Below are 57,671 nucleotides of genomic sequence, written 5' to 3'. Positions count from 1 at the left end.
GGGAGACGCCGGTTATGCGTCTTCCTCCTTTTCACATCGTGGGTACGTTCTGCAAAACGATGACGATACGGGAAAAAGGAGCGCTCCGGCATGAAGAGGAAAGAAACGGTCTATCGGGGAGTGGAGTATGAGGAAGCCATGCGAGTCGTCCAGGCGCAGAAGTACGAACGCGCCGAACGCCGTCATTTTACGAATGGAGCAAGCGCCAAAGCTGTGTTTGGATCAGGGGTGTACCTGGTAAGCAATCCGGTGGTTGCGGCGCAGTACGCCATTTGCCATGCCGAGACGATCGGAGACAAGGCTGTCGTGCTCAAGCAAGAGGTCGATGTGCCCGGGCTTCTCCAATTGGACGAGCGCTTTGGCGAAAACGAGCTGCGCAGGGAAGCGCTGCGGTACAGGCATTCCCCCGAAGAGCTGGAACAGCGTGTTGCGAACATGGAGCATCAGGAGTGGCTGGAATGGACAGGGGACGAGGTGCGGGCCTATTTGCTCGCCTGTGGATACCGGGGGATTCGCTATCGGATCACCCCGGACCTTACGTACTACGTCTGTTATGAGCCTGATGCGCAAATCAAAGCGATTTCGATCCTTTCTGTGCTCGAACTGTGAGAAATCACCCAAGACTATCGACGTACTCGCCGTAGTTTGGTAAGATTAGACAATATTCGAGCTTTTCCATCTATCTAGTTTGGACACAGGAGGATTGCCTACAGCTATGAATGTACTACGTAATCTCAGTACCAGGGCCAAAATGTTCAGCTTGATCATCTTGATGGCTGTCTTCTTATGTGTGGTTGGATTCACAGGCTATTTCCATGTGAAAATATCCGGTGAGCGGATGCAATCCATGTATGAAGAACAACTGCTTCCAGTGAAATGGATCAATGACTGGCGGCAAGACATCCGGGCCATCGACGGGCTGATCTACAAAATGATTCTCGATCCCACTCCTGCCGTTCTCGCCGGGTACATGGCCGAGCTGCAACAGCGAGTCGCTTCGGCAGATCAGACGTTCCAATATCTCCAGAACTCCCACCTGGACGAAAAGGAGCAGGAGAAAGTCAAGAAGCTGACAGAGCTTTTGGCGCAGTACGAGAAAGATCAGACAGAGGTTATCAATCTGATCAAGGAGCACAAGACGGATCAGGCTTACGCTTACTATCGGGCCACTGACAAAACGCTGAGCTGGATCAATCAGGAGCAGCTTGAATGGGCCAACTACAAATCGTCCCAGGCCGATATGATTCAGCAAGAGAACGCTGCCGATTCCGAGAAAGCCGTCTTGATGCTGTTTATTGTAGGAGGCGCCTCGATTGCTTTGGCATGCGTTTTAGGATATTTGATCTCTCGCATGATTTCCGAGCCGCTGCGTCTCGTAGCAACCCGGATGGAAGAGTTGGCGCAAGGCAACTTGGCGGTTGCGCCAGTCACCTATTTGGCAAAAGACGAGGTAGGCAAGCTCGGGGTTGCTTTCAATGAGCTGGTCGTCAATTTCCGTTCCTTGATCGAGCAGGTAAAAGTGGCAGGGGAGCAAGTCGCCGCTTCGTCTGAGGAGCTGTCAGCGAGCGCTGAACAGACCGTTCGCGCAACGGAGCAAGCGATGGGCAGCGTGGAGCATATTGCCGCTTCGTCAGAGGTGCAGACGCTTCGCACACAGGAAAGCGTACGCGTCATGGAGGAAATGTCGATCGCGATTCAGCGGATTGCAGACACGTCCAGTGCGGTTTCGGAATCGTCGGCGCTGGCTGCGGATGATGCCCAGCAAGGGAACACACAAATCCAGCACGCTGTCGCGCAGATCGACTCGCTGTCCCAAGGCGTCAATCACGCAGCAGACCTCGTGCAGCAGCTTGGCGTTCGCTCCCAAGCAATCGGACAAATTGTCGATGTGATTACAGGAATCGCTTCCCAAACGAATCTGTTGGCGCTGAATGCAGCGATCGAGGCAGCGCGCGCCGGAGAACAGGGCAGAGGATTTGCTGTCGTGGCAGATGAGGTGCGCAAGCTGGCGGAACAATCGGAGGAGTCTGCTCGGGAAATCGCCCGCCTGATCGGAGAAATCCAGCAGGAGACAACACAAGTGGTTTCCGTCATGCAGTCAGGTACGGAAGAGGCGAAAAGAGGGGCTGTCGCCGTTCAGGAAGCGGGGGACACGTTCCAGCGGATTGTGGCGTCAGCCAAAGACGTGGCTGGCCAAATCCAGGAAGTATCCGCAGCGACCGAACAAATGTCTGCGAGCATGCAGCAGGTTGCATCTGCCATGGACGAGATGAACAGGCTGTCAGAGGAAGCTGCCGTACATACGCAAGCCGTATCAGCGGGAGCGGAGGAGCAACTGGCTACCATGCAGGAAATTGCTCGCTCCAGCAACAATTTGAACGAGCTGTCGCATGAATTGCAAGAATCCATCAGCCAATTCAAATGGTAGGGTAGAGCGTACCCGAACGAACAGAAGACTGGCAACCCACGTGGTTGTCAGTCTTTTTTTGCTCATCTAATAGGAAAAGGCTCCGTCAAAAACGCGACGAAGCCGATCTTTATTTCGCAATATTTCGATAATAAATCAGGAAGCTTTTGACTCTCTTGCTTGCGATGTGATTTGCTCGTAATCTTTTTGGCTCAAAATCGTCGAGTCGCTCTTCATCATCCACGTATAAATCGCCAGCGAAATCAGCAGGCCGATGGTCCAGGCGTTGTCCCAAATGATGTGCAGGCCAGGGATGTACTTGCTGATAAACGGAATGGCGATCCCGATCAGCATCGCCCAGATCGCGCGGCTGTTGAAGCCGGTTTTGTAGGCGTACATGCCATCAGTTTTGTACAGCTCCGTCAGATGGATACGTCTTTTGCGCACGAGCCAGTAGTCAGCGATGGCAATGCCGTCAATCGGTCCAAGCAGTGCGCCATAAGTGCCGAGCCAGAGGAAAATGTAGTTGCCGAAATTCTCCAGGATGTACCATGGCTGCATGAGCAAGGAGACGACACCGGCAATGATAGCCCCGGCTTCATAGGAAAGACGGCGCGGCGCGAGGTTTTCCACAGCACGGGCGGGCGCGACGATGTTCGCGGCGACGTTGGTAGTCAGAGTAGCGAGAATGATGCCGAGAGTACCGAGGAAGATGGCAAACGGCGAGAATTTGGCAAGGACCGCAGCCGGGTCCCACAAAGCTTCTCCATAAATGACGACAGTAGCGGAGGCGACAGCTACCCCGATGAAGGAGAAAAAGCCCATCGTTGTCGGCAAGGAAGAGGATTGGCCGACGACTTGCGCCTTTTGGCTTTTGGCGTAGCGACAGAAGTCAGGAATGTTCAGCGCCATAGTCGCCCAAAATGCGATGGCTCCGGTCAAGGCCGGGAAGAAGACGACTAAAAACTCGCTTGTGGTGGTGAACTTGGACGGAGCGGAGAGCATCGGGCCCCAGCCGCCTGCTTTGGTCAGCGCCCACACGAGCAAGGCGAGACTCATCAGGATCAGGATAGGGGCTGCCCATGCTTCCATTTTTTTGATCGCTTCTGGACCGCGATAGGCGACCCAGACGTTCAACAGCCAAAAGCCGAAGAAGGCGATCCACAGATGGCCGGGAACGCTTGCCCAATCTGTCATCGACATAAGCAACGTATCGATGGCGGCACCGCCGAACCAACAGTTGATGCCAAACCAGCCAGCTCCGATCAAACCGCGAGCGACGGCCGGAATGTGCGCGCCCTTCGATCCAAACCAGAGCCTTGCAAACACGGGATAAGGGATGCCGAATTTTGTCCCGGCATGAGAGTTGAGGAGAATAGGGATAAGGACAATACAGTTTCCGAGAATGATCGTCAAAATTGCCTGCCACCAGTTCATGCCCAGCGAGATGAGTCCGGCGGCCATTGCGTACGTGGGAAGACAGATACACATCCCGATCCAGAGACTGGCGAAGTTGTAGGACGTCCACGTATGCTCTGCTTTGGTTGTCGGCCGCAGCCCTTCATTATAGAGCGGACTGTCCTTGACCAAATCCGTCCCTTCTTGGGTCAGGGTGACGATTCCATTTGATTCTGCCTGCGTCTTCATTGCTTTCCCTCCTTTTTTTGACAAAATCCGCTGGCATTCGGACAACCGCCCCCAGTTTGTCTCGAATACAAGTTGTAACATTATATTGGGGGAGAGAAGACCTAATTCCAGCTTTTTTGCCGGGGAAAAAAGAACGCCTGGAACGGAAATGTTCCAGGCGAGCAGCAAGTACGAGCGTTATGCTTTTGGGAAATATTCATTCCAACGTTTGTCGACCAGTGCCGAAATTTCGGGCAGCGTTTCGACTTCATCTGGATAGAATGGCTTCATCCGCGCGTCGACGACCAGTGGCCCTTCATAACGAATCTTGTTGCGAACAATCGTCGATTTCGCGTACAGATCGTGTGCCGGATCGAAGCGGGTAAAGACGGTCCAGAGGAAGCTGCTTTGCTTCTCGGCGATCGCCGCGTCATCCACGATGCAGATCATCGGCCAGTCCGCGAGATTTTCATTGAGATAGGCCGTCAGTTCTTCACCCAGCTCCGGCCGGTCGGTGAAGCTCGGTCCGGAGATCACGAGACATCCGGGACAGAAAGCGCGAATATCGGAAATGCCCGGGATGCCGTGTCCTTTGTACTCCCGGGGAAGCTCGCGGACAGGATCGCCGATGCCGAGCATGATTCCTTTGGAGCCATGATTCAGCTTGCGTCCGGTGTAGTCGAGCGTATCGTTCGACGTATCGTTGACGATGAGCAGGTCGCGTTCCGGCTGGAAGCGCGCCAGAATGATCTCCAGAAAATGCTTGAAGTTGCCCAGGTCACACGGCACATCTGTGACCATCAAAAACTTGGTCAGCGTCAGTTGCCCTTCTCCCATGATGCGGAAAGCGTGGGCCATCGCTTCTTTATAGTAGCTTTCGCGCACGATGGCTCCGGCCAGAGCGTGGAAACCCGTCTCGCCGTACGTCCAGAGCGCTTTTACACCTGGCATGACGACCGGGAAAAGCGGCGACAGCAGACGCTGCAAGTATTCCCCGATGTAGTAGTCTTCCTGGCGCGGCTTTCCTACGACAGTCGCCGGATAGATGGCGTCTTTGCGGTGCCACATTTGTTTCACGTTGAAGACAGGGAAATCGTGCTCCCACGAATAATACCCAAAGTGATCGCCAAAAGGGCCCTCAGGACGTCTAACGTGCGGCGGCACTTCCCCGGCAAACACAAATTCGGCCTCAGCGACGATCCGGTGCGGATGATTCGGCACTTCAGCCATTTTCAGCTTGTCCCCCATCAACAGCGAGGCGAAAACCAGCTCAGGCACCATTTCAGGCAACGGCGCGATCGCGGAAACAATCAGGGCAGGAGGGCCGCCGATTGTAAGGGTAACAGGCAAAGCCTGGTTTCTTTTTTCAGCTTCATGGTAATGGAAGCCGCCGCCTTTTTGAATTTGCCAGTGCATCCCTGTCGTGTTTTTGTCGTAAATCTGGATGCGGTACATCCCCAGATTGTGATCTTTCGTATCAGGGTGCTCCGTGTACACGAGCGGAAGCGTGACGAATGGTCCGCCATCCAGATGCCAGCTCGTCAGCGCAGGCAGTTTGGTCATATCGACATCTGTCGTCGCGATTTGGGTCACAGGCGCTTGGGAAGCCGATACGGTTTTGGTTCCGGTGCGCATCACTTCCAGCAGCGGAGCGCGCAGATCCCACAAACCGGAGAGCTTCGGCGGCAAAAGCTTGTCCATCCCGTGCACCAGTTCGCGGACGATAGCCTCGGGCTTTGGCCCAAAAGCCATATCGACCCGCTCTACAGTCCCGAACAAGTTCGTGACCACGGGAAACGATTTTCCTTTGACATTCGTGAAAAGCAGGACAGGCCCGCCTTCTTCAATAACTCTGCGATGAATCTCGGCCAGCTCCAGATTCGGATCGACTGGTGCGTCGATCTCGACGACTTGTCCGGCGCGGCGCAATTGTTCTATGAACGAACGAAGGTTCGCGTGCATCTCTAGATACCTCCACATCCCCGTAATTCCCTTTTAACTGTACACGAACGCAGGCGATGAAGCTACCTTTTTATCGGCTTGGAATGGTAAGATGAACCAAGAGGTGAGCGATTTGTGACGACTGCCCGAAAAGCGATGTCTTTGCAAACGAGAATGATTTTGCTCGTGACTGTCGGCATTATTTTGATTATTTCGTCAGTTGGCGCCGTGTTTTCTTCGATGGTCGCTTCCTCGATTGAGGACCAAATCGGGAAGAAGGCGCTGAGCGTAGCGAAGATCGTCGCCAACGATCCCGAGTTGCGCAGAGCTTTTGACACTGCCTCCCCGTCCGCGCTGATTCAGCCGATTGCGGAAAACGTCCGGATGCAGACAGGCGCGGAATTTGTCGTCGTAGGCAACCGGGAAGGCATTCGCTATGCGCATCCGCTCCCGGATCGCATTGGCAAATCGATGGTGGGCGGCGACAATGAGCCGGGACTTGCGCATGGGCAATCGTATATTTCCAAGGCGATTGGCAGCATGGGGCCGTCCTTGCGCGGAAAAGTGCCGATTCGCGACGACGATGGCGCCGTGGTCGGGATTGTGTCTGTCGGCTTTTTGCTGGAGGATATCGAGGAAGCGATTGGCGACTATCAGTTGCAAGTGCTTTTGCTCACGCTCATCGCACTCGTCTGCGGAATTGCTTTTGCGATCTGGCTCAGCCGCTATTTGAAAAGGCTGACGTTAGGGCTGGAGCCGGAGGAGATTGCGGCGCTGTACGTGGAACGCAATGCCGTGCTCGAATCTGTCAGGGAGGGGATCGTGGCGATTGACCGGAACAATCGGATCACGATGATGAACAAGGCGGCGATCCGCATTCTGGATTTGCCGGAGGAAGACATCCACCACAAGCAAATTTGGGACGTGCTGCCGGACAGCCGCATGCCCGATGTATTGAAGACGGGCGAGCAGCAGCTTGACCGCGAAACGATTACCAGCGGCAAGGAAATCATCGTCAACCGTCTCCCGATCAAGCTTGGCGGCAAAGTCGTCGGGGTCGTCAGCAGCTTTCGGCCCAAGTCGGAAATCGACAAGCTGACATCGGAGTTGTCCCAAGTCAGACGCTATGCCGATGTGCTGCGCGCACAGACCCACGAGTTTCACAATTTGCTGTATACGATTTCCGGACTGTTGCAGCTCGGCTCCGTACAGGAGGCCATCGAACTGATCACGAGCGAGACTTCTGCGCAGGAAGAGCTGATCCTCTTTGTCGCCCGGCGAATCCCTGATCCGATGATCGGCGCTCTGTTGCTCGGCATGCACAACCGCGCGAAGGAGCTGAAAATCCAGTTTGTCATCGATCAGGACAGCGAGGTAAAAGAGCTGCCGCCGCATATCAACCGCCAGCAAGTGATCGTGCTGCTCGGCAATCTGATGCAAAACGCGCTCGAAGCCGTCAATGAAGCGGGCGTCCAGCAAAAGCGCGTGGACATTTACTTGGCAGATACGGGGGAAGAGCTGTTGTTTGAAATCGCCGATTCCGGGCCAGGTGTGTCGGATGAGCTGCGCGATGCGATTTTTGCCTACGGCTTTTCCACGAAAGCAGGGGAGGAGCGCGGGCTTGGTCTGGCAAAAGTGCGCGGCATGATCGAAGAGATGGGCGGCTATATTCTCGTGGGAAAAAGTGATTGGGGCGGGGCGCTGTTTACGGTGTCGCTGCCAAAGAGAAAGGAGGAAGGACAGTGAAGCAAAAGCTGGAAGTGCTGATCGTCGAGGACGATTTGCGCATTATCGACATTAACAAAAGATTCGTCAGCAAACTGGATGGCTTTGAAGTCATCGCCACGGCGACCAATGGCAGTGACGCCAAAGAGCTGCTCGCCTGCACGCGGCCTGATCTGGTGCTTTTGGACGTCTATTTGCCTGACATGCTGGGAACCGAGCTGGTCTGGTACATCCGCCAGCACTATCGGGATGCAGATATCATCATGATTACGGCAGCCAAAGAGATGGAGATGGTTCAGGAGGCGCTGCGTGGCGGCGTTTTTGATTACATCGTCAAGCCGCTCGTCTTTGAGCGCTTCCGGGAGCGGCTGGAGAGCTATCGCGCCCATTTGCTGCGGACGCGAGAGGCAAAAGAGGTAGACCAGGACGTCATCGACCAAATCATGACCAGACGTTCCCTCAGCCCCAAAGGGCGGGAGTCAGCCATGCCAAAAGGAATCGACCTTTTGACGCTGGAAAAAGTCATGGAGGCGATCAGGCAAACCGGAGACAAAGGCGTCTCGGCAGAAGAAATCGGCCGCGAAATCGGCACGAGCCGCACGACTGCCAGACGGTATTTGGAGCATTTGGTGCAGGAGAAGCAGGCCAGGGCTGATTTGATCTACGGAAGTGTCGGCAGGCCAGAGCGGAAGTACCGTTTTTTGCCCGAGCAGGCGTGAACAATATGAACAAAAAGTTGCTAATTTTCAAAATATAACTTATGCACGAAAACTATTCCCCCCGAATCCCGCATGATACGTTAATGGCAAGCGTGACAGCGCTTACAAAAACAACGGGCTGAAGGGGGATTTTTGTTTGAAAAAGAAAAGAAGCGTGATCATCACTTTGTCGGCGTTCATCACACTGGCTCTGGCAGCATGTGGCGGTGCAGGAAGCGGCACGTCCACGCAAGGCTCCCAGCCGACACCTGCTGCATCTGCCTATCCGGAAAAAACGATCGTGTTTGTCGCTCCCTCTGGTGCAGGAGGCGGCTGGGACAAAACAGCCCGCTCACTCGGCAAAGTGTTGAACGAGAGCAAGCTGGTGACCGAAGCGATTACGGTCGAGAACAAGCCTGGCGGCGGCGGAACCGTATTTATGGCCGAGTACGTCAGCAAGGACAAAGGCAACGCCTACAAGCTGTTCGTCAGCTCGCCCCCGATCCTCATCAACCACAACAAAAAAGAGGGAAACAGTCCGTTTGGCTTCCAGGATGTGACCCCGCTGGCGCAAATGACGAAAGATTTCGGCGCTCTGGTCGTCCGGGCTGACTCGCCGTACCAGGATATGAAAAGCTTTTTGGAAGAGCTGAAAAAAGACCCTGCGAAAATGACGCTGGCTGGCGGTTCAGCGCCCGGATCGATGGATCATCTCGTAAGCGTCTTGCCCGCTGCCAAGTACGGAGTTGACCCGAAAATCGTCAAATACGTCTCCTACGACGGCGGCGGAGAAGCGATTGCAGCGCTCCTCGGCGGGAATGCGGACATGATTGCGACAGACGCGTCCGGCGTCGGAGAATACGTGAAGGCGGGCAAAGTACGGGTGCTCGGCGTTACTTCAACAGAGCGGATGGGCGGAGAGTTAAAAGACGTTCCCACATTGAAAGAGCAAGGAATCGACGCCGTCTTCACGATTTGGCGAGGGGTGTTCGGCCCGCCAAACATGCCAGCAGATGCCAAGGCGTACTGGGACAGCAAGCTGAAAGAACTGTCAGAGAGTGAAGCGTGGAAAAAGGAGCTGGCTGCAAACGGCTGGGAGAGCGAATACAAGGATGCCGCTGCTTTTGCCACCTTCCTGGAAGAGCAGGATGGGCAAGTAAAAGAGCTGCTGACGTCGCTCGGCATGGCGAAATAAGGCGTTGACTGCTGGGGGGAGAAGGAGGTTGTCATGAATCTGAGATTTGACCGCTACGGCAGTATCGCATTTGCCCTGATCGGCGCTTTTTTTATCACACAGAGCCAGTATATCTCCACGAGCGCATACGGCAGCCAGGTTGGCCCGAATCTGTTCCCGCTCGGCTTGGGCCTACTGCTTGTCGTGCTCAGCCTGCGCCTGTTTTGGGAAACTTTCCAGTCGAAGTACCGTTCTGACTCCAAAGCGGAAGCGGGACTAATGTACAAGCGCTTTTTCACGATACTGGCCGCGACGTTGTTGTACGTGCTGCTTCTGGAAATGATCGGATATGTGATCGCTACGGCTTTGTTCCTTTATGCAACATTTTTGGTCATGGGCAGCAAAAGTCAGCTGAAATCGCTTGTCGTCTCCCTGGCGTTTTCCGTCGGAGTATACGTGGTGTACGTGCAACTGCTGAAAGGGACGCTGCCGGGGCTGCCTGCCTGGTTGAGCGTCTAAGGAGGGACATATAGTGAGCGCTCTGCACTATTTGGCAGATGGATTTCTCATTGCATTCCAATGGCAAAATTTGATTTATGCGTTTATCGGGGTGCTGATCGGGACGGCTGTAGGCGTGCTGCCGGGGATTGGCCCGATGAGCGGCGTGGCTTTGCTGATGCCAGTGACGGCGTCGCTTACGGCGGGCTTGCCCCCCGAGATGGCGGCGGCGAGCGCTCTGATTTTGCTTTCAGGTGTGTACTACGGGGCGATGTACGGAGGATCGACGACATCGATTTTGCTGAACACGCCCGGTGAATCGTCTTCGGTTGTCACGACGCTGGACGGGTATCAGTTGGCAAGGCAGGGGCGAGCCGGGGCGGCCCTGTCGATTGCCGCCATCGGTTCGTTTGTAGCAGGCATCGTTGCGCTGATCGCGCTTGTGTTTTTGGCCGATCCGCTTTCTGATATGGCGTTGCAGTTCGGCCCGGCGGAGTATTTTTCGCTTATGCTGCTCGGACTGTGCGCGGTAAGCGGACTCGGAGGCAAGTCGATGACCAAGGCGCTGATGATGACCGTGCTTGGCCTTTTGCTGGCAACGATCGGGATCGACAACGTGTCGGGAGTGGCGAGGTTTACGTACGATATTCCCGATCTGTACCAAGGGCTGGAGTTTTTGACGATAGCGGTCGGATTGTTCGCGCTCGGAGAAGTGTTCAAAACGATTTTGGAAAGGGATCAATCTGCGCAGGAAATCATCAAAGTCGGGCGGATTCTGCCCAGCAAGCAGGATCTCAAGGAGAGTGCTGCTCCGATTGCTCGCGGCTCCTTGCTCGGATTTTTCATCGGCGTCCTGCCTGGTGCAGGCGCTACGCTGGCCTCGTTTTTTTCCTACATTTTGGAGAAAAAGTGGAGCAAGCACCCGGAGCGCTTCGGAAAAGGCGAGATTGCCGGAGTGGCTGCTCCCGAGTCCGCCAACAACGCCGCGTCAGGCGGAGCGATGATCCCGCTTTTGACATTAGGCATCCCGGGGTCCGGGACAACCGCGATCTTGATGGGCGCTTTGCTCATGTACAATGTGCAGCCAGGGCCGCTTTTGTTCAGCGACCACCCGCAAATCGCCTGGGGTCTGATCGCCAGCATGTTTATCGGAAATTTGATGCTGCTCGTGCTGAACATGCCGCTGGTCAAGATTTTTGCCAAAATCATCGAGACACCACCGCACTTTTTGCTCCCGATGATTATCGCCATCTCGGTGTTCGGGGTGTACGCGGTACAGATCAGCACGTTTGACCTTATCTTGCTCGTCCTGTGCGGTCTGGCTGGATATTTTCTGAACAAAAACGACTTCCCGCTCGCTCCGCTCGTGCTCGGTCTTGTACTCGGCCCGATGATCGAGAACAATATGCGCCGTGCCTTGACGACTTCCAACGGGGATTTCACGATTTTTTACACCAAACCACTCTCCGCGCTCTTTCTTGTATGTGCCCTCGCCTGGCTGGTCGTGCCGCTCGTCATGAAGCGGCGGGGAAAAACCGTTGTGATTAATGAAGAAGCGTAAAGCGCAGGGCCGATTTTCACGGATTCAACCTTGACAGGTATTGCCTCTCCCCTTATCATAGGAAAAATTTAGCGAAGCTGTTCTGTTTGGGCAAGCAAGCAGAACAGCAGAGGAGGGACGATGATGTTGACGATCGAACCCGTTACACTCGAAGGAAAACTCGTAAGACTGGAACCGTTGCGTCCCGAGCATGCGGAGGGAATTTTCGCAGCCGGAGACTTTCCGGAAATCTGGAGCAATATGTCTGTCGAGATTCGAACGCTGGCGGACGCAGAGGCTTTTATCGCGAACGCGTTGAAAATGGAAGAAACCGGAACGGAGCTGCCTTTTGCCATCCGCAATCGCGCCGACGGCACCGTTATTGGCAGCACGAGATTTTTGGCGATTTCGGCAAAAGATCGCGGGCTGGAAATCGGCTTCACCTGGTTGACCCCCAGCGTCTGGAAAACGGGCGTCAACACGGAGTGCAAGTGGCTCTTGCTGCGGCACTGCTTCGAGCAACTGGGATGTATTCGCGTCCAACTGAAAACCGATGCGCGCAATGTCAACTCACAGCGGGCTATTGCGCGCATCGGCGGCATCCGGGAAGGCGTGCTTCGCAATCACATGATCAGACGGGACGGCTTGTTCCGCGACTCGGTGTACTTCAGCATCATCGACAGCGAATGGCCGGGAGTGAAGGAACGGCTGGAATTGTTGCTGTTTGGTGAATAAAAGGGCGTAGCGATTGTAGGCGCAGATTCTCCTGTGTACAATAGGGGTGAACATTGGAGAAAACTCCACATGCGTTTAGAAAAGAGGGTATACATGAGACTCCGCATCTTGCCGACTGGCTTCGTGTTGCTTGTCGGGGATCTTGTCGCCTTTTTGCTGTTTGCTTACTATGGGAAGCTGGCTCATAATCTGCCTGTCACGATTTGGGGAATAGGCGAGACATTGGCGCCATTTTTAATCGGTTGGATCGTCGCCATGTTTGTGTTTCGCACGTATGGGGAGCGGGCCTATTCATCTTGGTGGCGGCAACTGCTCACGATGCTTTTCACGTGGACACTCGCGGCACCGATTGGCCTTTTGATCCGCGCCTGGTGGACGGGCGTGCCGATCACCCTGATTTTTGCTGCCGTCGCGTACTTTGTGACTTTGGCGTTTCTCTTAGGCTGGCGTCTTCCTTTTGCCATCGTCCATCTCCTGTGGAAAAAGACGAGACATCAGACTGTTCACTAATAAACCGTCCCAAATTGGTTACGCTATCCTGTGATGACAGCAGGAGGTGAATCATTTGGGCAAGAACAACAACAGCAAGGACCTGGGCAAAAATCGCGGAAAAACGTTGGATCATAACGATCAAAACACGAACCTGCGCCAATCCCAGCACAACGATCGGAATGAAGGTACTGCCAAAGACCGCTGAGCATTCAGCGGTTTTTTTCATGGGCGCGAAGGCTTTTTTCGGGAAATACAGGCGCCAGCATAATGGCTAGAAACTGACAGAGTCAGCCTGGGCAAATCGTTCGACAAGCAGCAAGATGTGTTATAATAGGTCTTGTTTTTCAAGCGAGTGGAGGGGAAAACCGTATGACGGAACCGATGCATGACGTACAGCCGGTGACCTTGTCGTCACAGGCATTTTTCATTTTGTGTCGACTGTACGACGGATGCTACGACGAACTGAGCAAAAACGAACAGGTTCGCGAGCTGGTAGAGTCGATCGGAGATATGCTTTTGGCCGGAGTGGAGACGCTGGAAAAGCAAGAGATAAAGCCAAAAACGATCACCTTTCCACTGACGGTGCAGCAAGCCTTTTTTTTGAGAAGACTTATCGTGGAGCTGCTCGCTTCGGCACCTGCTGGCAATGACGCAAAGACGACGCAATGGCTTCAGGAATGCTTGACGGCTTTGTCCGGGGGCGGTGCCAAAGCGGATGCGCACTAGAAAACAGCTTCACGTCATCACAAGCGGCAAACAGTCGCTGGAGAGCGTCATGCGAATGGCCGAGGCTGCCTATGCGGGAGGGATGGATTTCCTGCATATTCGCGAAAAGCAGCGGACAGCCAAAGAATGCATGGACTGGGTTCGGGCGCTGGCGAATGTCGTCCCGCTCTCTGCGCTTGTCGTCAATGATCGGGTCGATGTAAGTGCCGCGTCAGGCTGTGCTGGCGCTCATCTGGCTTATCACAGTCTTGCGGTCGGCGATGCCCGGCGAGTTTTGCAACCGGAACAAAAGGTGGGACGCTCTGTCCATTCCTACGAGGAAGCGGAACAGGCGGCGGAAGCAGGGGCAGACTATCTTTTGTATGGACATATTTATCCAAGCGCTTCCAAGCCAAACCTCGCGCCGAGAGGAACGTTCGAGCTGGCGAAAATAACCGCAGCGTGGACGATCCCGGTCATTGGGCTTGGCGGGATTACGCCAGAGCGCACAGGCGAGGTGCTTGCAGCAGGCTGCGCTGGAGTTGCTGTACTATCAGGAATTACCAATGCCACAGATGCGAAGCTGGCTGCTTTGGCCTATCGGGAGGCGTTGGATCGCTGGGAGGGGAATGCGAGATGAGAGACAGGCAAACACTTCGGGACAAAATGGGCGTTTACTTTGTCATCGGCACACAAGATTGCGGCTTTTCGCGCGAGAAAACGGTGGAGATCGTTCGCGAGGCGCTTGCGGGCGGAGTGGGCACGTTGCAGCTTCGTGACAAAGGCAGCAAGCTGACTTCCGAAGAACGCTGCGAACTCGGACGGCAGCTCCAGGAGCTGTGCCGCGAGCATCAGACGTTGTTCTTCGTCAACGACGATGTAGACTTGGCCGTTCGCTTGCAAGCAGACGGTATCCACGTCGGACAGGATGACATGCACTTGGCCGAGGTGAGAGCCATGGTCGGCGAAGCGATGTACATCGGGATATCGGCAGGCACGGTAGAGGAAGCGATTGCGGCGAAAAACGGCGGAGCGGACTGCATCGGAGTGGGAGCGATGTTTGCCACTTCTTCGAAGGCAGATGCCGGGGAGCCGATCGGGCCGGCAGGACTGCGGGAAATCCGCGAGGCTGTTGGCGCTGAGCTGCCGATTGTCGGGATCGGGGGCATCACTCTCGAAAACGCGAAGCAAGTATGCCAGGCCGGGGCAGATGGCGTTGCCGTGATCAGTGCGATCAGCAGAGCCGAATCGCCGAAGCAGGCTGCGGAAGACTTGCTGCGGATTGTACGATCGATCTAGCACGGACAAAGAGACGAATACATATGGTAGGGTAACATTACTCATTCAAGAAGGAACCCGATACTGGCGACCAGAAGGAGGTGGAACCGATGAAAAATCGGATTTACCGGATCGGATACGAATGGGTCAGCAAGAGGGAGTTGCTTGAACGACTGTACATGAACGATTGCATCCTGATTGAACATAAACGGCTCCAGCCACCGCCAGACGATCAGGATGCCGATGTGCCGCCGGAAAAAGAAGTCCATGCTGTCCTGATTCGCAGTCAGCGGCGTCCGGGCGAGTGGGTCACGTTTAACGGGCTGTACGAAATTCAAACCCGCGAACCGATTCCGTGGATTGATTCTCCCCTGGAGTATCACCAGTTCGGAACGGAGTTGATCCCGGGCAACATTCGCCGGGAAAAAGCGCCCCAAGCCAGGATTCCAGCCAGAACGAAGCTGCAGATTGCCGCCGTTCGTCAGGATACGGTTTTTGTCACAGTGCCTGGCCATCCTTCCAGACGATACGAAATGTCATTGGCTCACGCGCGCTTTGCCAAAGATTTTCCGACCGAGTTGGAAATGAAGCTGCAAGTGTATGCGTTTCCACCGCGGCACGACATCTTCGTCGACTGGCTATTGAAGGAAGGGCGCAAATCAGGGATCATCTCGCGACCGAATCAGGAGAGAGTGGAAAAGTCCGCTTTTCAAGTATGGGATGACTTGCGCAAGGAGTATGGACTAAGCGTCAGCGCAGCGTTGCTCGCCATCAAGCAGGCGCTGATCGTACTGGATCGGGCAGGTGTGGAGACGGACTTTCCGTACCCGGTTCAGGAGCGATCCGACTTGTCTTTGTTTAGTGAAACCGAACGCGATGCTTTTTACTCATACCAATCCGTGCGCTGCGCCATGGCGGCAGTGGCAGCCCTTTTGACCGTCGATCCAAAAGACCCTTTGCAGGACACATTGCTGATGGACATTATGCTGGAACAACAAATCAATCGCAGGCGTGACTGAAGCGTCTGCGGTTTTTTGGTTTTTGGCAAGGACGTTGTATAATGGAAGGGTAACCCATTTAGAAAAGGACGTGGACAAGCATGTACGTATCGATGAACAGGCTGAAAGTTCCTGCTGACTACCAATCCCACCTCGAACGGGCGTTTGGCGGCGGTGGCGAACGGATGAAAGAGGTTCCCGGTTTCCTTGAATTTCTTTTCCTGGCTCCAACAGAAGGAGATGAGTATATCGTCTTCACCAAATGGACAGACGAGGAATCATTCCAAAACTGGACGCAAAGCGAAGCCTTCAAGCGGGCCCATTCTGGGACAAACCAAAACAGTCCGGTAAAATCGGACTTGCGCAACTACCATGTGAAAGCTAACTCCTAGAATGTAGGCAAAAAGAAGCATTTGTCTTTGCTGGACAAATGCTTTTTTTCGTAATGATTGAACAATAAAGGTTTTTTTACCAAACTCATGCTTGATCGTGATATGATAGAAGGAGATAGGAAAGCGGTTTCATCTGCTGTGAAAATGAGCAACCGCTCATCCAAGCAAACCCGGGTGCCAGGATGGCGGAGCGCATCGCGAGAATCTATCTGTTTTGCGTGACACTTTGCTTTACATCATGTCGGTTTTGTGTCCATAATAGAATCACTATTATACATACTTGAACGATGGCCTCAATGAAGCAAGAAGAAAAGGAGTCAGAGCGTTTTGAAAAATCGAATAAGTAAGTATCTTACTCATTTGGCCCCTGCTGCGGTGGCCAAAACGTTTTCCTTTCTTTCTGATAAACACGACCACTCTGCTTCGCTTCTGGGAGACCGCGCACAAACTGAGGCTTTGCTAGTCCAACTGCTTATTCGTTGGGCGGAAGCCGTGAAATCAAACGATTCTACGGCTTTGGAACAAGAAGTTAACGAAATGGCTTACAAGTGCTTCCTGCACGGATTGAATGTTGCCACCCTGGTACAGTGCATCCGAGTATGCCGGGACAGCATCATGGAGCAGATGAACTATGATGCTGCCACATTCGTTTCGAGCGAAGCCGAGCAGTTTGAGCTTTTGCGGGAACAATTCGCTTTTTATCAGGCGATGGATCAGCTGATCGCACAAGTGGTAAGCATCTACAATGAAGAAAAACAACGAGAAAATACCGGAACATCTGTGGAAAAGGCGCAAGGGGAACAGTTTGCCGTCCTTGCCGAGCAAGAACTGGTACAACTGGTTTTGCATTCGAGCGATATCGCTGTCTTGATGATTGACCGCAGTCTGAAAATTATTGAGGCAAACCATGCGCTGTGCCACCTGTTTGGCGTCAAACGCGAGCAAATTATTGGAAAAAACATCGATGAAGCATTTTTGCCGCATGAGAGCGAGCGCTTTGTGCAATGGGTCGTAGAGCGCGGTCAGTCGGGCCATTACATGGCAGAGTACAACTCGAAGTGGACGACAGTCAGCACCAGTCCGATTTTTTACATGGGCGAAATGTGGGGCGCTATCGCTGTGCTTCGCAACATCACGGAGAACAAACGATACGAAGAAGAGCTGAACAAGCGGGAAGCACTGGCGGCGGTCGGGCAATTGGCTGCCGGGATGGCGCACGAGATCCGCAATCCGCTCACTTCGATCAAAGGCTTTATTCAACTGTTGCGCGAGCAAGGAAATTCTGCGCGCAGCGAGTCGTATTTTTCCGTCATCTTGACGGAGATCGAGCGCATTGACGGTTTGCTGAATGACGTGCTGGTTTTGGCCCGGTACAGGGATGACAAAATTGTTTCCGAGCGCTTTCTTGTGCTGGACGAGCTTTATGGGGTCATTCGTTTACTGGAGCCAGAAGCCAATCGCAGAGGCATCAAACTGGAGCTGGATATTACACCCGGTGAATGGTACGTTTTTGGCTATCGTTCCCGGATCAAGCAGGCCATCCTGAATATCATGAAAAACGCGTTTGAAGCTTTGCTGACACAAGGCAGCGTTGTGCGCGTCACCGTGTACGCCTCGATCAGCCAAGTCGTCATCGTCGTGGAGGACAACGGACCAGGTCTTAGCCCTGCTTGTCTGGAAAATTTGTTCGTGCCGTTTTACACGACCAAACAAGAGGGAACGGGGCTCGGCTTGTCCACGACACAGCGAATCATTGCCGATCACGGGGGCGAGATTTTTGCGGAGAACTCGCCGCGATTGAATGGAGCACGTTTTGAAATTCGCCTGCCGCTATCTGTTGCAGCGAGAACATAAGCAGACACGAGCAAAAGACGGATGATTCATCCGTCTTTTTTGCATGCGCGAAAACAGGGCTGGGTCGAAGCGGCCTTTCCTTGCGTCAAAAGACGGAGAGAAATCGCTTTTTTAGTTTTCAAACTGGTCATGTAGTCCTTTGTTTTGAAAAGGTTGCAAGTCTTTCGAATCAATTTTTTGTCGAGTTGTTGTCAAACCGTGTCGTTCAGTGGAATAATTTACAAAAAGACGGAACGGAGTGAACATCAAGTGATCCGCATGCTGCTGAAAAACGAAAAGAGGTGGAGCTACTGGGAAGTATGGTATGACGAAACAGACCGTTTGTATTCGGTACATTACGGTCATGTGGGAGAAATCGGCGACCATTACGCGATTGTGGCTGAACAAATCGAGGGAAAGCCGAAGCACGTCCTGAAAGTCTGGGCGGAAGAAATGAAGGAGAAGGGCTACGTCGAGCTTGCGGAAGAAGACTTGCAAAAGCTGATCGTTTGCTTCCCGCATCTGTCGGAATCAGATGTGGAGATGCGCTATTTCATTGAACAGTTGCTGGATGAATGTCTCGGCAAAACCGGAAATGGGCATTGCGATGGAGGAGATGACAGCGAAGGCAAGCTTGCTGTTTGCTGCCGCGTGATCGATCTGGAAAAAGCCGTGGTTGCCGTCCAAGAGGCCATGGCTATCGCTCGTTTGGAAGAGGGGATGTCGCTGTGGACTTTGCAGGACGACGGCACTCGCATCGCCCTGCATGTCCCTGTCTGAAAATTTCCGTTATTTTACAATTTTGAGCCGCAGAGCCTTGGCGACTGCCTGTGTTCGATCTTCCACACCCATTTTTTGTAAAATGCGGTGGACGTGTGTTTTTACTGTGCCTTCCGATATAAACAAGTTTTGGGCGATCTGGTCATTGCGATACCCGTAGGCGATTTGCTGGAGGACATCAAGCTCGCGGTCTGTCAACTCGTCGAGCAAAGCCGAGGGGGCAACGGTCACGTCCGCGACGCTTGGCTGAGCCTTCAATGCTTCGGCGAGCGCCTTGGCGGCTGTTACCGTATGGAAGAGAGCTTCCCCCTGGGAGGCTCTGCGGATCAGATCGAGCATCTCCTGCGAATCGGCATCTTTGAGCATATAGCCGACGGCGCCAGCGCGGATTCCTTCCACGACGTAATTGTGATTGTCAAAAGTGGTCAAAATCAACACTTTGACGGCGGGATGCATGCGCATGATCTCCCTGGTTGCTTCGATCCCTGATTTTTTCGGCATCTGGACGTCCATCAGCACGACATCCGGCGTGATTTTCCCCACCAGCTCCACGGCTTCTTCCCCGTCCGAAGCTTCTCCGACTACCTGCATATCCGGCTGCATCTGGATCACGTACCCCAGCCCTTGGCGAATCATAGTTTGATCATCCACGAGGACCACACGAATATTTTTGGTTGAATCGGTCATGTTCGCATGCTCCCTTCTTTTTCCAAATGCTCGATTGGCAATGTGACATCGAGTCTGAATCCATGCGGTTCTTTTGCGAAGTAAGACAGGCTGCCGTTCAACTGTTTAATCCGCTCGGCGATTCCCGTCAGCCCAAATCCAGGCTGGATATGATCCTCGGGCGTAATGTTGCCATCGTCCTGAATCGAGAAAAACAGCGAATTGCCCCGTTGTTCAATCATAACCAAAATTTCCTTCGCGTTGGAGTGGCGCAATGTATTCGTAATTGCTTCCTGTAAAATTCGGTAAAACGTGATCGTCAGCTCCTGGGAGAGCGGAATGTCCAGATCGGCGGAAAGCAGCTCCATTTTGATCCCGGTATGTTTTTGGGCCTGGGACAGCAACGCGCGCAGCGGAGTCAGTCCGAGCGACGTTTTATCCATGGCGAGCGTATGCACGGAGGTGCGGATTTCGTCCAGGCTTTGTTTGGCTACACCGAGCATGTTGCGCACCGCTTCCTGCGCGTGCTCCGGGCCGTCTTGCAGCATGTATTTCAAGGCGTGCAACTGGACGATCAGCGAGGTCAGACTGTGACCCAAAGCGTCGTGAATATCCCGGGCAATCCGCGTTCTTTCTTCCAGAACGGCTACCTGCAAAGAATGTAGAGCGGCTTCTTGCAGCTGGGAGTGGGCTTCCTGCAACTCCGTATGGGCCTTTTGCAGCTCTTCCAGATGGGACTGATTGGTTTTGTACGCTTCGTTTTGAATCCGGTATCCGCGCGCACCGATATAGCAGCCGATGTACGTGAGGATAAACGGAATGATATGCGGGAATTTAAGGATGCCGTCAAAATACAAAAACAACGTGGTGCACGCGCCAAAAAAAGTCGCGTAAGCCAGCGCACGCCGTCCTTCAATGTAAAAGCCGATAAACACCGCAAGCGGTAGCATCAATCCGAAGCTTTCTCCCCCGGCAACAATGCCTTTTAGCAAAGACATGATGCCGAGCATGATCGTCACTAGCTCAAATTGGTACGGCTTCCAGTTCCTTTTTGAAATCCAGAAGACCACAATGTAACAAAAGAATAGTACAATCGTAAGTGAAAACTGTAAGGGAGTCTCGCGCATGAACGAGTCAGGCAACAAGGCAAGCACAATCAAAATGGAGAACCAGATGATCAGCAAACGTTTTTGAACTGCTTTTATACTCAGTTTCAGCAAACAGATGTCCTTCTTTCTCTGGCCGGATGATCATTTACTTTCATTCTAGCATGGGGTGTCGTCTATCTCCAGATAGACGCCGTCCACCTGGAAATCAACCTGCTGATAGACTTCACTACCCATGACGAAAGGTAGAATAAATCTTGCAAATAAAGATTAAGATTGGCTAGGATGAGTATGGGTCATGAGGGATAGTGAGGGAGGCTTTCATGAAAGAACTGATTCAGTTGGCAAAGCTCCTGAGAGAAGCGAGCGCCTTGTTTACTTCAATCTCCAAAAAAGAACTGGACTCAAGCGAGCTGAACTGGCAGCAAGTGCTGATTTTGGAACAGATCAGCAGCGGTGCTAAGACAATGGGGGAGATTTGCAAGGCTGTCGATCTTTCGTACAGTACGACTTCAGGATTGATCAACAGGATGGAGCAGGAAAATCTGGTGCGTCGTTTTCGGGATCAAACCGACCGTCGAATTGTCTGGGTATCGTTGACGGAACGCGTGTCTGAACAACAGGAAATGAAGCTGGAAGATCCTCACGCGATCTCATCTCTTCATGCGCTGCAAGAATTGTTCTCCCAAAAGAAGGAAATAACCGGCTGATTGTCACTTTGGGCAAACGACGATGCCCAAAGGAAACGATTGGCCATGTCAAGTTTTCTAGAAGAGGTGAGTGGATTTGAATCTGTCTGAACTCTCGATTAAACGCCCGGTCACGATGATTATGCTGACCGTGGCCATGCTGATTTTCGGTTTCGTCTCCTTGCCTCGTTTGGCGATCGACCTGATGCCGGAATTGAATTTCCCGGTTGCCGTGGTCGTTACGTCCGTGGATGGGGGCTCGCCTGCCGAGGTAGAAAAACTGGTGACGAAGCCGATAGAAAATGCGCTAGGTACAGTCTCGAACCTGGACAGCATTTCATCTGTTTCCATTGAAGGGGCTTCACAGGTCATTCTCATGTTTAACTGGGGAACAGACCTCGACCAAGCTACTCTCGACATGCGGGAAAAAGTCGACCAGGTGCGAGGAGCCTTGCCAGATTCGGCAAGAGCGCCGCGCGTACTGCGCATCGACCCGAACAGTCAGCCGATCATTCAGTTCGCCGTAACAGGTGAGCAGGATGTCAACAAGCTGAAAAAAGTAGCGGAAGATATGATCCAATCGCGCCTGGAGCGCATTGACGGCGTCGCGGCTGCTTCCATCAGCGGCGGTCAAGATCGCGTCGTGGATGTGATTGTAGATCCAGCCAAGCTCTCTGCGTACGGTTTGTCTCTGGAGCAAATCCAGCAGGCACTGTCAAGCGGCAATCTGTCCGGTTCCGCTGGTTCTGTACGGGAAGGCGACAGCAAAATGAACATCCGTGTTCAGGGTGAATTTGCCAACGTCGAGCAAATTGCGCTGACGCCGATTTCTGTGGGAGGCAGCTCGATTCGTCTGAGCGACGTCGCCCAAGTAAAAGATACGTTGGAAGACATCACGCAACTGAGCTACGTAAATGGCAAGCCGAGCCTTGGCATCTCCATTACGAAGGCTTCTGGCGGCAACACGATCGAGGTTGCCGACGAGGTGAAAGCAGAGCTGGAAAAGATCAAAGCCGATCTTCCGGAACATATGGAAATCATCACGACGCTTGACACTTCGACCTACATTAAAGATTCGATCTACACGACAGCAGAACACGCGCTGCTCGGTGGACTGGTCGGTATCATCCTGCTGTTCTTCTTCTTGGGCAGCCTGCAATCGATGCTGATCGCTGTCATCGTGTTGCCTGTATCGATTGTCGCGACCTTCCTGTTGATGTACATGACAGGACAGACGATCAACCTGATCTCGCTATCCGGTTTGACGCTCGGTCTCGGCTCCTTGATTGACTTTGCGGTCGTTATGCTGGAGAACATTTTCCGCCAGCGTGAACAAGGCAAAGGCATGATGGAAGCGGCGCTCACCGGTTCCAAAGAAGTAGGTACTGCCGTTATGGCGTCTGCCTTGGCGCAAATTTGCGTATTTTTGCCGATTGCCCTGACGGAAGGGATCGCATCCGAGCTGTTTGGCCCGCTGGCATTGACAGTCGTGTACTCGCATATTGCGGCACTCGTCTTCTCGATCCTGTTGGTGCCGATGCTCAGCTCGCGTATTTTGAAAAAAGTACCGAATCATGCGAATCACGAAAACTATCGGGGAATCAACCCGGTTACTTGGTTCAACATCGGCTTTGGCAAAGTGGAAAAAGGCTATCAAAAACTGTTGGCATGGGCATTGGGCCACAGAAAAACCGTTTTGTTCTCCTCGGTTATCATGATGGTCGGCTCGCTGGCTCTGACTCCGCTGATCGGCGCAGAGTTCATCCCGAGCATGGACCAGGGGCAGATTTCCGTATCGATCAAGATGCCAAACGGTACAGTTCTGGCTGAGACGGAAAAAGTCGCGAAGCAAATTGAAGACATCGTAAACAAAGTGCCGGAGAAAGACATTGTGGCAACATCAATCGGCAGCAACGGTTCGCCGATTGCGAGCACACTGTCCTCCAACCAGGCGACGATCACATTGATGCTCGTCGATGTGACTGAGCGGAAACGCTCCTCCAATGAGATTGTCATGGATTTGCAGAATCAGCTGAAAACGATTCCCGGACCGGAAATCAAGGTCAGCGCTGCACAAGGCATGTCCACAGGCTCGCCGATCCAGTTGACTGTTCGCGGTGACGATTTGGCTGTCTTGAAAGACATCAGCTCGATCGTCAAAGGCGAAGTGGAGAAAGTGCCTGGCACAAGCAACGTGACCACCAGTCTGGAAGCGTCCCGTCAAGAATTTGAAGTGAAAGTGGACGCTGAAAAAGCGAGCTTGTACGGACTGACAACTGGACAGATTCTCTCCAGTGTCCGCACAGCCTTCCAAGGTCAAACGGTCACCAAATACCGTACAGGCGACAATGAGATTGACATTAACCTGAAGCTGCCGGAAAATTATCAGGAAGATATCAACTACTTGAACAACTTGCGGATTGCTGCGCCAGGTGGAGCGCAAATCGCTTTGACATCGGTTGCGTCGATTAGCAAGGTAGACGTACCGTTGACGATTAACCGCTCGAATTTGACGCGTGAAGTGCAAATTACGAGTGATCTGGCAGGGCGCGACCTGAACTCTGTTACACAAGAAATTACGGCGAAAATGAACAAGCTGAACCTCCCGGATGGCTACAAACTGGAGTTTGGCGGACAAAGCGAGGACATGGCTGAATCGTTCGGCAGTCTCGCACTGGCTATTCTGCTCTCCGTAGTGCTTCTGTACATGGTTATGGCTGCCCAGTTCGAATCGTTCTACAGTCCGTTTATCATCATGTTCTCGGTTCCGCCGACAGTGACAGGCGTTCTGCTTGGACTGCTGGTGACAGGAACGACGATCAGCGTATCCGTGTTGATCGGTTACATTCTCCTGATCGGTCTGGTCGTGAACAACGCGATCGTGTTGATCGACTACATCAACCAGTTGCGGGCAAAAGGCTGGGAGCTGCGCGAAGCGATTCTGCATGCCGGACCAATCCGTCTGCGTCCGATTTTGATGACGACACTGACGACGATTCTCGCGATTGGACCGCTGGCGTTCTCGGGCGGTTCGGGTACAGAGACACAAGCTCCGATGGCCGTCACGGTTATTTTTGGTCTGAGTTTTGCCACCTTGATTACACTGGTTCTGGTGCCGGTCGTGACTGCGTGGTTTGACGATATGGGCAAAAAGCGTCGGGAAAGACGCGAGAAACGCAAAGCAAAGAAACTGTTGAAACAAAAGAAAACCGTTCCCGCTTTGGAATCGTAAGAAGCGTTTGTGGGATGAGGAGGGACATTCATGAAACTTAGCATAAAACCCGTCATTTTGGCCGTATTGGCGATCAGCCTCGTGGCAGGTTGTTCCAGCCCGCAAGCGGAACCAGCACAGCAAGAAACGGCGGAAGCGGCGGCAACACCTGTGCAGATTGAAACGGTGACGACAGGTTCTGTGACAACCGAGTCAGGTCTGACGGCCAAACTGGCACCGAGCGAAGAGGTGCAAATCTCCCCGAAAATGGGCGGGAAAATTACTTCTTTGCCTGTCAAACTCGGTCAGTATGTGACCAAAGGCCAAGTGTTGTTCAAACTGGATGAAAAAGAACTGCTCAACAGCGTCAAGCAGGCGGAAGCTGCCTACCAGCTGGCGCAGGCAAGCTTGAATCAGGCTGGAAGCAGTTCCGATCAAGGCTTGGTGCAGGCGAAAAACGGACTGAAGCAGGCGGAAGTTGCTTTGGCCGATGCCAAGGTGAACCAGCAGCGGATGAATCAGCTTTTCACGCAAGGTGCGATCTCAGCGCAGCAAATGGAACAAGCGAACATTCAGTTAACCAACGCGCAGATGGCCTATGACAACGCCCAGCAAAGTGTGCAGGTTGCCCAGCAAAAGTCCGGTGTGCAAGTATCCGCAGCATCTGCCAAACAGTCTGCTGTCAGCTTGCAAAACGCTCGCGAGCAACTGGCTAATGCGACTGTGACTTCTCCCATCAACGGATTTGTCTCCAGCGTAAGCGGAGCAGTCGGACAAATGACAGGCCAACAGCCAGTCGTCGTCGTGGTCAATACGAATCCGCTGTTGGTGAAAGCCAACCTGTCCGAAGCAGACATCACCAAAGTCAAAGTCGGGACAGTCGTAAAAGTAAACGTACAATCGACAGGCAAGACGCTTGATGCCAAAGTAACGGCGGTCAGCCCTGTGATGGATTCCGCACTCAAGGCGTATCCAGTGGAAATCAGCATCCCGAATCCTGCCAACGAGCTGAAATCGGACATGGTCGTCAATGTGACGTTCCCGTCCGAGGGAGCGAGCGAAGCGAAAGCGCTCGTCATTTCCCGCAAAGCAGTGTTTGATCGCGACGGCAAACAGTTCGTGTTCAAACTGGAGGGCGACATTGCGAAGCAGGTGGAGGTTGTCACCGGCAAATCTTCCAGCGACAAGATCGAAGTAACAAGTGGTCTGGCTGAAGGCGACAAGCTTGTCGTAACGGGAATCACTTTGCTTCAGGACGGCGGCAAGGTAAGCGTTCAGGAGTAAAGGCGGCTGTACAGCCAGCGCTTGTGCTTGTAATTCGAGTAAGGGAAGCGCGAGTGATTAACAAAAGAACGAAAAGAGGCGGATGGAAATCCGTCTCTTTTTTTTGCATGGAACTACGAGGAGGAGCCGTCTGGGAAAGAAATTAGATTACATAACATATATTACGTAACCTTAAATGTCACGGATTTAAGGCAAAGTGTCGCTTCCACTTTTGAAGGGGGGAAAGATTCGCTACAATAAAGAATATAGTGGATGAAACAACCTTTCGGAGGTACATATGACTGGGAATCTTACGGTGTTTTTGGCGTTTGCAGCGGGTTTTCTCTCGTTTATTTCGCCGTGCTGTCTGCCGCTTTATCCGTCCTTTTTGTCCTACATAACAGGGGTTACCGTGGATGAAGTGAAGAAGGGAAGAGCGGTTTTTCAAAAGCAGGCGTTATTACATACGCTTTTTTTCATTATTGGTTTTTCGATCATTTTTATTGCCTTGGGACTTTCGACCTCTTGGATCGGCAGCCTGTTCGTCAATCAAAAGGATCTCATCCGGCAGCTTGGCGGCATTTTGTTGGTCGTTATCGGGCTGATCATGCTGCAAGTGTTTAAAATGGACTGGATGATGCGCTCTTTCAAGGTCGATTTAAAATCAAGACCTTTGGGGTATACTGGGTCCATACTGGTGGGAATGACCTATGCTGCTGGATGGACGCCTTGTGTGGGACCAATCCTCTCCGGCATTATCGTGCTTGGGGTAACCGATCCGTCCCGGGCGTTGACGTACACATTGGCCTATACACTCGGCTTTGCCATTCCGTTTTTCGTTATGACATTCTTCATCAGTAAAGTGAAGGCGATCGTCAAATATTCGGATCAATTCATGAAAGTCGGCGGGGGCGTCATGATTTTGTTCGGCGTGCTCTTGTACACCGACAAATTGACGGACATTACTCGCGTGCTCATTCAATTGTTCGGAGGCTTTACCGGATTTTAGATCAGGTCATGCAGAGGTGACGAAATGAAAAAGCTGTTGCTGGTTGTGCTGATTGTTGCGGGAGTTGGAGCAGCTGTGTGGGAAAAGCCCCAGGAGTCAGCGCCAGTCGTAGCCAACGTACAAAAACCGGAAGTAGGCTTTATGGCGCCGTCCTTTACTTTGACCGGGCTGGACAACCAGACGTACAAAGTTGAGGGCAAGCGAAGCAAGCCTGTCGTTCTCAACTTTTGGGCATCGTGGTGCGGGCCGTGCCGGATGGAAGCGCCTGACCTGCAAAAAATGTACGAGAAGTACGGCGGGCAGATCGACATGTACGGGGTGAATGTCACGAGCAATGACAGCCCTGAGGCAGCGCAAGCGTTTGTGCAGTCCTACAAGCTGACTTTTCCCATCCCGATGGATGTCAGTGGCTCCGTGTCGAACCGCTATCTCGTCCAGGCATTTCCCACGACCTACCTGATTGACACAGAAGGAATCGTCCGCAAAAAGATTATCGGGATGATCGACGCAGGCACATTGGAGCTGGAACTTCGCCAGCTTTTGAACGGCAAAAAATAAAGAGTGGAAACCGAACCGCGGGCGACAATTTGCCTGCGGTTTTCTTTTGCTGGGCGCGCTTGGGAGTGCCTGCCTATTTTGCACAGGGTCATTCCGTTTTGTATGTTTGCCTAAAGAGCGGGGTTGTTCTCCTTCATAGACTAGAGCACCAGGGCAAAGGGAGGGGAGCGAATGGCCAAGGGCAAAGGCAAGAAAGTAAAGAAGAAAAACAGTCGGCAGCATCCCAATCAGTTGAATCTTAAAATCGTGACGTCCAGTACATGCCTGGCGTGCAAACAGCAATGCGAGCGTGGCTTGGCGTATTTGGAGCGCATGTCCCAGCCTGGTGCGATCGGAAACGGGGTTCCCTGTATTCTTACCAAACCAAAGGCGTAGAGCGAGGCAGAGGCGCCCGACGGTCAGGAGATAATCCCAGCGGATGGAGCGGCGGGGGTATNNCGGGGTTATCTCTTTTTGCTTTTCGGGCGCAAGCCTCTCTCTGGCGGCACAGGACGCCATGTATTATACTGGAGAAAGCGTATTTGGCACAGAAAGGAGCTGTTTTCATGCGTCCCTTGCAAATCTCACCGGACACCGCCGTTAAGCTTGCAGAAGCCCTGAACGTTCCCCTGGAGCGGCTGATGCACATGCCGCAACACATTCTTTTGCAAAAAATGATGGAACTGGCCAAGCAGGAACAGGAAACAAACAAGCAAGAACCTGACCCATCCGAGTAAGGCGAAGAGGACTTTTCGCAACCGCCGTGGAAAAGATACAAGAACAAGTCCATACATATACTGGAGGAGAGCAAATGGCTGCAAATGTCGCACACAAGTTTCGCACAGGGTTGAAACCGCAAGCTTTCATCGAAGGCATGACCAAAAATCAGGATACGTTCCAAAACTGGTCAGAGGCGTTTGCTTGGGCAGATGAACAGGACCAGGCCTTTTTTGCCTCGTTGCAGCATCGGGATGATCTCAGATGTTTGATTTTGGCAGCAGAATGGTGCGGAGATGTGGTCAGAAACTTGCCGGTCGTTCTCCACGCTTTAAAAGAAACAGAGATGCCTGTTGAAATTTTGGTCATGGAAGACCACCTCGACCTGATGGATGAGTTTCTCACGATGGGCGGTCGCGCCATTCCAGTCGTCATTTTCGCAGATACAGGCGGACACGTGCTGGCAAAATGGGGCCCGAGACCTAGCCACGTACAGGCAATCATGACAGCGTTCAAACAGCAAAACCCAGATCGCAACGCCCCTGACTACGAAGAAAACATCAAGGTCGCTCGCGCAGAAATGCTCAAACAGTACGGAGAAGGCACGGGCTACCAGCAAGTCATTGTCAAAGAACTGAGAGAGCTGCTCTCCTCGATTTAACAAACGCGAACAACATACAGGGCGGAGTCGCGGCTCCGCCTATTTTCATGCAGAGAGGCTGAGATTGGATGCATTATTACGGAAACGAAACGATCATGTCCCTGGAGCAAGTTTTGCGTCTGGAGCCTTCCGAAGTGCGGATTTTAGAGTGGGTGCGCACCTATGAATTTTTGGAAAATCGCTTTGGTGTAGATGAGTCTGTGCCTTATTTTTTGGAGATCAAATGCGAGGCAGACCACGTCATGATTCGCAAAAACCGCATCCTGGACTTTCCGGACTACTCCTGTGAGGAGCAACTTTCGTTTGGGGAGGTGGAGCAGGCGCTTGCTGTTTTTCAACAATGGGCACAAGATATTTTAAAGCATGTCGTAAGCCCGTAAGAAAATGAGAAAAACCTATTGACGAAACTTGTGGTCCATGATAGAGTAAATAACGTCGTCTCGGACAAGCGCAAGCGGTAAGGAAGAGGCGCACGTTATTCAGCTGGGGAGATAGTGAAGTGGCTAAACACGGCAGACTGTAAATCTGCTCCCTCCGGGTTCGGCGGTTCGAATCCGTCTCTCCCCACCATTGATTTTCTAGCAGAAATGTGCTAGTATGTAACTACAGTTTTCTACATGCCGGTGTGGCGGAATGGCAGACGCGCGCGACTCAAAATCGTGAGGGAAACCGTGGGGGTTCAAGTCCCTTCACCGGCACCATATCTGAAAGACGACTCTTGGAATGTTTATTCCGAGAGTTTTTTTGTTTGCTTGTGGCGGCGGTCAGAAATTTAAGTGCATAATGCATGGCGCAATAAACGCTCAAGAAATTGCTCCAAAACGTCACTCGTGAAACCACAAGAAACTATAGGAATCCCACATGAACTTCGAAAATTTCGCCAGATTATGGGGATATTTGGTACAATAGTAATCGTTTACTTTTGAGTTGCTGGCAAGGGAAGAGAGGGCTGTATGAATAAGTGGGAGTACATTGTGGGAGCTGTTCTTGGTGTTATCTTTTTAGTCATATCGTATCTGATCGCGAGGTTTGTGTTCGGCTATCTTTCCTGGGCGGCGACGGGATTAGCTTTGGTGCTGCCACTCTATGCGTTTTATGCCTATATGACAAGGGTGGATGATCGCTCGACGGAAATATTGCGGTTTGTGAAAATTTCGTTTTCTGGTTCGCTCGTTTTTCTCGTTTCTTCATGGGCGTGCATCCAATATTTCGCCCCTTTTTTGGTCGCAGACATTGGCGATGTTGTCCTTCCTTAATTTACACTCTGCGGATGGCGGGAGCCTTTCTGGTGGTGTTTTTAATCGCAGGCGCATTGATTTCCAACCGCCCGCATTCGTGAGCGGGGCAGGGGTGGACAAAAGGATGGGGAGGCGGTATACTTATTATTGTTAAATATTTGAAGTGAGTAACTTTTCTCATTGTTGCGCTTGTTGCTGCAGGATGTGTGGCTTGATGTAGAAAAGTGAACTTGCGGGTGTAGTTCAATGGTAGAACTCTAGCTTCCCAAGCTAGTAGCGTGGGTTCGATTCCCATCACCCGCTCCATAGAGGTAATGCGTGAAAATCTTGAGGGATCAAGGTTTTTTCTTTTTGTGTGGGTGAGTTAAGTTCAGAAAAGCGGAGTTGTTGACGGATTGTTGATGAAATGTATTGGTCGTCGCTCATTCACGGGTTGAGTTTGCCCAATTTCAAGGCAGCTTCCTGGCAAAGTTTGTTGTAACGTGCGCATAGATATCTGCGATTGTTTGATATTTCTTATGACCAAGCCATTTTTGGACCTTATAAACATATTAGAGGATAGCCCTTTGTAAATGGTTAATGAATGGGCTAGAGTAAAGGATTCGAGCTAACTCCTGTTTATTCTTACTAAGCGTTTATGATTTTACAAATTTTTATATTTCGTGTCGACATTTTTTTGCATCATTTTCATTTTATTACCATTATTATGATTAAGAGAACGCTGATTTGAGGTGATATTATCAAAAAAATTCTCTTGGTTATACTTCTTGGGCTGTTGGCACTTAGTTTTTTTGATCTTGACGTTAGCATGGGAATAAGTAAAAAGGTTTCTGTAGTTATCACAGTTGCGGTTGTTGCTTGGATGACTTATCTGGACTATAGCGGTGGAGGAAAGACGAGTGAAAAAAAATCAAATAACTAAATCGTTACTAGCAGTTGCATTGACTACAGCTTTTCTATTGAGTGGATACTCTCAGGTAGCGGTACCTAATGTTCATGCAGCAGAACAAATTGATGACCGTGATCTTGATCTACTGCTTGAAATTGCAAAATCGGATTTGGAAGAAAAGACCTTTGTCAAGGACGGCATAGTTGTAAATGGGTACAGCAACTCCAAAGAAGCTGGGGTCAGCCAAGAAGCATTTGAAGAATTCGAAAAGATGATTAGCTTCGCAAATAACGAAATTAAAAAAGGGAATATGATCGTAGGCAAGAATATTTTAGATACAAAAGCAGATATCATAAACACAAATTCTAGTAAAGCTTGCAGTTCTAAGCAGTCAACCAAGAACATACAGCCTATGGCGTTTTATCTCGAATACTACGTAAGTGCAAGTAAAGCCACAAAGATAGGAAAAGCGTTGGCAGCAGGAATCGGAGGTGCAGCACTAGCTTCCTATCTTAAGCTTCCGGCTGCTGTAGCTGCAGTGCTTACTGCATTATACGGAGCAAATGAGTTGTGCAATTGGGATGGCAATGGATATACCCTCTACTATGTAATAACCCCAATTCCTGCCGGCTATTGCATACCAGATTGATTTTCATGTAGTCCGACAAATGAACGAACTCGGAAATTTCGCCGATTATGTATTGTTTCAATCTCTCTTGAAAAGTCTTATCTGCAAGTGTCAGCTCTATAGCGAGCGCCTATGTGCTACCAAGTGATCATTAAAGAATAGTAAATGCCCTCCTTCCATTATAGGAGGGAGGGCTTCTTGATAAAATTGTTTAGTATAAAACATTTTTGGAAAGACGAATAAATCCATGTTTCGGTTGTTCGATTGCCGCGATTTAAAAAGTCAATTGCTACTTTGATATCATTTTAGGTTCGTATGGCTTGTTTGTAGTAATGTAATGTTTGATTTCCATCATGTTTACTCTCCTAAAAGTTTTCTTGTTTAAATGAATTATCGGAAAAGTTACTTGACCAATGACAGAAAACAAAAGTTGACTGGTAAATTTAGAATTTACATAAAGGTATTGTAATCTACAAGACGAAGTGATTCTTCAATATTTCAAAGAGGGCATCAGCAAGAAACTCATCCGTTTTGGTGATTAATTCACCTCTCATTAACATTGACCACCCTTCACCGTGAGAGAACAGCGTAAAAGAAAGTAACCCCAAGATACTAAGTAGCTGACCTGTAGAATATAGCGGAAAGCAGTCATCGTAGTTGTATTTTTTTCCTGTATTTATTATGTATTTTTACATCCCTTGTTGGAAGTAAATTGTCCCTTCATATCCATCCTCATAAGGTTGCATAACAATGCTTGCATTTTGGTTATTGTCAAAGTAAGTTACTTTTACCAGTGCATCCCGTAATGGCCTGCCATTATAATACAAATTACTCGCTACATCAATTGGGGTTTTGGCTACAATTCCATTGGCAGAACCGGCTTGTAAGTTCCAGTCAAATTCATTTCTCTGGGCTGGTGATGGCCCAAGGAAAAAACTTGCAGGAATTAAAAGTGCAAACAAGAGAGGCAGAACAACTATTAAGCTTCCAGATGCAAAAAGTTTTTTGTGCAAAATGAATTACCTCCGATTCTAATACGGAAACTGTTTCCATCTATAAGGACGAAGATGATGGTAATTAGTTACAATGTCGTTTAAATTTTTTTGCCGCCACTATGTAGAACTATTACACGGTTGAGGTTTATCAAAAAGAGGGGTAATAAACCATTAGGAGAGAATAGGCGGAAAGCGAGGAAGTACTACCTAAAGGCGCGTTTGTTTGATTAAATAGCCCACCGATTTGTGGGTATTCCAACAATATGACGTGTATCGACATCGAAGGGATCTGACAACAGCACAGGCTGCTACTGCAACAACTGAGTTTAACCAGAGTACACATTGGGACACCGCATGACTTTTTGTAAACAGTAACAAGCGACTTTCATCTGCTCACTTGTCTGCTGATCATGACGGGTCTGTCCGGATGAACAGTAGCGAGGGAGACAGTGGTTAGAATGCTTACGACAGCAGGAATCAGGTTGACAAGCAAGGCGCTGGGGAAGATTTCGCCTGCTGGTCTAGCTGGATTAAGAAAATAGTAGAGAATCGCACAGCAGGCCTTTTCCAAAAGGGAGAGGGCTTTTTTCATGGGGGCTGCTGTTACGACTCCCTGTTCATCAAAAAACTTGTCATTTCAGAAAATAAACACTAGCAAAAAGCACCTGAATGATGCTAAGATTTTTATGCCCGTTGTTAAGCTCTAACTTATCATCCGTTGACTGATCGCCGTGTGCGACGAAAGCCGCCTGCACGGTGAAGGCTCGTTATAAAACCGACAGATAGAGAAGGCATAAGACGAGAATAGCGGACCAGCAGTAATTAGTGCAGCTAATTCAACAGCTGTCATTGACTCTTCGTTTGGAGAGGATTCTGTTCCACGGACGATTACAGTTACAGCAAACGATCAAAACGGCAATCCGATTCAGGGCTATCAGTTTACATTTGATATCACTTTGACTCAAAGCGATATCAATACTCCAGAAGCGTACGGGATGTTCATTGGCGGTTCTCCATCTGGCATGCCATTCACCGCAACCACGACAAACGTGATGTTGCCAGTCACTGACGCTAACGGTGAAATCACTTTCCAACTCGGGTTATTGACACAACCGCTTGAAGTTGGGGACAGTATTTCAGTTCAGATCAAAACAAATGATAATTCCACTGACATCGGAAGTGCTTTTCTGTACAGCAAATAATCCAGGTGAGTCCTTAACAGAACAGTAGTAGGGAGCTGCAATTGCGGCTCCTTTTTCTTTTGCCAACAAGACTGACAGCGCGTCCCGATCTGACCTGGGCTTTTGTTGCCACAAAGGGGGAGAAGGCGGGGAGAAACGAGGATGAAGAGAAAGACCTACCAAACAGATTACCGATATCCTGGCAGCCATCAGCAAGATCGAAACGGAAATCAAGCAGCTGTTATCAAAAAAAGGAATGTTGCCAGGTTTGCACTGTTACATGAGGCGTGTTCTGGCGCCTATTTTACTTGGCCAGCAGACTGAGTCTCGTGCCACGGTGAAGATCTAGAAGGAGGATGCGACGAGGGGCCTTCCGTTTGGGTTTGGAAAAGAATCTGGAAGCAGCGAGCGGAGGGAGCTTGCAAATTAGGCGACAGCAAGATAACACCAACAACAAAACAAACTAATTTTAATCGTAACAATGGGAAAACTACCAAGAAAACGCTGGATAGGGGAACACGCATGATATCGGAATTTAAGCGATTTTTACTCGGTAGACCCATGAAATCAAGCGAGCTTGCCGCAGAAAAGTTAAATAAAGTCAAAGCTTTGGCTGTTCTTTCATCTGATGCCCTGTCTTCTGTCGCTTACGGGACCGAACAGATTCTCATCGTGTTGATTACGTTGGGTGCGGCAGCAATGTGGTACTCTATCCCGATATCGATTGCGGTGATCGGTCTTTTGACCATACTCATTTTGTCTTACCGCCAAACCATCTTTGCTTACACAACAGGCGGCGGGGCATACATTGTCGCAAAGGACAATTTGGGAACCACTTCTGGCCTGGTTGCGGGCGGCTCGTTACTTGTGGACTACATTTTAACGGTTGCGGTTAGTACGTCTGCTTCCACAGACGCGATTACTTCGGCATTTCCCGTGCTGCATGACCATCGTGTGCTGATTGCCCTGTTCATGATTGCCATCGTAACGGTACTAAATTTACGCGGAATAACAGAATCCGCAACGGTTTTAATGTATCCTGTCTATTTGTTTGTCATCGCTATTCTTGCGTTAATTATTGGCGGCGGGTATCAATGGATCGCGGGAAATGTCCAAGCGCATCCCCCTGAATACGGGGCCGTTGTTCCGGGTATCACGTTATTTTTGCTTTTGAGGGCATTTAGCTCAGGCTGTTCGGCATTAACAGGAGTAGAAGCCGTGTCAAATGCCATTCCTAACTTCAAGGAGCCAGCACCGAAAAATGCCGCGGCTACACTTTTGCTGATGGGACTGATCCTTGGCGTCATGTTCATGGGCATTAGCTTGCTGGCGTATTTGTACGGGATTTCGCCAAGACGAGCGGAAACGGTGGTATCTCAAATCGCTTCGGCGGTTTTTGGACGTGGAATCATGTATTACTCGATTCAAACGGTCACTGCGCTTATTTTATTTCTGGCCGCCAATACGGCTTTTGCGGCCTTTCCGTTACTCGCCTTTATGTTAGCCAAAGACAGATTTATGCCAAATATGTTCATGGTCCGGGGAGATCGTCTTGGGTTTTCAAACGGGATCATCTTTTTGGCGATCCTTTCCGCCATTTTGGTGATTGCTTTTGAAGGAGAAACGGAAAACCTCATTCCTTTGTATGCGCTAGGGGTCTTTATCCCGTTTACTTTGTCACAGGCAGGTATGATGAAACGCTGGATTTCGAAAAAGCCGCCAGGGTGGCTGACGCCTTTTCTCATTAATACGTTGGGAATGCTAACGACGTTGACGATTTGCCTGATCTTTTTGATGACGAAACTGTCGCAAGTATGGTCGATTTTTGTATTCCTTCCTATCGTTATTTTCATCTTCCGGAAAATTAACCAGCATTATCGAGAGCTGGCAGATGAGTTGCGACTTGATATCCAAACAGAAAAACCCGATCCAAAAGGGAGCGTCATCGTGATTCCGGTGGCCGGGATTTCGCAGGTGGTTAAAAATACGATTAGTTATGCTCAGTCCCTGTCAGACGACATTGTCGCTGTCTACGTCGGGTTCAGCGATGAAGACATGAAAAAAATGGAGGAGAAGTGGGCGCTGTGGAATCCCGGAGTGCGCTTGATTATCTTGCGTTCGCATTATCGCAGTATTATTAGGCCTCTGTTTAAGTTTATTGACACGGTGGAGTGGAAAAAGGCAGAGACGGATCATGTGACTGTCATGATTCCGCAGTTTATTACGAAGCGCTGGTGGCATAATTTGTTGCATAACCAGACGAGTTTATTGATCCGAGCGTATTTGTTCGCCCGCCAAGATGTAAAAATCGCTACAGTTCCGTATCGATTAAAGAAATGAAGTACAGAGTAATTGCTGCATGCATCCGATGAAAAACCTTGAGAGATCAAGGTTTTTCTTTTTGTGTTTGTGTGGCGATGAACATGGGCAGGCAAAAATCGCGCTTGGCGATATCGTGGACAAGGGCGTTGAGCTTTTGCTGCGCGACAAATCGCAGGCAAAAATTTTGCCCGATCCCCAGGCGTAATCTCTTTTTTGTGGGCGGTTGTCTTGCGAGCACCCACCCGTTCCCATGCACTTGATCGGTAGCCAAAAACAGCTTCATCCAGTATAATAATGAGAATAATTATCATCGAACTGGATGAATTTGGGCTTGAGGTGCATGCAAAATGAGTGCGGCAAACTTCCATGACAACTTTCAGTCTTATGTAGAGCGGCTCGGCGTACAAGCGCCTCACGGAAACGAGCAGGATCCAGCCACTGTGCCCGCAAGCGACGGAGAAGGCTATATCCGCCGGGTGATCCCGCGCAACGATATCGAGCTTGTGGTCGCGAAGCACGCCTTTTATCGCGAGCAGCAGCTTTCGGTGCAAACGACAGCCCCGATGGTGGAGCTGAATTTTTGCATGCAAGGCGCTCGTGCCCTGCATATCAAGGGCAGACAGCATGAGTTTACGACCGGAACGTGCTCGCTGCAATTCATGGGGCAGTTTGAGGCGGCTTTCGAATACAGGCGGGACGATCCGTTTTACATGCTGGGCATCGGGATTCCGGTGACGACCTTCCGCGAGTTCATGGCCGACGCGGAAGGGGGGACGGACGTAGAGTTCTCGCAAGTTCTCGGGCAGTCGCCTTTTCGGATTTGGCAAGAAAAAATCTCGCCGGCGGCTACGGTTGTCGCCGAGCGCTTGATTCAGGGAGCGTTGCAGCCGCGAACGAGGAATCTGGAGCTGCAATGCGGGGCTTTGGAGCTTTTCTCGATGGCTTTTCGTTCTTTTTTGACGGAATCAAACCCGGAGGCGGACAGTCTCTCCAAAAGCGATCGGGAAAAAATCCGGCTGGCGAGAGACATTGTCGTGGAAAACATGGCAGAGCCGCCGTCGCTGCTTGCCTTGTCCCGCATGATCGGCTTGAACGATTACAAGCTGAAGGTCGGCTTCAAGGCTATGTACAACAACACAGTGTTCGGCTTTTTGCGCGAAAAACGGCTGGAGAAGGCGTGGCAGCTGCTCCAGTCGGGCGACATGAACGTCACCGAGACGGCAAGCGCTGTCGGTTACTCGAACACGAGCTACTTCGCCGAAGCGTTTCGGGAGAAGTACGGAGTGAATCCGGGAGCTTTTGTCAGACAGACAGCCGCTTGGGCGAAGCAGTAAAAAGGATAGGGATGAGAAGCCGTTCGATGCCTAACATGTGGGCGTCGGGCGGTTTTTTTTCGTGCAGCGAGGCTCGTCTCGGTTTTTTTGTGAAAAGGATATCCGTACAACCAGCAAAGTAGTCCGTCTGGTGGTGGAACGGACTGGCGATGTTTAGTATCTTACCTTTTAGTGATAATGATATTCATTCACATATTATCGTGTGTATTTCCTGCCAGATGAAGGATCGACACAAAAAGGAGAGAGACAAGCGCATGGCAAAAAATGCCTCATTTTGGTTCAAACTCGTGTTCCTCGCGGCTTTGCTCGTGACAGGATGCAGCAGCAACGGAAGCAGCGAGAAAGCAACGCTAGGGGAGCAAAGCAACCAGACAGCCACTACTGCGGCCGCGACCACGCAGGATAACACCGCAACCGCAGTCGCCTATCCGAAAACAATCAAGCATTTGGCTGGCGAAACGGTCATTCCGCAAAAGCCGTTGAAAATCGCCACGCCGTACATTGCCTTCGTGGATTATCTCGCGGTTTTGGACGAGTATCCGATCGCCGCACAAGGCGTGGCGACGATCCAGCGCAATTTTCCCGTCCTGAGCAAGCGGTTGGAAAACAAAGACATCGCGGATCTCGGCATGGAGGTCGATCTGGAAAAGCTGCTGGCGATGACGCCGGACGTAATTATCGCGGCGAATGACATGACAGATCAATACGAAAGCTTGTCGCGGATCGCACCGACCGTCATCCTTCCCCAGGCTGGCGATTGGCGCGAGACATTGGAACAAATCGCACAGGTCATCGGCAAGGAAGACAAGGCGAAGAGCGTCTTGGCGGATTTCGACCGCAAATCGGCGGAATACAAGGAGAAGCTGGCGTTTCGCAGTCAGGAGTCGGTCATGTTTGTGATGTACAATGAAAAAGATACGTTCACGACATGGAACGACGGACGGTTTGACCCGTTTTACGTCGGCCTCGGTCTGAAACGCGTGGATGGCAACCAGGCGCAAGGACAGCTTTCCATTGAAAGTCTGGCTGCTTTGAACCCGAATCATCTGTTTGTGATCAACAACTGGCAAACGCCGATCGCCGGAGGGGTCAAAGCCGCTCTGAAAGACAACAAAGTGTGGAACAGCCTGAACGCGGTGAAAAACAATCATGTGTACGAGCTGAAAGACCCGTCTTTGCCTGGCCCGATGGCGCTTGCCAAAATCCAGGGGATCGAAGACATCATGCAGGCGATGGGCCAGTAATCTCCTGACCGAATCGCGTCCGCTCTCGACGTGAACCAGCGAAAACGCTATTGCCTAGGCAGTGGCGTTTTCGTTTTTGGCTTTTGCTTTTCGCCTATATTCGGTACACTTGTTTTAATTCAACTGGACTGGAAATGGAGTGGAACGAGCCGTGGCCAAGCAAGGAAAAACGAATGCGATGCGAATCTTGGAGAAAGAAAAGATCGAATATGCCATGCTGACCTACCAGACGGACGACGGAAAAATTGACGGAATTTCCGTGGCGCAAAAAATCGGCAGGGAAGCGGGTGTCGTCTACAAAACATTAGTTTCCCAAGGGACGAGCCGTGCTTACTACGTATTCGTCATTCCCGTGGAAGCCGAGCTGGACTTGAAAAAGGCGGCAAAAGCGGTTGGCGAGAAAAAAATCGAAATGATCCCGGTGAAGGACATTACCGCTGTAACCGGGTACGTGCGCGGCGGCTGTTCGCCCGTGGGGATGAAAAAACTGTTCACGACGATCGTCGACAGCAGCGCCGAACAGATGGGGCGGATCATCGTCAGCGGCGGACAGATCGGCATGCAGATTGAGCTGGATGTGGCTGGTTTGCTCCAAGCGACAAAAGGGCGGCTGGCTGACGTTTCCGGAGCGCCAAGTGAATAAAAGGCTCTTGTCTTGTCTGGATTTCCAAAACCTCATTGACACATCGGAATAATAGTAATAATCTAAACGGAGAAAATCTGTTACCGCCGATTGGTCAACCAAAGGCTCCTGTTCGCTACAGGGGCCTTTTTGCGTCCAAAAAAAGCGGGTAACACCAATGCCGACGGTGTAGGATTGAGGAGGAGAGACGATGGGACAAAAAAGACAGCTAAAGCTCGGAGCCATGATCCACGGGATCGGCGGCCATATGGGAGCATGGAGGCACCCGGATGTGCAGGCGGATGCGAGTGTCAGCTTCGCTTTTTACAGCCAACAAGCGCAAAAGGCAGAGGCGGGGAAGTTTGATCTCGTCTTCGTCGCGGATGGCTTGTATATTAACGAAAAATCGCTGCCGCATTTTTTGAACCGCTTTGAGCCGATTTCGATTTTGTCGGCTTTGGCCGGGGTCACGGGAAAGATCGGATTGGTGGGCACGGTGTCGACTTCCTACAGCGAGCCGTTTACGGTAGCCCGGCAATTCGCCTCGCTCGATCTGATCAGCGGCGGCCGCGCAGGCTGGAACGTAGTCACTTCTCCCTTGGAAGGGTCAGCGAAAAATTACGGCAACAAACCGCACCCGGACCACGCCTTGCGCTACCGGATCGCCGAGGAGTACTTGACGGTGGCAAAAGGACTGTGGGATTCGTGGGAGGACGACGCCTTCGTGCGGGACAAACAAACAGGCGTCTTTTTCGATCCGGCGAAAATGCATCGCCTGGATCATCAAGGGGAGTTTTTTGCTGTGCAAGGCCCGCTCAATATCGCCAGGTCCAGTCAAGGGCAACCCGTTATTTTTCAGGCAGGCTCCTCAGAAAGCGGCAAAGAGCTGGCAGCCAAGTCTGCGGACGCCGTCTTTACCGGGCAGGAAACGCTTGAGGACGCCCGGCGTTTTTATCGGGAAGTAAAAGAGCGGGCGGCAGCCTATGGCCGAAGCGAAGACGACATCCTGATTTTCCCCGGGATCAACCCGATCATCGGCAAAACGCCAGAGGAAGCCAGGCGCAAGCATGCGGAGCTTGCCAGTCTGATCGGCATTGAGCAGGCGCTGTATTATTTGGGCCGATTTTTTGACCACCATGATTTCTCCCAATATCCGCTGGACGAACCGTTTCCAGAGCTGGGCGAGGTAGGCAGCAACAGCTTCCGCAGCACGACAGACAAAATTAAGCAAAAGGCGAGGGAAGAAAACTGGACGCTGCGCCAAACCGCGCTCTACACGGCGACACCGGAAGGCGAGTTCATCGGCACTCCCGAGCATATTGCCAATCTGATTGAGCATTGGTTTTTGCAAAAAGCGGCAGACGGATTCATTGTTCAGGCGAATGTCCCGCGTGCCTTGGACGATTTCGTCGAGCTGGTCGTCCCGATTTTGCAAGAGCGAGGCTTGTTCCGCACCGAATATGAGGCGGACACGCTGCGCGGTCATCTCGGGATTTCTGTTCCCGCCAATCGCTATGCGCTGGAACAAGGCAAAAAGCCGGATGCAGCAGACGTCCATTCGTAAAGCACAAAGCATCTGCCGATGGAAAAGAGCTAATCAAGACACGAGTCTGCGGGAGCATTTCATTCAGCCCCGCAGGCTTTTTTCATGGCAAAAAAAGCTCCTTCTCGCGCCAAAGGCATCAGAAGGAGCTTTTTCATCGATGGAGATAAGGCAAGGCAAGGCGTATTCCTATTACTTGACCGTTAATTCGAGAAAGGCTTCCTGCAACAGTTCGTAAGACAGCAAGCGCTTCTGGAATGGCTTGATCGGGGTATGGATGATCAATTCCTCTACCTGATGCTTGGAAGCGATGGCCAACAGCTTTTCGCGCACCGACTCTTTTGTGCCGGCAATGACATTCGCTTCCTTTACTTCAATCGTGTAGTCCTCGTCGGATTGCTGCCCATACTCTTCCGCCTTTTTCAAACTCGTGACCGTGACGATTTTCCCGCTTTTCAGATGAATTTTGGCCACTTTCGTATCGGCGGAAAGCTGGGCGGCTTCTGCCTCGCTTGGCGCGACAATGACGGAAACAGCCAGGATCGCAAGCGGAGTGGCCCGTTTGCCTGGTCGAAACTGCTGGCGGTACGCGGCAAAGGCGGCTTGGCAAACCGTCTCGTCCTGGTTGATAAACAGCGCGAACACATACGGGACTCCGCGCTCTGCGGCAAGCTGTGCGCTGGCTACGCTCGTGCCCAGCAAGTAGATCCCGACTGGCTCATCCGGAATCGGCACTGCCTTCAAGCCGTACAGCGGGTGTGCCGGATGAAGCTCGTCGTGCAGGAACAGCTCAAGCTCCGCCAACTTTTCTTCGAGAGAGGAGCCGGATGTTCCCGGCTGCTGCAACGCCTTGGTCGAGAGCGGCAGTCCACCCGGCGCGCGGCCGATCCCGAGATCGATCCGCCCCGGAGCGAGAGAAGCGAGGACGTGAAAATTTTCCGCTACTTTATAAGGACTGTAATGCTGGAGCATGACGCCGCCTGAGCCGATGCGGATGCGGCTTGTTTTGGCCAACAGATGAGCGATCAGCACCTCTGGCGATGAGCCGACGACATGATCGAGGTCGTGATGCTCCGCCACCCAGAACCGATGGTAGCCCCACGCTTCCGCCTTTTGCACCAGTTCAATCGTGTGCTGGAGGGCTTCTGTTGCTGTTTCTCCTTCTTGAATCGGACTTTGATCGAGAATGCTCAAAGTAAGTGCCACGGTTTCTCTCCCCTAACGATGCGATTCTAAGGTCAAGCAAACACAAAAAGCCCCTTGCAAGTAAAAATCGCGAAGGGGCTTCTGGTGGTCCAGTCAGCTTATTTCCTTAGTTGTTTACTCGGATTTTAACGATAACGTATGCCGCTGTCAATGCAATCGTGAAAAATGCCTGCAGACCGTACGTTGAATTTACGCAGAAAAAATCCGTTGACGAAACAGATTGGGAATGATAATATCCCTAGTAATCCGATAAGAATTTAAAAAGTCATCGACCAGACCACTGGAGAGGCTTCCTGCTTGGCATCATACAGCAGGAAGTCTTTTTGTTTACCGGAGACGGAGAGAAAAAGCAGCGAGAAGATAGGGAGGGAATGGAAGTGTCTGATGGACAGGAGAAAAAAGTCGTCGTGTGGGGGCGAGAAGGTTGCTCCTATTGTGAAAATGTGAAAGCTATTTTGGAAACGAACAACCAGCCGTACGAATGGATCAATGTAGCAGGAAAAGACGTGTTGCGCGACGTTTTGGAAGTCAAGTACGGCACGCGCTTGATTCCGCTGGTGGAGATTGGCGGCGAGGGGAAATATGAAGCCTTGCTCTACAACCAGCTGGATCGGCTGGAGTCACTCCTGGATCGTTAGTTCGTTAGTTGCTTCCCGGCCCGAACAACCGCACAAAAGACAAAAGGCAGCGGAAGCAACTTCCCATAACCGGATCGATAAGGCGACAGACCGCTTGCGGTCACATTCCTTTTCAGGAAAAAGTCCCGACGTGTTTCCAAAGAAAAAGTCAGCTTGGCTAGGAGGAGATTGGATGGGAATCGGAGCGGCGGTTTGGAAGGAGCAGTCGCCGGCTGGCAGCCCGAGCGAGGCGAAAGAGGGCATGATCGCTTTTCAGCAAGTAAGCAAAACGTTTGAAAGCGGCGGCAAAACCGTCGAAGCGTTGAAAGACGTCACGCTCACGGTGGAAAAAGGCGACATTTTTGGCGTCATCGGCTTTAGCGGGGCAGGAAAAAGCACCTTGCTGCGCACCGTCAATTTGCTGGAGCGTCCCACAGCTGGCTCCGTCATTGTCGACGGAAAAGACTTGAGCAAGCTTTCGGTCAAAGAGCTGAGAAGCGTCAAGAAAAACATCGGCATGATTTTTCAGCAATTCAATCTGCTGGAGACCAAAACCGTGTTTGACAATGTAGCGATGCCGCTGGTGCTCGGCGACACGCCGAAAAAACAGATTCGCGAGCGAGTCGACGAGCTGCTGTCTTTCGTCGGTTTGACGGACAAAGCGGGCAGTTACCCGAACCAGCTCTCCGGCGGCCAGAAGCAGCGTGTCGGGATCGCCCGTGCCCTTGCGACCAACCCGTCGATTTTGTTGAGCGACGAGGCGACATCCGCACTCGACCCGCAGACGACCGAATCGATCTTGCAACTGTTGCAGCGCGTGAACAAAGAGTACAACATCACGATCTTGATGATCACGCATGAAATGAACGTCATCAAGGAGATTTGCAATCGCGTGGCCGTCATGGAGCATGGGGCGGTTGTCGAGCAAGGCAGCGTCCTCGATGTTTTTGCCAATCCGCAGACGGAAGTGGCACGCAATTTTGTCAAATCAGTCGTGCGCGATGATATTCCGCCAAGCGTGCACAAGCTGCTCGCAGCCAAACGGGGCAAGTCGAAAATTATCAAGATTCACTTCATCGGCGAAAGTACGGGACAGCCGATGCTCTCCCAGGTGGCGAAACGCTTCAACAGCGACGTGAATGTACTGTTTGGCAGCATCACAGAGCTTGCGGGCGTGCCTTTTGGCAATCTGATCGTGGAGCTTGCTGGCAACGAGGCGGACATAGCCCGCGCGTATCACTACATTCAGCAACAAAATGTGACGGTGAAGGAGATTGTTTCGTGATGGAAGTCAGTTCTGAGCAAGTTTTTCAGGCGCTGTATGAAACGGTCTACATGGTAAGTGTGTCACTGGTGTTTGCGACCGTGATCGGTTTGCCGCTCGGCATTTTGCTCGTCGTCACCAGAAAAGGGCACATTTTGGAAAATTCGGCGATCTTCTCGGCCTTGAATCCGGTGATCAACGTGCTGCGTTCTGTGCCGTTCATTATTTTGCTGGTGGCGATTATTCCGTTCACACGTCTGGTGGTGGGAACGTCCATCGGGACGACTGCGGCGATTGTTCCGCTCGTGATCTACACGGGGCCGTACATCGCCCGACTGGTGGAAAACTCGCTGCTGGAAATCAACCCCGGCATTATTGAAGCAGCCGAGGCGATGGGAGCGACTCCGCTGCAAATCATTTTCCGCTTCCTCATTCCCGAGACGCTCGGGTCTTTGATCCTCAGCATTACGACTGCAACGATCGGACTGATTGGTGCAACGGCGATGGCCGGAGCGGTTGGCGGCGGAGGAATTGGCGACCTGGCGATTACATACGGGTACCAACGCTTCAGCACGATCACGATTGTGGCAACGGTCATCATTTTGGTCGTGCTCGTCCAGGGCATTCAATCATTGGGCAACGTGTTCGCCCGGAAAATCCGCCGAAATTAATCGAAACCTCGCAAAAGACAGGAGAGAAACCAACGATGAAAAAGCTCGCCATTTCCATACTGCTGACCCTCGTGACGATTGTCGCCGCAGGGTGCGGAAGCGCAGCAGACCAAAAAAGCTTGAAAATCGGGATTCGCGGCTCGGAATCGCGGACGTGGGAGTTCGTGAAGGAGCAGGCTGCCAAACAGGGGCTTGCCATCGAACTGGTGCAATTCAATGCCAACGTCAACCCGAATACGGTGCTGTTGGAAGGCGAGATCGACGCCAACGCTTTCCAGCACGTCGCTTTTCTCGATCAGTTCAATACGAAAAACAACTCGGAAATCGTTCCCGTCGGCTCGACGATCATCGCGCCGCTGGGCATTTACTCCGACAAGTACAAAAAAATCGAAGAAATTCCGGACGGGGCAAAAATCGCCCTGCCGAACGACGATTCCAACTGGGGCCGCTCGCTGCTTTTACTCCAGGAAGCGGGCTTGATCAAAGTCGTTGACAACTTTGACGGCTTCGGCGGCCAAGACAAAATCAAAGAAAATCCGAAAAAGCTGGAAATCGTTCCGGTCGATCCGGCGACTACGCCGCGCGTCATGAAAGACGTGGCCGCTTCGATCATCAACAACGGGACGGCGGTCGAAGCGGGCTTTTTGCTCAAAGACTCCATTTTTCACGAAAGCAAAACCGCCAAGCCGTACATTAACGTGATCGCGACCACCAAGCAAAACGAGAACCGCGAAGAGTTGAAAAAGCTGGTCGCCGTGTACCAATCGAAAGAAGTATCGGATTTTATCACCCAGACTTATAAAGGAAACTACATTCCGACACAAGTGACGGTCGAGGAGCTGAAAAACTTCAAAGACGCGTTTAAAAGCAAGCCGTAAAGCCGTTTGAACAGCAAGGCAGCAAATTTTATTTCAGGAGGAAGGGGAGCAGTGCCATGCCGCAAAAAAGACAGATTCACTTGTCCGCCTATCTGGTAGGGACCGGGATTCACGTCGCCTCCTGGCGTCTGCCGGAAGCGCGAAAAAATGCCAGCATTGACATTGAATACTACAAATATTTGGCGCAGACAGCCGAGCGGGGCAAGTTCGACATCGCATTCATCGCGGATAGCCTGGCGGTGAACGAAGACTCGCACCCGAATATTTTGAACCGTTTCGAGCCGACGACATTGCTCGCTGCCCTCGCTGGCGCGACCAGTAAAATCGGCTTGGTCGCCACAGCGTCGACCACGTATTACGAACCGTACAATCTCGCGCGCCTGTTCGCCTCCGTCGACCACATCAGCAACGGCCGCGCGGGCTGGAACATGGTGACGACCGGAGACGCTACCGGGGAAACGGGACGCAATTTCAGCCGCAATAACCACCTGGAGCACGATCACCGTTACGAGTGGGCTGAGGAGTTCATCGATGTCGTTCAAGGCTTGTGGGATTCCTGGGAAGACGACGCTTTTGTCCAGGACAAGGAAACGGGCGTCTTTTTCGACCCGAATAAGCTGCATCGACTCCATTACAAAGGAACGTACTATTCGGTCCAGGGGCCGCTGAATATCGGCCGATCGAGACAGGGGCAACCCGTTATCGTGCAGGCAGGCGCGTCTGAGCCAGGACAAAGGCTGGCAGCGCGTACCGCCGAAGTGGTCTTCTCGCATGTCAAAGATTTTGAACGCGCCAAAGCATTTTACCGCAGCTTGAAAAGCAAGCTGGCCGATTACGGTCGCACGCCTGACCAGCTGCATATTTTGCAAGGCATTTCGCCGATCGTCGCGGATACGAAGGAAGAAGCGGAAGCGATCCATCGCCGTCTGCACGACTTGCTTTTGCCGGAGCAAGGGCTGCGCTTTTTGTCCGGCTACTTGGGCAAGGTCGATTTCAGCAAATACTCGCTGGACACCCCGGCAAAAGAAGTGGAGTTCCCGCAAGACAACGGGATTCAAAGTCATTTTGAGTGGATGACAGATTTGATCCGCCAAAAAAATCCGACTTTGCGCGAGCTGTACGCCCTGCTCGAAGGCGGCCCCAATCGCGAGCTGATCGGCACGCCGGAACAAATTGCCGACGTGCTGGAAAAGTGGTTTACCCAAGGGGCGGCAGACGGCTTCATGTTCATCGCTCCAGTTTTGCCGCAAGGTTTGGAAGCTTTCGTGGACAAAGTCATCCCGCTGTTGCAGGAAAGAGGCTTGTATCGCCACGATTACGAGGGCGATACGCTGCGGGAGCATCTCGGGCTGGAAAAACCGTACAACCGCTTGGCCGTGCGCAGCCGGGCATTAAGCGAAGTCGAGTCCTGAACGTAGCAGCAGGTCAGGTGACAGAAGAAAGGAGAGGTTCAGGATGAGCACAGAAACGCAGGAGCTGACACGAACCGATTGGGAGCAGAAGCTGATCGCGATTCGCAGACAGTTGCATCAATACCCGGAAGTGGCCTACGAAGAATTTGAAACGACCCGTTCGATTCGGGAGTGGCTGACAGAAGCGGGGATTCGCCTGATCGAGCTGCCGCTGGCAACAGGTGTCGTGGCGGAAATCGGGGGCAAAAACGCTGGCCCTGTGATCGCCTTGCGCGCCGACATCGACGCGTTGCCGATTCAGGAGGAGACGGGGCTGCCCTATGCCTCGACCATCGTCGGAAACATGCACGCTTGCGGGCACGACTTTCACACCGCCGTCATCCTGGGCGCTGCTTTTTTGCTAAAGCAGCAGGAGGAAAAGTTGCCCGGAACGGTGCGTCTGCTGTTTCAGCCGGCAGAAGAAAAAGGTACGGGAGCGGCGCTTTTGATAGAAAAGGGCGCTTTGGACGGCGTGACGGCGATTTTCGGGCTGCACAACAAGCCTGATCTGGAAGTCGGGAGCGTCGGGATCAAGCCGGGAGCGTTGATGGCGAGTGTCGATGGCTTCGATATCGAGGTGGAAGGGCTTGGTACGCATGCGGCAATTCCTCACGCCGGAATCGATCCGATTGTCGCCGCATCGCAGATCGTGACCGCGCTGCAAACGATTGTCAGCCGCAACGTCAGCCCGCTGGAAAATGCGGTCGTCAGCGTGACGACGATCCACGGAGGGACGACCTGGAACGTGATCCCGGATAAGGTCGCTCTCGGCGGCACAGTCCGCACGTTTCAGGAGGAAGTCCGGCAGAAAATCCCGGGGCGCATTCGGGCGATCATCGAGGGAGTCGCTGCGGCATACGGGGCGAAAGTGAGCCTGCGCTGGTTCAAAGGCCCGCCTTCCGTGCAAAACGACGGCCCTTTGACCAAACTGGCCGCCGAAACAGCGGAGAAGCTCGGCTTGCAAGTCGTCACGCCTGAGCCGTCCGCCGCAGGGGAAGATTTCGCCTATTATCAGCAAAAAATTCCCGGCGTGTTCGTTTTCGTCGGAACATCCGGGACAAACGAATGGCATCATCCCGGATTTACCGTAGATGAACGGGCGATTGCGATCAGCGCGAACTATTTTGCCGAGCTGGCCTGGCGTGCTCTGAAAGGCGGGTGAGAGTAGCAGATGATCCACATTAGCAACTTGAGCAAATCATACAAAACCGCCAAAGGCGTCATTCCCGTTTTGCAAAACATCGATCTGTTCATCCCCAAGGGCGACATCTTCGGAATCATCGGCTTTTCCGGGGCGGGCAAATCGACCTTGATCCGTTGCTTGAATCGGCTGGAAGAGCCGGATTCGGGCACCATCGAGATCGGGGGAAAAGTGATTACCGATTTGCCGGAAAAGGAGCTGCGGCAGGCGCGGCAAAAAATCGGCATGATTTTTCAGCAATTCAACCTGCTTGACGCGCGCACCGTTTTTCAAAATGTCGCTTTTCCGCTGGAGGTGGCGGGGCATCCGAAGCCGTTCATCCGCGCCCGGGTCCGAGAAATTCTCGACCTGGTGCAGCTTGGCGATAAGGAGAACGTCTATCCGTTTCAGTTGAGCGGCGGGCAAAAGCAGCGCGTCGGCATCGCCCGCGCGCTCGTCAACCAGCCTGATCTGTTGCTCAGCGACGAAGCGACATCCGCTCTCGATCCGCAGACGACTTATTCCATCCTGGAGCTTTTGCGCGAGATCAACCGCCAGCTCAAGCTGACGATCGTGCTCATTACCCACGAGCTGGACGTACTCCAGCATGTGTGCAACAACATGGCGGTAATTGAAAATGGCCAGATCGTCGAAACCGGGACGGTGGAGAAATTTTTCCTCAACCCGGATAGCGACACGGCGAAGCGCTTCGTCCATATTATCGATCATTACCGGGAGAAGCGGAGCGTAATGGAAGGAGTCGGGGCAGGCATATGAACAACGATCTGATTGACTTGCTCTGGGAAGGGCTATTGGAGACGCTTTACATGGTTTTTTGGTCGTCTTTGTTTGCGCTCGCGATGGGCGTCGTGCTTGGGGTCACGCTGGTTGTTACCGACAAAGGAGGCATTCTCGAAGCGCCGAAGCTGAACAAGGTCATCAGTACCGTAATTAACGGTGTCCGCTCTCTTCCATTGATCATTTTGATCGTCCTGCTGTTGCCTTTGTCGCGCCTGATCGTCGGTACGACGCTTGGGCCAACGGCGGCGATTGTCTCCTTGTCGATCGGTGCCGCTCCTTTTCTCGGACGAATTATCGAAAGCGCGTTGAAAGAAGTGAGCGCCGGGAAGATTGAGGCCGCCAAGGCGGTCGGGGCTACTCCGTTCACGATCATTTTTCGCGTGCTGATTCCCGAGGCGATGCCAGCCCTCGTGCGCGGAATTACGATCGGAATTATCGGGATCACCGAGTTTACGGCCGTAGCAGGGGCGATTGGGGCAGGCGGGCTTGGCAGCCTGGCGATCCGTTTCGGCTATCAGCGCTTTCGCGAGGATGTGCTGATCGCCACGGTCCTGCTCATTATTTTGCTCGTGCAAATCATTCAATGGTCGGGCGATTTGCTCGTCAAATCGATCAACAAGAAGCGGTACAAATTCGAATAAAGCCAGCGTGAGCGAAAAAAATCAGAGATTCATCACTAGAGGAGTGGAACGTATGAGAAAAAAAGGTCTTGGGGTCATTTTTAGTGTACTTGTCGCATTCAGCATGGTAGCAGCAGGGTGCGGCTCAGGTTCCGGTTCCGGCGCATCGGGCAGCCAGTCGTCCAGTTCGGCTCCCGCAGCACCAGCCCAGTCCGGCTCCGGGCAGGCGGCAGAACCAGCCAAAGAAGTCACCTTGAAGGTTGGCGCAGCCCCTGTCCCGCACGCGGAAATTTTGGAGTTCGTGAAGCCAAAGCTGAAAGAGCAGGGCGTGAATTTGGAAGTCGTCGTTCTCGATGACGAGGGACAGCTGAATCCGGCTTTGCAAGACAAGCAGATTGACGCGAACTTTTTCCAGCACGTCCCGTATTTGGATTCGATCAAAACCGAAAAAGGCTATGACTTTGCGGTGACGACAAAAGTTCACGTAGAACCGATCGGATTTTACTCTGACAAGCTCAAATCCAAGGACGAGATTCAGGAAGGGGCGAAGATCGGCATTCCGAACAACCCGTCCAACGAATACCGCGCGTTGATCTTGTTGCAGGAACAAGGCTGGATCAAGCTGAAAGACGGTCTGACAACCTATCAGGCGACGCCAAAGGATATCGCGGAGAATCCGAAAAAACTGGAGTTCATCGAAGCGGAAGCGTCCACATTGCCGCGAGTTTTGCCCGACCTCGCTGGCGCGGTGATCAATACAAACGTCGTGCTGGAAGCGAAAATCGATCCGAAGAGCGCTCTGTTCCGGGAAGGGGCGAACTCGCCATACGCCAACGTGATTACGGTTCGCAAAGGCGACGAAAACCGGGACGAGATCAAAAAGCTGGATGCCGTTCTTACTTCACCTGAGGTCAAAAAGTTCATCGAAGACAAATACGGTGTCGCTGTCGTTCCCGCTTTTTAACGGGGAGAAGGGAGCAAGTCGACCATGACGGAAAATCAGCGAGCAAAAGCCATTCGCATCCGCGATGCACGAGGCGAGGATCAGGAGCAGATCAAACAGCATTTGCTCGAAGCGTACACGCAGTACGAGCAGCTGCTGTCGGTAGAGCGATGGACGCGCTACAAGCAGGAGATCGAAGAATCCGCGCAAGGACGCCAGACGATTGCTTTTCTTGTTGCAGACTGGGGCGATGAAATCGTCGGCAGCGTCCAGTTGTTCGCTTCGGCGCAGTCGGCGTACAATCGGCCTGAGCTGGAAATTCATACGCCGATCATCCGGTTTCTGGCCGTATCGCCAAAAGCGCGAGGAAACAGAATCGCCGAACGGCTGATCGAGGAAGTCGTCCGGCGCTCCCGCGACCTGGGAGCTGCGACCTTGCACCTGCACACGACAGACATGATGGCAGCGGCCGTCAAGCTGTACGAGCGACTCGGATTCGCTCGTGCGGTCGAGAAAGACTTTTTCAACGGGGAAACACACGTCAAAAGCTACTGGCTGCGGCTGGATGAGGCGAGGGTGGGGTGACGCAGGCAAGCTGAGCAACCAACATAGCGTGTTAGGGAGCGAGTGCTTCGTATCCGGCACCAAATAGCGTGCCAAGGAGTCTTACTCCCAGCCAACACCAAATAGCGCGAAGCTGCGATTATCCCCCATCCCGCACATATGAAAGCCCTGATGAGAGCAAGTCGTCATCAGGGTTGTTTTTTTGCCTGTCTCATTACGTGGGTCAGCTGTACTTGCTCAGCACATCGAAAAATTCCTTTAAAAAGTGGTAAAACAGCTTTTCCGAAGGGGGCAGCTCCCGGTTGTTCGGGATGATGATGCCGACCGTACGCTGGACGAGCGGCTCGCTGATCGGAATTTTGACAGTCTCGCGCGGCACGTTATCCGTCAAGGTCAGCTCAGGCAAAAGCGTGACGCCAAGCCCTGCAGCGACGAGTCCCTTGATCGCGTCAATATCCTCCCCTTCGAAGGCGACTTTGGGAGCGAAGCCCATTTGCGAACAGGCGTTGACCGCGATATTTCGCAAAATAAAACCGGGCGGGAACAGGACGAACGTATCTTCCTGAAGCTGATTCAGTCGCAAATTCGGCTGTTTGGCGAGCGGATGTCTCGCGGGCAGCAGCGCGACGATGTTTTCGGCGAAAAAAATATGGCTGCGCACGTTTTTTTCCTGGGTCGGAACCGGGCCGAGAAAAGCCAGGTCGATCTCGCCGTTGATGACGGAGTCGATCAGCCCCTGATAAGAGCCTTGCTTCAACTGAAAGCCGATATCCGGGTACCTTGCCCGAAAGCCGGAAATGACCGTTGGCAGCGGATTGGCAGCGAGACTGCTCGTAAACCCGACGCGGATCGTCCCGCGCTCCGGATCGAGAAATTCGTCAATTTTTTGCTTGGCTTTTTCGATTTCGCTCACAGCCATTTCCATGTGTTGCAAAAAGATTCTGCCTACGGCTGTCAGCTTGACGTTGCGGCCTTCGCGGATAAACAGGGAGACGCCAAGCTCTTCCTCCAGATTGGCGATCTGCCGGCTCAGCGCAGATTGGGCCACGTGCAAGTTGTGCGAAGCTTCGGTGAAATGCTCGCGTTTGGCTACTTCAATGAAGTATTGAATCTGTCGAAGCTCCATGAAGACCCCCCATTCCCGATCAATCTCGTTTTGAGATTAATATTGAGTAAATTATATATTGTTTGTATCGGTTCACTCAATCTAAAATTGAGTTAACAGAGAGAGCAAGGGAGTGGAGACAAATGACGAGAAATGGAATGCCTGCGAAGCAAGGTTTATACGATCCGATGTTCGAGCACGACGCTTGTGGAATCGGTTTTATTGCCAATTTGAAAGCAAAAGCCACACATGAGATGGTGCAAAACGGCTTGAAAATTCTTTGCCAGCTGGAGCATCGCGGCGGGCAAGGCAGCGATCCGGAAACGGGTGACGGAGCCGGAATTTTGACGCAAATTCCGCACGCCTTTTTCAAAAAAGCCTGTAAGGAGTTGGGCTTCCAGCTTCCGGCGCAAGGCAAATACGGCGTGGGCATGCTGTTTATGCCGATGGATGAACAGCTGCGCGAGCAATACGAAGCGAAACTGGCCGCCATTATTGCGGCAGAAGGTCAAAAGCTGCTTGGCTTCCGCACGGTGCCCGTCGATGGGACGAAGATCGGCAAAACGGCCGCAGCCAGCCAGCCTTTTGTCCGCCAGGTGTTTATCGGAGCGAGTGCTGATTTAGCTGACCAGATGGCGTTTGAACGGAAGCTGTACGTCATTCGCAAGCAGATGGAGCAAGCGGCAGGCGAAGGCTTCTACGCAGCGTCCATGTCTTCCCGCACCATCGTCTACAAAGGACTGTTGACTCCAGGACAGCTTGACGCATTTTACCTTGATTTGCAAGAAGATTCGTACACTTCCACCTTTTCCGTGGTGCACTCGCGATTCAGCACGAACACCTTTCCGACGTGGGAGAGAGCGCACCCGAACCGCTATCTGATCCACAACGGGGAAATCAACACGTTGCAGGGCAATGTGAACTGGATGATGGCCCGCGAAAAAATGTTCGAGTCGGCTCTGTTTGGACGCGATCTGGAAAAAGTGGTTCCCGTCATTGATATGCAAGGAAGCGACTCGGCTATCCTCGACAACTGCGTGGAATTTTTCTCGCTGGCTGGCAGATCGTTGCCGCACGTCGCGATGATGATGATTCCCGAACCGTGGGATCAGGATGAGCAGATGGATGAACATAAAAAAGCTTTTTACGAATACCACAGCTGCCTGATGGAACCGTGGGACGGCCCGACCGCCATTTCCTTTACCGATGGCAGACAAATCGGGGCGATCCTCGACCGGAACGGCTTGCGCCCGGCGAGATACTACGTAACGACAGATGACACGATCATTTTCTCGTCGGAAGTAGGCGTACTCGAAGTACCGGAAGAAAAAATCGTGCAAAAAGGACGCCTCAGCCCTGGCCGCATGCTGCTCGTCGATCTGGAGGAAGGCCGCATCGTCTCGGATGAAGAGATCAAGCGGCAAATCGCCAGCGAACAGCCGTACCGCGACTGGGTAAAAACGCAATTGCAGCCGTTGGAACAACTGCCGGCAGCAGGCACTCCCGACGATCTGGCAGGTCAAGAACTGCTGGCGCGCCAAAAGGCATTTGGCTACACGCAGGAAGAGCTGGACAAAATGCTGGCGCCGATGGTCGCAGAACAAAAAGACCCGATCGGCTCGATGGGCGTCGACACGCCGCTCGCTGTGCTGTCAGACCGTCCGCAGCTGCTGTATCATTACTTTAAACAATCGTTCGCGCAAGTTACGAATCCGCCAATCGATTCGCTGCGCGAGGCTTGTGTCACATCGACCCATACGGTTCTCGGGGCGGAAGGCAATCTGCTGGCACCGACCGCAGCCAATTGCCGCAGAATCCGTTTGACCAATCCGCTTTTGTCCAATCAGCAGCTGGCACAGCTTCGCGCCAATCCGTACCAGGAGTTCAAGGCGAGGACGTTGCCGATTCTTTTCAAGGCAGACGGCGGAGATCGCGCGCTGGAGGAAGCGCTGGAAGGCTTGTTTGCCGAAGCGGACGAGGCGATTGCAGCTGGATACACCTTGTTGATCTTGTCTGACCGCGGCTTGAACGCCGACTGGGCGGCGATTCCGGCTTTGCTTGCTGCAAGCGGCTTGCATCACCATCTGGTACGCCAGGGAACCCGCACGAAAGCCAGCCTGATCGTCGAATCGGGCGAACCGCGCGACGTGCATCAATTCGCCATGCTGATCGGCTACGGCGCGGATGCTGTCAACCCGTACGTTGCGATTGCCTCCGTACTCGACCTGATCACTGCTGGCAAGCTGAAAGAAGTGACGGCCGAGGAAGCGATTGAGGCTTACTTGCAAACGGCGATCGAAGGCGTCGTCAAGGTCATGTCGAAAATGGGCATTTCCACGATCCAAAGCTATCGCGGCGCGCAAATTTTTGAAGCGGTCGGCATTCATTCCGCTGTCATCGACCGTTACTTTACCCGCACGCCTTCGCAAATCTCGGGCATCTCGCTCGATGTGATCGCCCAGGAGACGCTGCTCCGCCACGCGCAAGCCTTTTCGCCAGAACATTCCGAAGAAAAGCTCGACGCAGGCAGCGACTTCCAATTCCGGCGCGACGGCGAGTATCATCTGTTCAATCCGAAAACCGTGCACGCTTTGCAAAAAGCATGCCGCGAAGGCAGCTACGAGCAGTACAAAATTTACGCCGAAATGGCGGGGGAGCAGCCGTTTTCCGCTTTGCGCCACCTGCTCGATTTCCAATCGGATCGCAAGCCGATTCCGTTGAATGAAGTCGAATCGGTAGACTCGATTGTCCACCGCTTCAAAACGGGCGCGATGTCCTACGGCTCGCTGAGCAAGGAAGCGCACGAGACGCTGGCGATTGCCATGAACCGTCTGGGAGCGAAAAGCAACAGCGGTGAAGGGGGAGAAGACCCGACCCGTTACACGACGGATGAAAACGGAGACTTGCGCCGCAGCGCCATCAAGCAGGTCGCTTCCGGACGATTTGGCGTATCCAGCCACTATTTGGTCAATGCTTCCGAAATCCAGATCAAAATGGCGCAAGGAGCGAAGCCAGGGGAAGGCGGACAGCTTCCAGGCAGCAAGGTGTACCCGTGGATTGCCGAAGTGCGCGGCTCGACGCCAGGTGTCGGACTGATTTCGCCGCCGCCTCACCACGACATTTACTCGATTGAGGATCTCGCGCAACTGATTTTCGACTTGAAAAACGCCAATCCGCGCGCTCGCATCAGCGTGAAGCTCGTGTCCAAGGCAGGCGTTGGAACGATTGCCGCCGGGGTGGCAAAAGGCTTGGCAGACGTCATTGTCATCAGCGGTCACGACGGAGGGACGGGTGCCTCGCCGAAATCGAGCATCAAGCACGCTGGCTTGCCGTGGGAGCTGGGCTTGGCGGAAACGCATCAGACGCTGTTGCTCAACCAGCTGCGAGATCGCGTCGTGCTGGAGACAGACGGCAAGCTCATGACCGGCCGCGACGTCGTCATCGCTGCCTTGCTCGGAGCGGAAGAGTTCGGTTTCGCGACGGCTCCGCTCGTCTCCATCGGTTGCGTCATGGCCCGTGTTTGCCATCTGGATACGTGCCCGGTCGGGGTTGCCACGCAAAACCCCGAGCTGCGCAAACGTTTCAAGGGCGATCCGCAGCACGCCGTCAACTTCATGCGCCTCGTCGCTCGCGAAGTGCGCGAAATCATGGCCCAGCTCGGTTTCCGCTCCATCGAAGCGATGATCGGCCAGAGCCAGATTCTCACCGTAAGCGAAAGAACGAAAGCGCACTGGAAAGCGAAACATATCGACCTGTCCGCACTTTTGTTCCAGCCAGCCGTCTCCGCCGAGGTCGGCAGATACCATCGGCGCAACCAAGATCACAAGCTGGAGGAGACGCTGGATCGCCAAAGCTTGCTCGCATTGTGCAAGCCAGCGCTAGAAAAACAAAAACACATCCAGGCAAGACTGCCGATCAGCAACACAAACCGCGTCGTCGGGACGATCCTTGGCAGTGAAGTGACGAGAAGATACGGTCTGCACGGCTTGCCGGAAGATACGATTCGCCTGGACTTCTACGGTTCGGCTGGTCAAAGCTTCGGCGCATTCGTTCCGCGCGGCATTACGTTGCAGCTGGAAGGCGATGCGAACGACTACGTCGGCAAAGGGCTGTCTGGCGGAAAAATCGTCGTCGCGCCAGCGAAAAAGAGCCTTTTTGCCCCTGAGCGCAACATGATCATCGGAAACGTCGCCTTCTACGGCGCGACCTCTGGCGAAGCGTACATCAACGGCCTGGCAGGCGAGCGCTTCTGCGTGAGAAACAGTGGTGTCACCGCCGTTGTCGAAGGTGTCGGCGACCATGGCTGCGAGTATATGACCGGAGGACGTGTCGTGGTGCTCGGTCAGGTCGGCAAAAACTTTGCGGCGGGCATGTCGGGCGGAACCGCCTACGTGCTGGCAGAAGACAAAGCGGCTTTTGCGGCAACTTGCAATCAGGAAATGGTTCTTTTGGAAAAGCTGGACGACCAGAGCGAGATTGCCGCTGTCAAAAAACTGCTGGAAAATCACGTTGCTTTCACAGGAAGTCCGCTGGCAAAAGCACTCTTGGATCAATGGCAGCAAACCGTCGCCAAGTTCGTCAAAGTAATTCCAAAGGACTACAAGCAAATCGTCTCGACGATGGAAGAGCTGGAGAAATCCGGAATGAAGCGCCAGGAAGCGATCTTGGCCGCATTCGAAATGAACCAAAAGAAGAGCGAACAAAAAGCAAAAGCACCGAAAAAAAAGGAGCCTGAGCAAGTCGGCGTGTCGGTAGGGCAATAAATTCGCTCCGGCAATAAATTCGCTCTGGCAATAAATAGGAAGGAAAGCGGCAACTCGGGAGACGGGTTGCCGTTTTTGGCTTTTCATTTTGAGAAAAAAGAACCGGAACGAGTGCACTTTTAAGGTCTAATGTCCTATGAATGTGGTTTCTATATTTGTCGATTTTTATAGAGTGTGTAAAAATATCCAAAGAAAGGGAATTGATTGATGAAAGCACCACTCTCGATTAAAATCATCCAGGGATTTATGCTCTTGCAAATTTTTGTCCTGGTAAGCCTGTACGTAATCGTGGAACTGGCCGATCCGATGAACCTCAGCCATTGGGCGAGCAAAATCGTCTTTCGAATGGTCGATATGCCACAGGACATGCTGGAGCAAAGCTATGTATTGGGCAGGTTAAAAGGCATGTTGATGTTTCCGTTATTTTTCACGTCTCTGCTCGCGCTTTTTATCAAACTGCGAATGTTGAAAACGTCAATCGGGTGCATCATTTTGATCATGTTGCTGGATGTAAGTAAAGGAACGTTTTTGGTTGCCATCGTCTATTTGGTTATTTTATTGGTGCTGCTCAACAACAAGCAAGCGAAAGTGTATTTTCAGCAGAAGCGAAAAACCAAGGCGGCCGAAGCTGCATAAATGCGCATAAAAACAGGACATTCTTCCAAGAGCTGCTGGAGGGAATGTCCTGTTTCATTATATATGCGATATCTCTTGCTACACCCTGAGCAAATCCCTCCTCCCTCCCTGGTAGAAAAGGTGGAAAAGCAAAGGATGAGACCCGGAAAAGAGGGACTTTAGCATCATGGAATATTTTAACATATATGTCGATTTAAAAATGAAGTTACAAAAACGTGCATCTGTTAAACATAGTCGTTTGGGAATAGGAGAGAAAGGAGGGAGCATAGCAAATGCAGGCAACAGATGGCGTCAT

At 52.2% G+C, this 57,671-nt stretch carries 53 protein-coding genes and 3 tRNA genes; 49 read left to right on the top strand and 7 right to left on the bottom strand.

Annotation, left to right across the window (positions count from 1 at the left end; genetic code table 11):
- Positions 1-90: 90 nt before the first annotated feature.
- Positions 91-609, top strand: coding sequence for a hypothetical protein (locus tag DEP07_RS06005; RefSeq protein ID WP_122965414.1), 519 nt, complete (start codon positions 91-93; stop codon positions 607-609).
- Positions 610-715: 106 nt separating this feature from the next.
- Entirely contained in the window at positions 716-2,428 is a 1,713-nt protein-coding gene (locus tag DEP07_RS06000; RefSeq protein ID WP_122965415.1) for a methyl-accepting chemotaxis protein, read from the top strand.
- A gap of 135 nt (positions 2,429-2,563) precedes the next feature.
- On the opposite strand, the gene DEP07_RS05995 is transcribed toward DEP07_RS06000, so the two are convergent.
- Both DEP07_RS05995 and DEP07_RS05990 read right to left on the bottom strand, forming a co-directional pair.
- A complete protein-coding gene (locus DEP07_RS05995; RefSeq protein WP_122965416.1) occupies positions 2,564-4,054 on the bottom strand; it encodes an NCS1 family nucleobase:cation symporter-1 in 1,491 nt (496 codons plus the stop codon).
- Positions 4,055-4,231: 177 nt separating this feature from the next.
- Complete coding sequence (locus DEP07_RS05990) at positions 4,232-5,995, bottom strand: UbiD family decarboxylase (protein WP_242771207.1); 1,764 nt, start codon at positions 5,993-5,995, stop codon at positions 4,232-4,234.
- A gap of 135 nt (positions 5,996-6,130) precedes the next feature.
- Between DEP07_RS05990 and DEP07_RS05985 the strand changes: the two genes are divergently transcribed.
- From DEP07_RS05985 to DEP07_RS05915, 15 genes are all read left to right on the top strand, one after another.
- Complete coding sequence (locus DEP07_RS05985; protein ID WP_420840585.1) at positions 6,131-7,720, top strand: ATP-binding protein; 1,590 nt, start codon at positions 6,131-6,133, stop codon at positions 7,718-7,720.
- Positions 7,717-8,418, top strand: coding sequence for a response regulator (locus DEP07_RS05980; RefSeq protein ID WP_122965419.1), 702 nt, complete (start codon positions 7,717-7,719; stop codon positions 8,416-8,418). Before DEP07_RS05985 ends, DEP07_RS05980 begins: the two co-directional genes overlap by 4 nt.
- 136 nt (positions 8,419-8,554) lie before the next feature.
- Entirely contained in the window at positions 8,555-9,592 is a 1,038-nt protein-coding gene (locus DEP07_RS05975; RefSeq protein ID WP_122965420.1) for a Bug family tripartite tricarboxylate transporter substrate binding protein, read from the top strand.
- Positions 9,593-9,625: 33 nt separating this feature from the next.
- Entirely contained in the window at positions 9,626-10,090 is a 465-nt protein-coding gene (locus DEP07_RS05970; protein WP_122965421.1) for a tripartite tricarboxylate transporter TctB family protein, read from the top strand.
- Between the two features lie 13 nt (positions 10,091-10,103).
- Positions 10,104-11,630 (top strand): tripartite tricarboxylate transporter permease, encoded by a 1,527-nt coding sequence (locus tag DEP07_RS05965; RefSeq protein ID WP_122965422.1) that lies wholly within the window; start codon positions 10,104-10,106, stop codon positions 11,628-11,630.
- A gap of 123 nt (positions 11,631-11,753) precedes the next feature.
- The gene (locus DEP07_RS05960; protein WP_217021225.1) at positions 11,754-12,344 is read left to right on the top strand and encodes a GNAT family N-acetyltransferase; all 591 of its coding nucleotides are present in this window, start codon (positions 11,754-11,756) and stop codon (positions 12,342-12,344) included.
- Between the two features lie 93 nt (positions 12,345-12,437).
- The gene (locus tag DEP07_RS05955) at positions 12,438-12,854 is read left to right on the top strand and encodes a DUF3054 domain-containing protein (RefSeq protein WP_242771209.1); all 417 of its coding nucleotides are present in this window, start codon (positions 12,438-12,440) and stop codon (positions 12,852-12,854) included.
- A gap of 55 nt (positions 12,855-12,909) precedes the next feature.
- Positions 12,910-13,041: a hypothetical protein gene (locus tag DEP07_RS05950; protein WP_255679059.1), complete on the top strand. Its 132-nt coding sequence runs from the start codon at positions 12,910-12,912 to the stop codon at positions 13,039-13,041.
- 164 nt (positions 13,042-13,205) lie between these two features.
- Positions 13,206-13,562, top strand: a complete 357-nt coding sequence (locus DEP07_RS05945) for a hypothetical protein (RefSeq protein ID WP_063230933.1) — start codon at positions 13,206-13,208, stop codon at positions 13,560-13,562.
- On the top strand, positions 13,552-14,181 hold the full coding sequence (locus tag DEP07_RS05940; RefSeq protein WP_122965425.1) for a thiamine phosphate synthase: 630 nt from the start codon (positions 13,552-13,554) through the stop codon (positions 14,179-14,181). The genes DEP07_RS05945 and DEP07_RS05940 overlap by 11 nt, the downstream gene beginning before the upstream one ends.
- The gene (thiE, locus tag DEP07_RS05935) at positions 14,178-14,840 is read left to right on the top strand and encodes a thiamine phosphate synthase (protein ID WP_122965426.1); all 663 of its coding nucleotides are present in this window, start codon (positions 14,178-14,180) and stop codon (positions 14,838-14,840) included. The genes DEP07_RS05940 and thiE overlap by 4 nt, the downstream gene beginning before the upstream one ends.
- Before the next feature lie 89 nt (positions 14,841-14,929).
- Positions 14,930-15,838: a hypothetical protein gene (locus tag DEP07_RS05930; protein WP_122965427.1), complete on the top strand. Its 909-nt coding sequence runs from the start codon at positions 14,930-14,932 to the stop codon at positions 15,836-15,838.
- 80 nt (positions 15,839-15,918) lie between these two features.
- Complete coding sequence (locus DEP07_RS05925) at positions 15,919-16,209, top strand: antibiotic biosynthesis monooxygenase family protein (RefSeq protein ID WP_122965428.1); 291 nt, start codon at positions 15,919-15,921, stop codon at positions 16,207-16,209.
- A 492-nt stretch (positions 16,210-16,701) separates the two neighbouring features.
- Positions 16,702-18,063 (top strand): two-component system sensor histidine kinase NtrB, encoded by a 1,362-nt coding sequence (locus DEP07_RS05920; RefSeq protein ID WP_229049692.1) that lies wholly within the window; start codon positions 16,702-16,704, stop codon positions 18,061-18,063.
- 258 nt (positions 18,064-18,321) lie between these two features.
- Positions 18,322-18,822 (top strand): hypothetical protein, encoded by a 501-nt coding sequence (locus DEP07_RS05915; RefSeq protein ID WP_217365085.1) that lies wholly within the window; start codon positions 18,322-18,324, stop codon positions 18,820-18,822.
- Positions 18,823-18,831: 9 nt separating this feature from the next.
- Here the strand turns inward: DEP07_RS05915 and DEP07_RS05910 are convergent, their stop codons facing one another.
- Together DEP07_RS05910 and DEP07_RS05905 are read right to left on the bottom strand one after the other, a co-directional pair.
- Entirely contained in the window at positions 18,832-19,509 is a 678-nt protein-coding gene (locus DEP07_RS05910) for a response regulator (RefSeq protein ID WP_122965431.1), read from the bottom strand.
- Positions 19,506-20,708 carry a sensor histidine kinase gene (locus tag DEP07_RS05905; protein ID WP_122965432.1) on the bottom strand — a complete coding sequence of 401 codons (1,203 nt, stop codon included), beginning with the start codon at positions 20,706-20,708 and terminating at the stop codon, positions 19,506-19,508. The genes DEP07_RS05910 and DEP07_RS05905 overlap by 4 nt, the downstream gene beginning before the upstream one ends.
- Positions 20,709-20,917: 209 nt before the next feature.
- Here DEP07_RS05905 and DEP07_RS05900 point away from each other — a divergent pair, with 209 nt between their 5' ends.
- The 14 genes from DEP07_RS05900 (at position 20,918) to DEP07_RS05835 (ending at position 31,457) form a co-directional block, all read left to right on the top strand.
- A complete protein-coding gene (locus tag DEP07_RS05900) occupies positions 20,918-21,304 on the top strand; it encodes a MarR family winged helix-turn-helix transcriptional regulator (protein WP_063230942.1) in 387 nt (128 codons plus the stop codon).
- A gap of 76 nt (positions 21,305-21,380) precedes the next feature.
- A complete protein-coding gene (locus tag DEP07_RS05895; RefSeq protein WP_173596586.1) occupies positions 21,381-24,515 on the top strand; it encodes an efflux RND transporter permease subunit in 3,135 nt (1,044 codons plus the stop codon).
- Between the two features lie 30 nt (positions 24,516-24,545).
- The gene (locus DEP07_RS05890; RefSeq protein ID WP_122965434.1) at positions 24,546-25,778 is read left to right on the top strand and encodes an efflux RND transporter periplasmic adaptor subunit; all 1,233 of its coding nucleotides are present in this window, start codon (positions 24,546-24,548) and stop codon (positions 25,776-25,778) included.
- Positions 25,779-26,055: 277 nt separating this feature from the next.
- On the top strand, positions 26,056-26,766 hold the full coding sequence (locus DEP07_RS05885) for a cytochrome c biogenesis CcdA family protein (protein ID WP_122965435.1): 711 nt from the start codon (positions 26,056-26,058) through the stop codon (positions 26,764-26,766).
- Positions 26,767-26,790: 24 nt separating this feature from the next.
- A complete protein-coding gene (locus DEP07_RS05880) occupies positions 26,791-27,324 on the top strand; it encodes a TlpA family protein disulfide reductase (protein WP_122965436.1) in 534 nt (177 codons plus the stop codon).
- 171 nt (positions 27,325-27,495) lie between these two features.
- Entirely contained in the window at positions 27,496-27,699 is a 204-nt protein-coding gene (locus DEP07_RS05875) for a hypothetical protein (protein ID WP_173596587.1), read from the top strand.
- A gap of 170 nt (positions 27,700-27,869) precedes the next feature.
- On the top strand, positions 27,870-28,040 hold the full coding sequence (locus DEP07_RS05870) for a YycC family protein (protein WP_122965497.1): 171 nt from the start codon (positions 27,870-27,872) through the stop codon (positions 28,038-28,040).
- A 74-nt stretch (positions 28,041-28,114) separates the two neighbouring features.
- Entirely contained in the window at positions 28,115-28,681 is a 567-nt protein-coding gene (locus tag DEP07_RS05865; protein WP_122965438.1) for a thioredoxin family protein, read from the top strand.
- A gap of 68 nt (positions 28,682-28,749) precedes the next feature.
- On the top strand, positions 28,750-29,061 hold the full coding sequence (locus DEP07_RS05860) for a hypothetical protein (RefSeq protein ID WP_217021217.1): 312 nt from the start codon (positions 28,750-28,752) through the stop codon (positions 29,059-29,061).
- A 105-nt stretch (positions 29,062-29,166) separates the two neighbouring features.
- Positions 29,167-29,251 (top strand) — tRNA-Tyr (locus tag DEP07_RS05855).
- A gap of 49 nt (positions 29,252-29,300) precedes the next feature.
- A tRNA-Leu gene (locus DEP07_RS05850) sits at positions 29,301-29,382 on the top strand.
- Between the two features lie 252 nt (positions 29,383-29,634).
- Entirely contained in the window at positions 29,635-29,937 is a 303-nt protein-coding gene (locus DEP07_RS05845) for a hypothetical protein (RefSeq protein WP_122965440.1), read from the top strand.
- A gap of 214 nt (positions 29,938-30,151) precedes the next feature.
- Positions 30,152-30,225, top strand: a tRNA-Gly gene (locus DEP07_RS05840).
- Between the two features lie 593 nt (positions 30,226-30,818).
- Positions 30,819-31,457 carry a hypothetical protein gene (locus DEP07_RS05835; protein ID WP_173596589.1) on the top strand — a complete coding sequence of 213 codons (639 nt, stop codon included), beginning with the start codon at positions 30,819-30,821 and terminating at the stop codon, positions 31,455-31,457.
- A gap of 668 nt (positions 31,458-32,125) precedes the next feature.
- Here DEP07_RS05835 and DEP07_RS05830 read toward each other — a convergent pair.
- The gene (locus DEP07_RS05830; RefSeq protein ID WP_254223110.1) at positions 32,126-32,449 is read right to left on the bottom strand and encodes a hypothetical protein; all 324 of its coding nucleotides are present in this window, start codon (positions 32,447-32,449) and stop codon (positions 32,126-32,128) included.
- A 1,685-nt stretch (positions 32,450-34,134) separates the two neighbouring features.
- Here DEP07_RS05830 and DEP07_RS05825 point away from each other — a divergent pair.
- From DEP07_RS05825 to DEP07_RS05800, 6 genes are all read left to right on the top strand, one after another.
- A complete protein-coding gene (locus DEP07_RS05825) occupies positions 34,135-35,952 on the top strand; it encodes an APC family permease (protein ID WP_287102253.1) in 1,818 nt (605 codons plus the stop codon).
- Positions 35,953-36,013: 61 nt separating this feature from the next.
- Complete coding sequence (locus DEP07_RS05820; RefSeq protein WP_255679058.1) at positions 36,014-36,139, top strand: hypothetical protein; 126 nt, start codon at positions 36,014-36,016, stop codon at positions 36,137-36,139.
- Between the two features lie 142 nt (positions 36,140-36,281).
- A complete protein-coding gene (locus tag DEP07_RS05815) occupies positions 36,282-37,268 on the top strand; it encodes a helix-turn-helix domain-containing protein (protein ID WP_122965442.1) in 987 nt (328 codons plus the stop codon).
- Positions 37,269-37,522: 254 nt separating this feature from the next.
- Positions 37,523-38,512, top strand: coding sequence for an ABC transporter substrate-binding protein (locus DEP07_RS05810; protein WP_280648495.1), 990 nt, complete (start codon positions 37,523-37,525; stop codon positions 38,510-38,512).
- A 178-nt stretch (positions 38,513-38,690) separates the two neighbouring features.
- Positions 38,691-39,155, top strand: coding sequence for a Cys-tRNA(Pro) deacylase (gene ybaK, locus DEP07_RS05805; protein ID WP_122965498.1), 465 nt, complete (start codon positions 38,691-38,693; stop codon positions 39,153-39,155).
- A 190-nt stretch (positions 39,156-39,345) separates the two neighbouring features.
- Positions 39,346-40,698 carry an LLM class flavin-dependent oxidoreductase gene (locus tag DEP07_RS05800; protein WP_274873996.1) on the top strand — a complete coding sequence of 451 codons (1,353 nt, stop codon included), beginning with the start codon at positions 39,346-39,348 and terminating at the stop codon, positions 40,696-40,698.
- A 171-nt stretch (positions 40,699-40,869) separates the two neighbouring features.
- Here the strand turns inward: DEP07_RS05800 and DEP07_RS05795 are convergent, their stop codons facing one another.
- Complete coding sequence (locus DEP07_RS05795; RefSeq protein ID WP_274873995.1) at positions 40,870-41,883, bottom strand: LLM class flavin-dependent oxidoreductase; 1,014 nt, start codon at positions 41,881-41,883, stop codon at positions 40,870-40,872.
- Positions 41,884-42,260: 377 nt separating this feature from the next.
- Here DEP07_RS05795 and DEP07_RS05790 point away from each other — a divergent pair, with 377 nt between their 5' ends.
- The 10 genes from DEP07_RS05790 (at position 42,261) to DEP07_RS05745 (ending at position 50,893) form a co-directional block, all read left to right on the top strand.
- Positions 42,261-42,521 (top strand): glutaredoxin family protein, encoded by a 261-nt coding sequence (locus tag DEP07_RS05790; protein ID WP_274873994.1) that lies wholly within the window; start codon positions 42,261-42,263, stop codon positions 42,519-42,521.
- Between the two features lie 241 nt (positions 42,522-42,762).
- Positions 42,763-43,785: a methionine ABC transporter ATP-binding protein gene (locus DEP07_RS05785; RefSeq protein ID WP_141254259.1), complete on the top strand. Its 1,023-nt coding sequence runs from the start codon at positions 42,763-42,765 to the stop codon at positions 43,783-43,785.
- On the top strand, positions 43,785-44,435 hold the full coding sequence (locus DEP07_RS05780) for a methionine ABC transporter permease (protein WP_122965447.1): 651 nt from the start codon (positions 43,785-43,787) through the stop codon (positions 44,433-44,435). The genes DEP07_RS05785 and DEP07_RS05780 overlap by 1 nt, the downstream gene beginning before the upstream one ends.
- A 35-nt stretch (positions 44,436-44,470) precedes the next feature.
- A complete protein-coding gene (locus tag DEP07_RS05775) occupies positions 44,471-45,313 on the top strand; it encodes a MetQ/NlpA family ABC transporter substrate-binding protein (RefSeq protein ID WP_122965448.1) in 843 nt (280 codons plus the stop codon).
- Between the two features lie 56 nt (positions 45,314-45,369).
- Entirely contained in the window at positions 45,370-46,725 is a 1,356-nt protein-coding gene (locus tag DEP07_RS05770) for an LLM class flavin-dependent oxidoreductase (RefSeq protein ID WP_242771222.1), read from the top strand.
- A 43-nt stretch (positions 46,726-46,768) separates the two neighbouring features.
- A complete protein-coding gene (locus DEP07_RS05765; protein ID WP_274873993.1) occupies positions 46,769-47,926 on the top strand; it encodes a M20 peptidase aminoacylase family protein in 1,158 nt (385 codons plus the stop codon).
- Positions 47,927-47,935: 9 nt separating this feature from the next.
- Positions 47,936-48,721 (top strand): methionine ABC transporter ATP-binding protein, encoded by a 786-nt coding sequence (locus tag DEP07_RS05760; protein WP_274873992.1) that lies wholly within the window; start codon positions 47,936-47,938, stop codon positions 48,719-48,721.
- Complete coding sequence (locus DEP07_RS05755; RefSeq protein ID WP_122965452.1) at positions 48,718-49,386, top strand: methionine ABC transporter permease; 669 nt, start codon at positions 48,718-48,720, stop codon at positions 49,384-49,386. Before DEP07_RS05760 ends, DEP07_RS05755 begins: the two co-directional genes overlap by 4 nt.
- A gap of 52 nt (positions 49,387-49,438) precedes the next feature.
- Positions 49,439-50,329, top strand: coding sequence for a MetQ/NlpA family ABC transporter substrate-binding protein (locus DEP07_RS05750; protein ID WP_122965453.1), 891 nt, complete (start codon positions 49,439-49,441; stop codon positions 50,327-50,329).
- Between the two features lie 24 nt (positions 50,330-50,353).
- Positions 50,354-50,893, top strand: coding sequence for a GNAT family N-acetyltransferase (locus DEP07_RS05745; protein ID WP_287102251.1), 540 nt, complete (start codon positions 50,354-50,356; stop codon positions 50,891-50,893).
- Positions 50,894-51,095: 202 nt separating this feature from the next.
- Here DEP07_RS05745 and DEP07_RS05740 read toward each other — a convergent pair whose 3' ends face one another.
- A complete protein-coding gene (locus tag DEP07_RS05740) occupies positions 51,096-51,998 on the bottom strand; it encodes a LysR family transcriptional regulator (protein ID WP_122965455.1) in 903 nt (300 codons plus the stop codon).
- Positions 51,999-52,120: 122 nt separating this feature from the next.
- Between DEP07_RS05740 and gltB the strand changes: the two genes are divergently transcribed.
- Both gltB and DEP07_RS05730 read left to right on the top strand, forming a co-directional pair.
- The gene (gene gltB / locus DEP07_RS05735; protein WP_287102250.1) at positions 52,121-56,740 is read left to right on the top strand and encodes a glutamate synthase large subunit; all 4,620 of its coding nucleotides are present in this window, start codon (positions 52,121-52,123) and stop codon (positions 56,738-56,740) included.
- A 207-nt stretch (positions 56,741-56,947) separates the two neighbouring features.
- Positions 56,948-57,376: a hypothetical protein gene (locus DEP07_RS05730; protein WP_173596603.1), complete on the top strand. Its 429-nt coding sequence runs from the start codon at positions 56,948-56,950 to the stop codon at positions 57,374-57,376.
- The last annotated feature ends 295 nt before the right edge of the window (positions 57,377-57,671 follow it).

Origin of the sequence: Brevibacillus sp. (genome assembly GCF_003521185.1) — a bacterium.
Classification (GTDB): Bacteria; Bacillota; Bacilli; order Brevibacillales; family Brevibacillaceae; genus Brevibacillus; species Brevibacillus parabrevis.
The sequence above is the reverse complement of the archived record's forward strand: the minus strand, read 5'-3'. Positions and strand labels throughout refer to the sequence as shown.

Bases quoted from the DNA above. Each gene is read 5' to 3' on its own strand.
- DEP07_RS06005 (WP_122965414.1), top strand. From the start codon at position 91: ATGAAGAGGAAAGAAACGGTCTATCGGGGAGTGGAGTATGAGGAAGCC.
- DEP07_RS06000 (WP_122965415.1), top strand. From the start codon at position 716: ATGAATGTACTACGTAATCTCAGTACCAGGGCCAAAATGTTCAGCTTG.
- DEP07_RS05995 (WP_122965416.1), bottom strand. From the start codon at position 4,054: ATGAAGACGCAGGCAGAATCAAATGGAATCGTCACCCTGACCCAAGAA.
- DEP07_RS05990 (WP_242771207.1), bottom strand. From the start codon at position 5,995: ATGCACGCGAACCTTCGTTCGTTCATAGAACAATTGCGCCGCGCCGGA.
- DEP07_RS05985 (WP_420840585.1), top strand. From the start codon at position 6,131: ATGTCTTTGCAAACGAGAATGATTTTGCTCGTGACTGTCGGCATTATT.
- DEP07_RS05970 (WP_122965421.1), top strand. From the start codon at position 9,626: ATGAATCTGAGATTTGACCGCTACGGCAGTATCGCATTTGCCCTGATC.
- DEP07_RS05960 (WP_217021225.1), top strand. From the start codon at position 11,754: ATGTTGACGATCGAACCCGTTACACTCGAAGGAAAACTCGTAAGACTG.
- DEP07_RS05955 (WP_242771209.1), top strand. From the start codon at position 12,438: ATGAGACTCCGCATCTTGCCGACTGGCTTCGTGTTGCTTGTCGGGGAT.
- DEP07_RS05945 (WP_063230933.1), top strand. From the start codon at position 13,206: ATGACGGAACCGATGCATGACGTACAGCCGGTGACCTTGTCGTCACAG.
- DEP07_RS05940 (WP_122965425.1), top strand. From the start codon at position 13,552: ATGCGCACTAGAAAACAGCTTCACGTCATCACAAGCGGCAAACAGTCG.
- thiE (WP_122965426.1), top strand. From the start codon at position 14,178: ATGAGAGACAGGCAAACACTTCGGGACAAAATGGGCGTTTACTTTGTC.
- DEP07_RS05930 (WP_122965427.1), top strand. From the start codon at position 14,930: ATGAAAAATCGGATTTACCGGATCGGATACGAATGGGTCAGCAAGAGG.
- DEP07_RS05925 (WP_122965428.1), top strand. From the start codon at position 15,919: ATGTACGTATCGATGAACAGGCTGAAAGTTCCTGCTGACTACCAATCC.
- DEP07_RS05915 (WP_217365085.1), top strand. From the start codon at position 18,322: ATGCTGCTGAAAAACGAAAAGAGGTGGAGCTACTGGGAAGTATGGTAT.
- DEP07_RS05910 (WP_122965431.1), bottom strand. From the start codon at position 19,509: ATGACCGATTCAACCAAAAATATTCGTGTGGTCCTCGTGGATGATCAA.
- DEP07_RS05900 (WP_063230942.1), top strand. From the start codon at position 20,918: ATGAAAGAACTGATTCAGTTGGCAAAGCTCCTGAGAGAAGCGAGCGCC.
- DEP07_RS05890 (WP_122965434.1), top strand. From the start codon at position 24,546: ATGAAACTTAGCATAAAACCCGTCATTTTGGCCGTATTGGCGATCAGC.
- DEP07_RS05885 (WP_122965435.1), top strand. From the start codon at position 26,056: ATGACTGGGAATCTTACGGTGTTTTTGGCGTTTGCAGCGGGTTTTCTC.
- DEP07_RS05880 (WP_122965436.1), top strand. From the start codon at position 26,791: ATGAAAAAGCTGTTGCTGGTTGTGCTGATTGTTGCGGGAGTTGGAGCA.
- DEP07_RS05875 (WP_173596587.1), top strand. From the start codon at position 27,496: ATGGCCAAGGGCAAAGGCAAGAAAGTAAAGAAGAAAAACAGTCGGCAG.
- DEP07_RS05870 (WP_122965497.1), top strand. From the start codon at position 27,870: ATGCGTCCCTTGCAAATCTCACCGGACACCGCCGTTAAGCTTGCAGAA.
- DEP07_RS05865 (WP_122965438.1), top strand. From the start codon at position 28,115: ATGGCTGCAAATGTCGCACACAAGTTTCGCACAGGGTTGAAACCGCAA.
- DEP07_RS05860 (WP_217021217.1), top strand. From the start codon at position 28,750: ATGCATTATTACGGAAACGAAACGATCATGTCCCTGGAGCAAGTTTTG.
- DEP07_RS05845 (WP_122965440.1), top strand. From the start codon at position 29,635: ATGAATAAGTGGGAGTACATTGTGGGAGCTGTTCTTGGTGTTATCTTT.
- DEP07_RS05825 (WP_287102253.1), top strand. From the start codon at position 34,135: ATGATATCGGAATTTAAGCGATTTTTACTCGGTAGACCCATGAAATCA.
- DEP07_RS05815 (WP_122965442.1), top strand. From the start codon at position 36,282: ATGAGTGCGGCAAACTTCCATGACAACTTTCAGTCTTATGTAGAGCGG.
- DEP07_RS05810 (WP_280648495.1), top strand. From the start codon at position 37,523: ATGGCAAAAAATGCCTCATTTTGGTTCAAACTCGTGTTCCTCGCGGCT.
- ybaK (WP_122965498.1), top strand. From the start codon at position 38,691: ATGCGAATCTTGGAGAAAGAAAAGATCGAATATGCCATGCTGACCTAC.
- DEP07_RS05800 (WP_274873996.1), top strand. From the start codon at position 39,346: ATGGGACAAAAAAGACAGCTAAAGCTCGGAGCCATGATCCACGGGATC.
- DEP07_RS05785 (WP_141254259.1), top strand. From the start codon at position 42,763: ATGATCGCTTTTCAGCAAGTAAGCAAAACGTTTGAAAGCGGCGGCAAA.
- DEP07_RS05780 (WP_122965447.1), top strand. From the start codon at position 43,785: ATGGAAGTCAGTTCTGAGCAAGTTTTTCAGGCGCTGTATGAAACGGTC.
- DEP07_RS05775 (WP_122965448.1), top strand. From the start codon at position 44,471: ATGAAAAAGCTCGCCATTTCCATACTGCTGACCCTCGTGACGATTGTC.
- DEP07_RS05770 (WP_242771222.1), top strand. From the start codon at position 45,370: ATGCCGCAAAAAAGACAGATTCACTTGTCCGCCTATCTGGTAGGGACC.
- DEP07_RS05765 (WP_274873993.1), top strand. From the start codon at position 46,769: ATGAGCACAGAAACGCAGGAGCTGACACGAACCGATTGGGAGCAGAAG.
- DEP07_RS05760 (WP_274873992.1), top strand. From the start codon at position 47,936: ATGATCCACATTAGCAACTTGAGCAAATCATACAAAACCGCCAAAGGC.
- DEP07_RS05755 (WP_122965452.1), top strand. From the start codon at position 48,718: ATGAACAACGATCTGATTGACTTGCTCTGGGAAGGGCTATTGGAGACG.
- DEP07_RS05750 (WP_122965453.1), top strand. From the start codon at position 49,439: ATGAGAAAAAAAGGTCTTGGGGTCATTTTTAGTGTACTTGTCGCATTC.
- DEP07_RS05745 (WP_287102251.1), top strand. From the start codon at position 50,354: ATGACGGAAAATCAGCGAGCAAAAGCCATTCGCATCCGCGATGCACGA.
- DEP07_RS05740 (WP_122965455.1), bottom strand. From the start codon at position 51,998: ATGGAGCTTCGACAGATTCAATACTTCATTGAAGTAGCCAAACGCGAG.
- gltB (WP_287102250.1), top strand. From the start codon at position 52,121: ATGACGAGAAATGGAATGCCTGCGAAGCAAGGTTTATACGATCCGATG.
- DEP07_RS05730 (WP_173596603.1), top strand. From the start codon at position 56,948: ATGAAAGCACCACTCTCGATTAAAATCATCCAGGGATTTATGCTCTTG.